Origin of the sequence: Pseudoalteromonas sp. BZB3 (genome assembly GCF_040104455.1) — a bacterium.
GTDB lineage: Bacteria > Pseudomonadota > Gammaproteobacteria > Enterobacterales > Alteromonadaceae > Pseudoalteromonas.
Window position 1 is genome coordinate 1 of the sequence record NZ_JBECOS010000006.1, and the last position, 54,115, is coordinate 54,115.

50 protein-coding genes are annotated in these 54,115 nt (G+C 42.4%); 21 read left to right on the forward strand and 29 right to left on the reverse strand.

Annotated features, from left to right (window positions below; all coding sequences use genetic code 11):
- The first annotated feature begins 483 nt into the window (after positions 1-483).
- A complete protein-coding gene (locus ABMY35_RS05200) occupies positions 484-1,137 on the forward strand; it encodes a methylamine utilization protein (protein ID WP_349285310.1) in 654 nt (217 codons plus the stop codon).
- On the forward strand, positions 1,130-2,359 hold the full coding sequence (locus tag ABMY35_RS05205) for a hypothetical protein (RefSeq protein WP_349285311.1): 1,230 nt from the start codon (positions 1,130-1,132) through the stop codon (positions 2,357-2,359). Before ABMY35_RS05200 ends, ABMY35_RS05205 begins: the two co-directional genes overlap by 8 nt.
- 51 nt (positions 2,360-2,410) lie before the next feature.
- Here the strand turns inward: ABMY35_RS05205 and ABMY35_RS05210 are convergent, their stop codons facing one another.
- On the reverse strand, positions 2,411-2,863 hold the full coding sequence (locus ABMY35_RS05210; protein WP_349285312.1) for a cytochrome c: 453 nt from the start codon (positions 2,861-2,863) through the stop codon (positions 2,411-2,413).
- A gap of 335 nt (positions 2,864-3,198) precedes the next feature.
- Here ABMY35_RS05210 and ABMY35_RS05215 point away from each other — a divergent pair, with 335 nt between their 5' ends.
- Positions 3,199-7,395, forward strand: a complete 4,197-nt coding sequence (locus ABMY35_RS05215; RefSeq protein WP_349285313.1) for a S8 family serine peptidase — start codon at positions 3,199-3,201, stop codon at positions 7,393-7,395.
- Positions 7,396-7,729: 334 nt separating this feature from the next.
- On the opposite strand, the gene ABMY35_RS05220 is transcribed toward ABMY35_RS05215, so the two are convergent.
- Positions 7,730-8,191 carry a DUF2721 domain-containing protein gene (locus ABMY35_RS05220; protein WP_138484268.1) on the reverse strand — a complete coding sequence of 154 codons (462 nt, stop codon included), beginning with the start codon at positions 8,189-8,191 and terminating at the stop codon, positions 7,730-7,732.
- A 63-nt stretch (positions 8,192-8,254) separates the two neighbouring features.
- Positions 8,255-8,758, reverse strand: a complete 504-nt coding sequence (locus ABMY35_RS05225) for a TlpA disulfide reductase family protein (protein ID WP_349285314.1) — start codon at positions 8,756-8,758, stop codon at positions 8,255-8,257.
- Between the two features lie 130 nt (positions 8,759-8,888).
- Between ABMY35_RS05225 and ABMY35_RS05230 the strand changes: the two genes are divergently transcribed.
- Positions 8,889-9,326 (forward strand): YqaA family protein, encoded by a 438-nt coding sequence (locus ABMY35_RS05230; protein ID WP_349285315.1) that lies wholly within the window; start codon positions 8,889-8,891, stop codon positions 9,324-9,326.
- Between the two features lie 24 nt (positions 9,327-9,350).
- On the opposite strand, the gene folX is transcribed toward ABMY35_RS05230, so the two are convergent.
- From folX to folM, 3 genes are read right to left on the reverse strand one after another with little or no spacing between them, the layout of a single operon-like run.
- Positions 9,351-9,713, reverse strand: coding sequence for a dihydroneopterin triphosphate 2'-epimerase (gene folX / locus ABMY35_RS05235; RefSeq protein ID WP_349285316.1), 363 nt, complete (start codon positions 9,711-9,713; stop codon positions 9,351-9,353).
- 10 nt (positions 9,714-9,723) lie between these two features.
- Positions 9,724-10,278 (reverse strand): GTP cyclohydrolase I FolE, encoded by a 555-nt coding sequence (folE, locus tag ABMY35_RS05240; RefSeq protein ID WP_058028330.1) that lies wholly within the window; start codon positions 10,276-10,278, stop codon positions 9,724-9,726.
- An 11-nt stretch (positions 10,279-10,289) separates the two neighbouring features.
- Positions 10,290-10,997, reverse strand: a complete 708-nt coding sequence (gene folM / locus ABMY35_RS05245; RefSeq protein WP_349285317.1) for a dihydromonapterin reductase — start codon at positions 10,995-10,997, stop codon at positions 10,290-10,292.
- Positions 10,998-11,162: 165 nt separating this feature from the next.
- On the opposite strand from folM, the gene ABMY35_RS05250 reads away from it, so the two are divergent.
- Positions 11,163-12,050: a sulfite exporter TauE/SafE family protein gene (locus ABMY35_RS05250; protein ID WP_349285318.1), complete on the forward strand. Its 888-nt coding sequence runs from the start codon at positions 11,163-11,165 to the stop codon at positions 12,048-12,050.
- A gap of 18 nt (positions 12,051-12,068) precedes the next feature.
- Here the strand turns inward: ABMY35_RS05250 and nadE are convergent, their stop codons facing one another.
- Positions 12,069-12,905, reverse strand: a complete 837-nt coding sequence (gene nadE, locus ABMY35_RS05255) for an ammonia-dependent NAD(+) synthetase (RefSeq protein WP_138568824.1) — start codon at positions 12,903-12,905, stop codon at positions 12,069-12,071.
- 87 nt (positions 12,906-12,992) lie between these two features.
- Positions 12,993-13,613, reverse strand: a complete 621-nt coding sequence (locus ABMY35_RS05260) for a YceH family protein (protein WP_349285319.1) — start codon at positions 13,611-13,613, stop codon at positions 12,993-12,995.
- Positions 13,614-13,989: 376 nt separating this feature from the next.
- Between ABMY35_RS05260 and ABMY35_RS05265 the strand changes: the two genes are divergently transcribed.
- Together ABMY35_RS05265 and ABMY35_RS05270 are read left to right on the forward strand one after the other, a co-directional pair.
- A complete protein-coding gene (locus ABMY35_RS05265; RefSeq protein ID WP_349285320.1) occupies positions 13,990-16,284 on the forward strand; it encodes a penicillin acylase family protein in 2,295 nt (764 codons plus the stop codon).
- Positions 16,285-16,364: 80 nt separating this feature from the next.
- Positions 16,365-17,294: an SPFH domain-containing protein gene (locus ABMY35_RS05270; protein ID WP_349285321.1), complete on the forward strand. Its 930-nt coding sequence runs from the start codon at positions 16,365-16,367 to the stop codon at positions 17,292-17,294.
- Between the two features lie 73 nt (positions 17,295-17,367).
- Here ABMY35_RS05270 and ABMY35_RS05275 read toward each other — a convergent pair whose 3' ends face one another.
- Complete coding sequence (locus ABMY35_RS05275) at positions 17,368-18,240, reverse strand: DMT family transporter (protein WP_349285322.1); 873 nt, start codon at positions 18,238-18,240, stop codon at positions 17,368-17,370.
- A gap of 427 nt (positions 18,241-18,667) precedes the next feature.
- Between ABMY35_RS05275 and ABMY35_RS05280 the strand changes: the two genes are divergently transcribed.
- Positions 18,668-19,051, forward strand: a complete 384-nt coding sequence (locus ABMY35_RS05280; protein WP_349285323.1) for an MAPEG family protein — start codon at positions 18,668-18,670, stop codon at positions 19,049-19,051.
- 6 nt (positions 19,052-19,057) lie between these two features.
- On the opposite strand, the gene ABMY35_RS05285 is transcribed toward ABMY35_RS05280, so the two are convergent.
- The gene (locus ABMY35_RS05285; RefSeq protein ID WP_349285324.1) at positions 19,058-19,741 is read right to left on the reverse strand and encodes a pseudouridine synthase; all 684 of its coding nucleotides are present in this window, start codon (positions 19,739-19,741) and stop codon (positions 19,058-19,060) included.
- 66 nt (positions 19,742-19,807) lie between these two features.
- On the opposite strand from ABMY35_RS05285, the gene ABMY35_RS05290 reads away from it, so the two are divergent.
- On the forward strand, positions 19,808-20,647 hold the full coding sequence (locus tag ABMY35_RS05290; protein ID WP_349285325.1) for a glycosyltransferase family 8 protein: 840 nt from the start codon (positions 19,808-19,810) through the stop codon (positions 20,645-20,647).
- 56 nt (positions 20,648-20,703) lie between these two features.
- Here ABMY35_RS05290 and ABMY35_RS05295 read toward each other — a convergent pair whose 3' ends face one another.
- The 7 genes from ABMY35_RS05295 to ABMY35_RS05325 all read right to left on the reverse strand — a co-directional run bounded on the left by ABMY35_RS05295 (position 20,704) and on the right by ABMY35_RS05325 (position 26,342).
- The gene (locus ABMY35_RS05295) at positions 20,704-21,600 is read right to left on the reverse strand and encodes an SDR family oxidoreductase (RefSeq protein WP_349285326.1); all 897 of its coding nucleotides are present in this window, start codon (positions 21,598-21,600) and stop codon (positions 20,704-20,706) included.
- 26 nt (positions 21,601-21,626) lie between these two features.
- Positions 21,627-22,331 (reverse strand): HAD-IA family hydrolase, encoded by a 705-nt coding sequence (locus ABMY35_RS05300; protein WP_349285327.1) that lies wholly within the window; start codon positions 22,329-22,331, stop codon positions 21,627-21,629.
- A 45-nt stretch (positions 22,332-22,376) separates the two neighbouring features.
- Entirely contained in the window at positions 22,377-23,243 is an 867-nt protein-coding gene (xerC, locus tag ABMY35_RS05305; protein ID WP_349285351.1) for a tyrosine recombinase XerC, read from the reverse strand.
- A 75-nt stretch (positions 23,244-23,318) separates the two neighbouring features.
- Positions 23,319-23,927 carry a DUF484 family protein gene (locus tag ABMY35_RS05310; RefSeq protein WP_349285328.1) on the reverse strand — a complete coding sequence of 203 codons (609 nt, stop codon included), beginning with the start codon at positions 23,925-23,927 and terminating at the stop codon, positions 23,319-23,321.
- Positions 23,928-23,975: 48 nt separating this feature from the next.
- On the reverse strand, positions 23,976-24,806 hold the full coding sequence (dapF, locus tag ABMY35_RS05315) for a diaminopimelate epimerase (RefSeq protein WP_349285329.1): 831 nt from the start codon (positions 24,804-24,806) through the stop codon (positions 23,976-23,978).
- 98 nt (positions 24,807-24,904) lie between these two features.
- Positions 24,905-26,158 carry a diaminopimelate decarboxylase gene (gene lysA / locus ABMY35_RS05320; RefSeq protein ID WP_349285330.1) on the reverse strand — a complete coding sequence of 418 codons (1,254 nt, stop codon included), beginning with the start codon at positions 26,156-26,158 and terminating at the stop codon, positions 24,905-24,907.
- A gap of 1 nt (position 26,159) precedes the next feature.
- Positions 26,160-26,342, reverse strand: coding sequence for a lipoprotein (locus tag ABMY35_RS05325; RefSeq protein WP_138568812.1), 183 nt, complete (start codon positions 26,340-26,342; stop codon positions 26,160-26,162).
- A 121-nt stretch (positions 26,343-26,463) separates the two neighbouring features.
- Between ABMY35_RS05325 and cyaY the strand changes: the two genes are divergently transcribed.
- The 7 genes from cyaY to add all read left to right on the forward strand — a co-directional run bounded on the left by cyaY (position 26,464) and on the right by add (position 33,482).
- Complete coding sequence (gene cyaY, locus ABMY35_RS05330; RefSeq protein ID WP_349285331.1) at positions 26,464-26,784, forward strand: iron donor protein CyaY; 321 nt, start codon at positions 26,464-26,466, stop codon at positions 26,782-26,784.
- Entirely contained in the window at positions 26,784-27,437 is a 654-nt protein-coding gene (locus ABMY35_RS05335; RefSeq protein WP_349285332.1) for an alpha/beta fold hydrolase, read from the forward strand. The genes cyaY and ABMY35_RS05335 overlap by 1 nt, the downstream gene beginning before the upstream one ends.
- Before the next feature lie 16 nt (positions 27,438-27,453).
- Complete coding sequence (locus ABMY35_RS05340; RefSeq protein ID WP_349285333.1) at positions 27,454-28,407, forward strand: DUF2914 domain-containing protein; 954 nt, start codon at positions 27,454-27,456, stop codon at positions 28,405-28,407.
- 21 nt (positions 28,408-28,428) lie between these two features.
- Positions 28,429-29,367 (forward strand): hydroxymethylbilane synthase, encoded by a 939-nt coding sequence (gene hemC / locus ABMY35_RS05345; protein ID WP_349285334.1) that lies wholly within the window; start codon positions 28,429-28,431, stop codon positions 29,365-29,367.
- Positions 29,368-29,383: 16 nt separating this feature from the next.
- Complete coding sequence (locus ABMY35_RS05350; protein WP_349285335.1) at positions 29,384-31,210, forward strand: uroporphyrinogen-III C-methyltransferase; 1,827 nt, start codon at positions 29,384-29,386, stop codon at positions 31,208-31,210.
- Positions 31,203-32,312, forward strand: coding sequence for a heme biosynthesis HemY N-terminal domain-containing protein (locus ABMY35_RS05355; protein WP_349285336.1), 1,110 nt, complete (start codon positions 31,203-31,205; stop codon positions 32,310-32,312). Before ABMY35_RS05350 ends, ABMY35_RS05355 begins: the two co-directional genes overlap by 8 nt.
- A 171-nt stretch (positions 32,313-32,483) precedes the next feature.
- A complete protein-coding gene (gene add, locus ABMY35_RS05360) occupies positions 32,484-33,482 on the forward strand; it encodes an adenosine deaminase (protein ID WP_349285337.1) in 999 nt (332 codons plus the stop codon).
- Between the two features lie 84 nt (positions 33,483-33,566).
- Here the strand turns inward: add and ABMY35_RS05365 are convergent, their stop codons facing one another.
- The 7 genes from ABMY35_RS05365 to ubiD all read right to left on the reverse strand — a co-directional run bounded on the left by ABMY35_RS05365 (position 33,567) and on the right by ubiD (position 38,943).
- Positions 33,567-33,974, reverse strand: a complete 408-nt coding sequence (locus ABMY35_RS05365) for a CBS domain-containing protein (RefSeq protein WP_349285338.1) — start codon at positions 33,972-33,974, stop codon at positions 33,567-33,569.
- Between the two features lie 110 nt (positions 33,975-34,084).
- Positions 34,085-34,918: an alpha/beta hydrolase-fold protein gene (locus tag ABMY35_RS05370; RefSeq protein ID WP_349285339.1), complete on the reverse strand. Its 834-nt coding sequence runs from the start codon at positions 34,916-34,918 to the stop codon at positions 34,085-34,087.
- A gap of 39 nt (positions 34,919-34,957) precedes the next feature.
- Positions 34,958-35,221: a hypothetical protein gene (locus ABMY35_RS05375; protein WP_349285340.1), complete on the reverse strand. Its 264-nt coding sequence runs from the start codon at positions 35,219-35,221 to the stop codon at positions 34,958-34,960.
- Positions 35,222-35,304: 83 nt separating this feature from the next.
- Complete coding sequence (locus tag ABMY35_RS05380; protein ID WP_349285341.1) at positions 35,305-35,997, reverse strand: YafY family protein; 693 nt, start codon at positions 35,995-35,997, stop codon at positions 35,305-35,307.
- Between the two features lie 46 nt (positions 35,998-36,043).
- Positions 36,044-36,367, reverse strand: coding sequence for a hypothetical protein (locus ABMY35_RS05385; protein WP_349285342.1), 324 nt, complete (start codon positions 36,365-36,367; stop codon positions 36,044-36,046).
- A 354-nt stretch (positions 36,368-36,721) separates the two neighbouring features.
- Positions 36,722-37,435: an NAD(P)H-flavin reductase gene (fre, locus tag ABMY35_RS05390; protein ID WP_349285343.1), complete on the reverse strand. Its 714-nt coding sequence runs from the start codon at positions 37,433-37,435 to the stop codon at positions 36,722-36,724.
- A 29-nt stretch (positions 37,436-37,464) separates the two neighbouring features.
- On the reverse strand, positions 37,465-38,943 hold the full coding sequence (ubiD, locus tag ABMY35_RS05395) for a 4-hydroxy-3-polyprenylbenzoate decarboxylase (protein WP_349285352.1): 1,479 nt from the start codon (positions 38,941-38,943) through the stop codon (positions 37,465-37,467).
- A 190-nt stretch (positions 38,944-39,133) separates the two neighbouring features.
- Between ubiD and ABMY35_RS05400 the strand changes: the two genes are divergently transcribed.
- Complete coding sequence (locus tag ABMY35_RS05400; protein WP_349285344.1) at positions 39,134-41,743, forward strand: EAL domain-containing protein; 2,610 nt, start codon at positions 39,134-39,136, stop codon at positions 41,741-41,743.
- Between the two features lie 23 nt (positions 41,744-41,766).
- Here ABMY35_RS05400 and ABMY35_RS05405 read toward each other — a convergent pair whose 3' ends face one another.
- Positions 41,767-42,555, reverse strand: a complete 789-nt coding sequence (locus tag ABMY35_RS05405; protein ID WP_349285345.1) for a tetratricopeptide repeat protein — start codon at positions 42,553-42,555, stop codon at positions 41,767-41,769.
- 180 nt (positions 42,556-42,735) lie between these two features.
- On the opposite strand from ABMY35_RS05405, the gene dbpA reads away from it, so the two are divergent.
- Positions 42,736-44,112, forward strand: a complete 1,377-nt coding sequence (dbpA, locus tag ABMY35_RS05410) for an ATP-dependent RNA helicase DbpA (protein ID WP_349285346.1) — start codon at positions 42,736-42,738, stop codon at positions 44,110-44,112.
- On the opposite strand, the gene ABMY35_RS05415 is transcribed toward dbpA, so the two are convergent.
- Complete coding sequence (locus ABMY35_RS05415) at positions 44,109-44,693, reverse strand: DNA-J related domain-containing protein (protein WP_349285347.1); 585 nt, start codon at positions 44,691-44,693, stop codon at positions 44,109-44,111. The genes dbpA and ABMY35_RS05415 overlap by 4 nt on opposite strands.
- A gap of 70 nt (positions 44,694-44,763) precedes the next feature.
- Between ABMY35_RS05415 and ABMY35_RS05420 the strand changes: the two genes are divergently transcribed.
- Positions 44,764-47,634: an ATP-binding protein gene (locus ABMY35_RS05420; RefSeq protein ID WP_349285348.1), complete on the forward strand. Its 2,871-nt coding sequence runs from the start codon at positions 44,764-44,766 to the stop codon at positions 47,632-47,634.
- On the opposite strand, the gene ABMY35_RS05425 is transcribed toward ABMY35_RS05420, so the two are convergent.
- The 3 genes from ABMY35_RS05425 to trxA all read right to left on the reverse strand — a co-directional run bounded on the left by ABMY35_RS05425 (position 47,611) and on the right by trxA (position 50,773).
- Positions 47,611-48,876 carry a methyl-accepting chemotaxis protein gene (locus ABMY35_RS05425; RefSeq protein ID WP_349285349.1) on the reverse strand — a complete coding sequence of 422 codons (1,266 nt, stop codon included), beginning with the start codon at positions 48,874-48,876 and terminating at the stop codon, positions 47,611-47,613. The genes ABMY35_RS05420 and ABMY35_RS05425 overlap by 24 nt on opposite strands.
- Positions 48,877-48,995: 119 nt before the next feature.
- Positions 48,996-50,255 carry a transcription termination factor Rho gene (gene rho, locus ABMY35_RS05430; RefSeq protein ID WP_058028397.1) on the reverse strand — a complete coding sequence of 420 codons (1,260 nt, stop codon included), beginning with the start codon at positions 50,253-50,255 and terminating at the stop codon, positions 48,996-48,998.
- A gap of 191 nt (positions 50,256-50,446) precedes the next feature.
- A complete protein-coding gene (trxA, locus tag ABMY35_RS05435; RefSeq protein ID WP_058028399.1) occupies positions 50,447-50,773 on the reverse strand; it encodes a thioredoxin TrxA in 327 nt (108 codons plus the stop codon).
- Positions 50,774-50,864: 91 nt separating this feature from the next.
- Between trxA and rhlB the strand changes: the two genes are divergently transcribed.
- Together rhlB and gppA are read left to right on the forward strand one after the other, a co-directional pair.
- Entirely contained in the window at positions 50,865-52,133 is a 1,269-nt protein-coding gene (gene rhlB / locus ABMY35_RS05440; RefSeq protein ID WP_138568795.1) for an ATP-dependent RNA helicase RhlB, read from the forward strand.
- A gap of 39 nt (positions 52,134-52,172) precedes the next feature.
- Positions 52,173-53,663 (forward strand): guanosine-5'-triphosphate,3'-diphosphate diphosphatase, encoded by a 1,491-nt coding sequence (gppA, locus tag ABMY35_RS05445; RefSeq protein ID WP_349285350.1) that lies wholly within the window; start codon positions 52,173-52,175, stop codon positions 53,661-53,663.
- The last annotated feature ends 452 nt before the right edge of the window (positions 53,664-54,115 follow it).

Consider the following 54,115-nt stretch of genomic DNA (forward strand, 5'->3'; position numbering starts at 1 on the left):
GTGAAAGTAGAACATCGCCAGCAAAGGTTGCCCCGGACAATTAAAGAAACCCGTTGCAGCAATGCAGCGGGTTTTTTGCGTTTAGGGTGCTAAATCGTCCTGCATGGTGATGAGGCAATGCTCGGTGATAAAAAGACGAATTAGCGCAAGGTGAAGTGAGCAACTTTCACAGTAGTTAATCTCTTCACTTTGAAACTATTTTCATAATAGTTAGTTAATACACCCTTAACTCCAGCTAAACTGGCTCATTTCACCTTGCGTAAAAAGAGCGGGTTCACTTCGTTCACTGTCGCTAACCTTTTACACCTTTCTTGCGCAAAGCAAATGTACTCGCCTTGCTCGCTGTCATTAACTTTGCACCATATTTGCACTTTTATTGAATAATAAAATTTAATAACTCGGTCATCTGTGTATGCTTAATTTATATAGTTAGAGGCTGCTATACACTAAGGGTATAAGCACTCAAAAATATGGAATATTTAGATGAAATACAGCAAACTGAAGTTTCTCTTTAGCTTAGCTTTATGCTTTGCCACACACTCTCAGGCATTTGAAGTTATAGTCAAAGATAAAGCCGGCAACCCTTTAACTAATGCCGTTGTGTGGCTTGAAGGTGATTTATATAAACCTAAAGCAGAGCAAGTTTCTGATATGTTTAGTATGGGGCAAAAAGATAGAGCTTTTACGCCACACATTTTGGTTGTGCCAACTGGCGCTAAAATTGAATTTCCTAACTTCGACTCTATCTTGCACCATGTTTATTCCTTTTCGAAGCCAAAGCCATTTGAATTAAAATTATATAAAGAAACGCCTAAATCAGAGATTGTTTTCGAGAATAATGGTGTTGTTGAGTTAGGGTGTAATATTCATGACTGGATGTTAGGCTATATATTGGTTGTCGATTCTGGCTACTACGCGCTGACGGACAAGCAAGGTCGAGCAAATATTGCATTATCTCCCTCCCAAATTGGTAAAGCACAATTACATGTTTGGCATGAACGTTTTGAGAAGCTAGAGGCAAGTGAGCAAGTAGAAGTACAGCTGAGTTCTCATTCTCAAAAAGAAACCTATAAAGTAAAGCAATCTCTTATGGAAGCTTTCGACTTTGCAGTGGATGAAAGTGATGGTTATGAATAAAGTTATTTCTGTACTGCTAGGTTTAAGTTTTTCTTCGGTTACTGTTGCAAGTAATATTCAAACAAAGTTTGAGGGTAAGATCGACGCTAGCTATGACTCGGGCTCTGATTCTGTGAGTTGGTTAGATAAGGGCTGGGGCACAACTCGATTAGGTAAATACGATGATAACTTTTCAATATCTCGTGCAGCTTTTACTGGTCGAGTAGACTTTGCAAATAGTTGGTCTTTCTTTGGTGTGACACAATACGCTCCAGACCCAAAAGCCACTTTAGGCTTTACCGAAGCCTATCTTCAGTATCAACCGATTGCTAAGGGGTATCAAGTATCAGCTAGAATAGGTGCTTTTTATCCAAAAATGTCTCTTGAAAACACGGGGTTTGCTTGGTCTTCACCTTATACATATAACTATTCTGCTTTGAATGCTTGGTTAGGTGAAGAAATTAGAGCTATTGGCACAGAATTAACGATAAAGCGCCCGGCAAGAAGGTTTAGAAGCAAGTACGATGTAAGTTTTCATACAGCTATTTTTAAAGGAAATGATCCTGCAGGAACCTTGATTGCTTGGCGAGGTTTACTTCCTCATGACAGACAAACACATCTTAATGAACGAATTGGTTTTTCACCTCTATATTCATTGCAGAAGCCACAGCTCTCAAAACAGTGGCAGTACTCTGATCCGTTTCATGAAATAGATGGTCGCTTTGGTTTTTATGCTGGCGCGCACTTAGCCTATTTGAAAAAACATAGCCTTAGAGTTTACTGGTATGATAATAATGGTGACCCTGCTGCGATAAATGAAGGAATTGGTCAATATGCTTGGGATACCAGCTTCTTATCAGTAGCTTGGAAAAGTAAGCTTTCCAGTCAAACGAATCTTGTAATGCAAGCAATGTCAGGCTCAACGGCAATGGGCCCAGTTAGAGGTGTTGATAATGATTTTCGTAGCTGGTTCGTTTTATTTAGCCATAAATGGAAAACATATCGATTCTCGGCTCGCTTTGAAAAGTCTGAGGTTGTTGATAAGGATCATTGGGTATTTGACCCAAATGCGAGTGACAACCAAGCGCTTACGTTACACATCAATCGCTCTATAAATGATAATTGGAAGCTTGGTGTGGAGTGGTTATATTCAGATAGTTGGTTAAGTTATCGATATAAAAGCGGATTACCGCTAAATGTTACTGATAAAGTTTGGCGTGTGACGCTAAGTTACCAGTTTTAATTGTAAGGGAAGCACGGAATACTTATCTAATTAAGTATTCCGTGCTTTTTATTAGTCTTTAAATGACTTGTGGCAATCCTTACAGCCTTTAGCCCAATTTCTAAATGCAGGGCCGATTTCTTTTTTATCTCCAGATTGAGCTGCCACAGCAAGTGCCTTAGCATATTTTGCAAATTGTTCTGCCTTCTTGTCAAACGTTGCACGGTCAGACCAAATAGCGGGTAAAGCGCCGGTATCGCCTTTTTGTGAATCTGCAGTAAATGCTTCCCATGGCATACTTGAAAGAGCAGCTGCACTGTCAGCTCGCTGTTGAAAGCGTTTTGCATCAAAAGGAACTTTACCTTTTAGCATGTCACCCATATCGCCAATTTGATAACGAATAAGCTGAAAGGTTGCTTTGCGATATTCAATCGCGTCTTCTGGTTTTTCAAACATAGATTGTGCATTTGCTTGTGAAGACAATGCACCCACTAAAGCTGTTGCTAAAAGAAGAGTCTTTTTCATAATTTGCCCCAAAAAATTAGAATCCATTCTTTTTACGTAAAACAACATAAAAACGCAAGTCGAACATGATGAGTGGTTAAAGATGTTCAAAAATACTGAAAAGTGTAACTATATTAACTTTGTGAACGTTTTGTTTACGTTTATTTACCATTTTATGAGGTTGTTTAAGTTTATGAAATATTGAGGTTTATTGGTTAGTGTTAGTCTCTTTGCTCTACTTGTTGCCGGTTCACCTATAAATGTTTTGCTTGGATTAATGTATTGTTATAGCAATGGAAACATTTTAATAATTGTGTCCACTTATAAAATAAGCAAAATAAGAATGAAGGGTAGTTATGTCTAATCAATTTATCAAAGCTACAGCAGTTGCTTCTGCTGTTTCAGGAGTGTTGTTTGCAGCAAATGCATCAGCAATCGACACAAAAGCTCTACTGGAAGAACGCCATAGAATGATTGCTAATTCAGTTGAATTTACAGCTGAAAAACAAGATGAAGTAGCAGCTTACATGGTTGTATTAAAAGCTGAAAGTGCGTCTGATTTATTAGAGCAAGGCCGATACTCAGTAGCGGCAGCGCAGCAAGCTGCAATTTCGATTGAAGAAGTGCAAGCGCAAGTCTTATCATCACTTTCAAGTTTTGACCCTGGTGCAAAAGTGATTGCCAAAACGAAGATCTTGGCTGCTACCCTGATTGTTGATGCTGATGAAGTTGCTTTAGAGTCGTTAAAAAGTCATCCGTTAGTTGACAGAATTTTACCTGTACCAGATAACGAGCTTCAGGTTGCAGATGTAAATAAGTACATTTCGGCAGACGTCGTTAATAACGAAAAAGGTTTTACAGGTAGTTCACAATCTGTGGCTGTACTAGATACAGGTATTGATTACACTCACAAAATTTTAGGCGGTGAAGGTACGCTTGATGCCTATATAGCAGCTGCTGAAGATCAGAGTTCAGTAACATGGCCGCAAGGGCAAGTTGTTGGTGGTTATGATGCATTCCGTGGCGATGAAGATCCGATCGAAAATGACCCTCGTTTTGATGCAACAACTGGCACGCCAAATGCGACTAACCATGGTACTAATGTAGCGCACTCGGTGACGGGTATTGCACCTGGTGTTGAACTATACGCTTACACTGTGTGTGGTGACAGAACGCAAAACTGTTCAGGTGCAGCACAAATCTTAGCACTTGAAAAAGCAATGGATCCAAATGGTGATGGCAACATTAATGACCGTGTTGATGTAATTAACATGTCACTAGGTGGTGATTATGGTTCAACGCATACGCAAAGTGGCACGCAATACCTAATTCACAAAGCGGTTAAACTAGGCACTAACTTGGTTATTTCTGCTGGTAACGATGCTGATCACCCTTTCATCGTTGGTGGTCCAAGTACAACACCAAATGCGCTTTCGGTTGGTGCAATGACTCACCCAGTTGAGCAGATTGTGACAACTAAAAGTGAAGCGTCGTTAAACGGTAGTGCTGTGGCATTTGGAACAGCATCATTTGGAGAGTCAGGCTCACTTAACTTTTCAAGCGAAGGTAAAGAGTTTATCTACCCTGACGCAAACCAAGAAGCATGTGTTGAATTCGCTGAAGGTACGGACTTTACAGGTAAAGTGGTACTAATAGACCGTGGCAACTGTGGTTTCTCTGACAAAGTACTTAACGCTCAAAAAGCGGGTGCAAGTTTTGTTATCATTGTCAATAACCAGGCTAATGACGGTGCATTCGGTATGGCTGCATCACCAGGTTCGGAAGCGGTTACTATCCGTTCTTTCATGCTGTCACTTGAAGATGGCCAAATCATTAAAGATGCGATTGCAAATGGTAGATCATTTGATCTTAAAGCTGAAATTGTAGAAACAAATATTGCTGGTAATGCGGTTGCAGGTTTCTCATCTCGTGGCCCTTCAATGGATGGTCTATTAAAACCAGAAATTACAGCGCCAGGTTCAGCAATTGTACTTGCAAAACCTGGTTCAGTTGAAAATGACGCAGCCGCAATCGGCACGTCAACAATGAAAAACTCAGGTACTTCATTCTCAGGCCCTATCGTTGCCGGTGCAGTAGCGCTGGTACGTGATGCGCGTCCATACATGAATGCTGAAGAAGTAAAAGCTGTATTAATGAATACCGCTGACCTGAATGTTTATGAAGAAGCGTTAGCACTGAATGAAGAAGCTAAATTAGCGCCAATCAGCCGTATCGGTGCTGGTCTAGTTGATGTGAATAAAGCGATTGAATCTCCTGTGGCTGCGTGGGTACATCATGCAGATTTTGATACCAACCAAGCTGCACTTTCATTTGGTTTACTACAGGTAACTGAAGCGTCAACTTATACAAAATCAGTACAAGTGAAGAACTTCTCTTCAGAGGCGAAAACTTATAGCCTTCGCGCTGAAGCACGTTATGCAGATGATAGTGAAACAGGCGCATTCTCTTGGGATCTTCCTGAAGAAATTACAGTGCCAGCTGGTCAAACAATTTCTTTTGACGCAACTTTGAATATCGACCCTGCTAAGTTAAATGAGTGGACATTCAAAAGCACAACCATGAGAAGAATGTTTGATGAATCTGCAGAAGATTTTGCCGCTCGTCGTGATGCTGAATATCAACAACGACGTGATGCTTTAACTGCGGTTGAGTACGATGGTGCAATCGTATTTAATGACCTTTCATCTAGCGAAGATCATGATTTACATTTAGTATTCCACGCGATGCCTAAAGCAATAGAATCGCTTGAAATGAAGTATGAGTTCGTTGAAGGTGAAAAGCAGCTAGTAGTTTATAACAACGGTACAAAAGACCTAGAGTTAAATGCTGATAACTTAATTGCTTCAGAAGATCCTAACCATTCATTAGAAATGGACATTATCTCTACATCAATGAACGTTTACGGTGGTATTGATAGCTGTCCTGACGGTGGTCGTGTAATCACAGCAACAATGCAATTACGTGATCCTGTTCAGAATTTACGCCAAGGTGATTTTGGTTTCCATTTCGACATCAACAATGATGGTATGGATGACTGGGTATTCTATAACTTCACTGACTCTAACAGCAGAGGCACCGGTGTAACTGGTAGTATGAGAGGTGTTTCAGGGGCAGTAAACCCTGATGGCTCAATCAGCTGGCGTTATTATGTTGATATTCATCATGAAGTTGGTTCAGACACAGTTACTTACTCATCATGTGACTTCCTTGTTGGGTTTGGTGACCAAACTGTTGATGTTAATGGTACGCCAACAGTTGTAAGTCCTGTAGGTCAAAATATTCGCGTAACCGCAACGGTTGGTCCTGACAACGGTTATTATTTAGGCGGTCCATTATTAACAACTGATACTTTAGCTGGCACAGTTACCTATCAATCTTCTCGCGTTTCAATGGAAGATATGGAAGGCGAAGATGTAAGTAAAATCGTTGCCGGTGGCAAGGTAACTATTCAAAGTGATAGCCCATTTGTACTAAGTCGTTCTGATTTACAAAAAGCAGTTGCTGTTGTTGATCAAGCTGTGCTTGATGAGCAAAGCAAAGTAATAGTTCCTGTAATCGATGCGATGTCTTTTGATGTCAGTGAAGATGCGGAAAATGGTACTGTGATTGGCCAACTTTCACTGGTTGAGCAAGAAGGTGCACTAGAGCTATCTGAGTACTTTGTTCGTAGCCAGTCTAACGTAGGTATTAATATCACTAAAGAAGGCGAAATTGTTGTAGCAAATGGCGCATTCTTAGACTATGACCAAGGTATCACTGAGGTAGAGCTGAAAGTTGTTGCTATTGATGTGGCAGGTAATGTTTCAGAAGAAACTGCAATTTACATTAACATTCAAAATGCTGTAGACACAGTCGCTGAGCAAACGCCTATGATTGCAGCAGAACAGATGTTTGAAGTTAACGAAAATGCAGCAATGGATACTGTTGTAGGTCAACTATCTGTAATGGACCAGGATGGCAACCTTGAAAGCTTTGAAGTATCAGGCTCTGATGTTTTTGCTATCGAAGCCGATGGTTCTATTGTAGTCAAAGGCGAAGTTGATTTTGACCAAGCCGCTGAAGTGATGCTGACAGTAATTGCTGTTGATGCTGATGGTAATAAGTCTGAAAGCACAAATGTAAAGATTGTTATCATTGAAGATGAATCTGAAAATGTACCAACAATCGAAGCATTCCAGAAGTTCTCTGTACAAGAGAATGTAAGCGTTGGTTATAAAGTAGGCCAATTACAGTTTACAGATAGCGACAACGACGTTGTAAGATTTGAAGTTTCTGGTACTGGTCTACTTGAGGTAAATGCAGAAGGTAGTATTTTAACGACTTCAGCATTGGACTATGAGTATGATCGCAAAATCACATTTACAGTAACAGCTATTGATGCACGAGGTAATCACTCAGATGCTGAAACGGTTGAAGTTAGAGTAAACAAAGTTGAGCCTGTAGATGTTTCTAATGGCTCAAGTGGTTCACTAGCTTGGTTAGCACTACTAGCAGCACCATTTGCAGCACTTCGTCGCCGTAAGCAGAAGTAATGCAAATAGATTAGCTGCCTGAATCTCAGCTAATGACTAAAAAACCCAGTCTTTAATTTGACTGGGTTTTTTTATTGTATTTTTAAACTCATTAATTCTCTAAACCCGACATAAAGTCGGTGCTACCGAATGTGATTCCATTCAGCGAGAGGGGTTATTTTAGCCAACTCGTTATACCAATCTTCTTAATTAAGCGGTCTATTTTGAGGTAAGAAAAACGAGTCGATAACGAGGCGGAAATTTTGCTATTTAGTTGTTCTAAATAAGAAATTTTCAACAAAGTTAGCGTCAGTTTTAGTCCCTCAAAATGATTGAGTATTATTGAGGATTGGTATTATTGAATATCTTTAAAAATCATTCCTCTGCGCATACTGCGTGTCGCTAAAAATACTTCGGCAAGCAGCGCTAAGAAAGCGCCAATCAATAAAATCATCGCACCAATGAAACAACTAGAAATAGTGACACTCAGCGGCATAGTGTATAGATGCGAGATAAACATCATCATAACCACGGCGCAGACGAGCAGTGCGCTGAGAACACTCATGCTAAAAGCGATGTGAATACAGCGAGAGCGTTTAAGTAATGCACGCATTTCTTGAGTAAGAGAAGATGCTAGAGAGTCGTCTTGGCTGTTATTCAGTTTTCTGTCTAACAGTCTTGCTCTGTCGGTAATACGTGCTAAACGGTTAGATAACACTCCAAGCGTTGCGGCAATACCTGTAATCAAGAAAACCGGCGCAACCGCAGTTTGAATAACTTTAGCAATTGTTAGAATGTGAACTGGATCTTGTGACATATAACCTCTTTATTGAGAGCGTTTCGTGTAAATCAACTATTGGCTATTGACGCTTTTAACTCATTACCAAATGACTTTCTCAATCACATTGGCTTGTTCCCCAATCAATGTTTTCACTACTTTATTTTTTTCATCAAGTAAAATTAAACGTGGAATGCCTTTGTTTGCGTAGTGCTTATAAATGCCGCGCTCTGGATCGGCTACTAGGGCAAAAGGTAACTCAAACTCTTGATTGAACTTAGCCATTGATTCAGTGTTTTCTTCGCGGCCAATACCAATAATTTGTATATCTTGATTGGCAATAAGTGGTGAGGCTTTTAGCTCACGCAACGTACGTATTGAGTCTGAGCACCAAGTTGCAAATAATATAACCAATTTCTTTTTATCGTTTAAGGTGACTGAGTTACCGTTAATATCGGTAAAGCGGGTGTGTTTAAAATCATCACCTTGCACTACATAGGTTTCATATCCCTTAGGGTGAGACTCAATGTTTTGTGTTGCGGCGCAGCCATTTAAGGTCAGCGCAATTGATGCAATTAATACGCTTTTTTTAAAGTATTGGAACATGAGGTTTAAATCCTTGTTGTTATTTTATTATCTGCAACGAGTAAGTAGTTACTCGGTTTTCACGCTTACATTAACCGCTATTTGATAAGATAATGCAACGCTATACGCAATGACATGAACGCTTTATTAAATGTGGATTTATCTTAGTCTGTTTGCCTCGGCATTTTTATCAGCCACGCTATTACCTGGTTCGTCTGAAGTGGTGCTTTCAGGGCTGGTGGTCAAGCAGCAAGGTTTACTCTGGTTACTTTGGCTATCAGCAACTGTGGGTAATGTATTGGGTAGTTGCGTCAATTACTGGCTGGGCTTAAAAATGATGGCGTTTCAAGATAGGCGCTGGTTCCCGATTAATGCGAAGCAAATCGCAAAAGGCCAACAAGTATTTGATAAATACGGCGTGTATAGCTTGCTGTTTGCTTGGCTGCCGATAGTCGGCGATCCACTCACGTTACTGGGTGGTGTTTTTAAAGTTAGGCTTTCACTGTTTGTGTTACTGGTGAGTATCGGTAAAGCGTTGCGCTATGGCTTTATTATTGCGGTTGCATTGGGAATAGAGCGGCTGATATAGCCGCAATCACAAGTAATATTGCAGCTAGCTCTTACGCCAATCTAATGTCAAAGAGACTGAATCTGCAAAGCGCAGCGCATGCGGCTTATCGACACGCACTTTTGCATAAGTGACTGATTCATGTTCGTGACAGATCTCTAAAATGTCAGCAACCAGTTTTTCAAGTAGTAAAAAGTGGCCAGTTTCGACTTGGCTTATTACCGCTTTGGTGATGGTTTTATAGTTAAGTGCATGTTCTACAATATCGCCATTGATACACGCACTATCAGCGGGGTAATGAATTTCAATATTCAGTACCACATCTTGTTTTTTCTCACGCTCTTCTTGGTTAAAACCAATATAAGTGCGCAATCTTAAGTTGGTGATGTTAATAATCGCGTTTTGCATTCACTGCTCCTTAGTTTTTTACTAGCTGTAAAAACTCATTACGAGTTTTGGGGTCGTGCCTAAAGTTACCCAGCATCACCGAAGTACGCATTTTTGAGTTTTGTTTTTCAACGCCGCGCATCATCATACACATGTGTTTTGCTTCAACAATGACGCCGACACCTTTTGCGCCCGTCACTTCTTCAACTGCTTTGGCGATTTGGTGAGTAAGCTGCTCTTGAATTTGAAAGCGTCGCGCGAACATATCAACAATGCGCGCAAACTTAGATAGGCCGAGTACTTTGCCATTAGGGATATATGCGATATGGCACTTACCAACAAAGGGGAGTAAGTGGTGCTCACACATTGAATAAAGCTCGATATCTTGAATCAGCACCATGTCATCAGCATCTGAGCTAAACACGGCATTATTGGTTATCTCATCTAGAGTCTCACGATAGCCTTTGGTTAAAAACTCCATCGCTTTGGCGGCACGTTTTGGGGTGTCTAATAAACCTTCTCGCTCAGGGTTTTCACCTACTGCAGTTAAGATTTCGTGATAACTTTTCTTTAAATCGTCATGCATAATCTATCTCTTTATTTTAAGTGGCGTCCGCCATCAACTGCTAGGGTACGGCCTGTGATGTAGTTACTACTTAATAATAGCTCAACGCTATTGATGATCTCACGGCAGCCTGGCTCTATGCCCATCAGGGATTTTTTCAATGTTTTTACTTTATACGCGTCGTCATCATGATCGTTGAAAATGATCAAACTCGGCGCGATTGAATTTACTTTAATACTCGGTGCAAACTTCGCCGAGATAGACTTAGTTAAGTTGTCTAAAGCCGCTTTGCTTGCTGCATAGGCAATATGTTTCGGGCTGCCTGTCTCAACGACGTAATCGGTTAGGTGAATAATATCGGTAATGTCATCAGTGTTTTGTAACAGCGGGTTCAGTGCCATGTTCAATAAGTAAGGGACTTTTGCATGAATGTGCATCATGCGGTCAAATAAGTTGGCATAGTCGTCACAACTGGCCTCACAATCCCAGCTTGATGCGTTGTGGATCACTGCACGAAGGCTGGGCGTGATTGAGGTTACTTGATTGACCAACTCGGTGACGGCATCGGGCTTATCAAAATCGCATTGAATACAAGTAACACCCTGGGCTTCGAGTTCATTAATACATGCGTGACGGGTGCGATAAGTCATTATTATGGGCTGAGCTTGAGCAACAAAGTGTTCTGTGAGTGCTAAGCCAATGCGCTGTGCGCCGCCGGTAATCAGTATGGGTGCTGTCATGTAAGATCTATCTATGTTGTTAAACTTTTTCTATTTAACCAGTGTATACGCTTTTTTTATTTTTATCGATCAAGCGCTTGCAGGAGCATAGAAGAACGCTCCTAAAAATGTGAACTTAAAATACACAACTTGGGTATAATTGACAGCGTTGTCTACGGGGGTCGGATGTTAGCAAGAGTTACGCAAAAGTCAGTTTGGCCGTTTTGGTTTACTGCCGGAGTTTATGCCACCTTGTTATTGTTACAAGGCGCAAAGCCTGCGCTCATGCAGGTTTATCAAGAACTTGAGATTGCTTTAACCATGGCGTTGGGGTCTTTTGTGGCAGGTGGTACAGCCTTGGGAGGTGGTGCGGTGGCGTTTCCGATCATGACCAAGGTACTTGATATCGAACCGGCCACAGCCAAGGTGTTTTCTTTAGCGATACAAAGTTTTGGCATGACCGCGGCGAGCTTAACTATTATCTGTCGCGGTATTCCTTATTACCGCAATGTGTTGCTGCTTGCACTGCCAATGGCGTCATTGGGTGTGATTTTAAGTTTATTGTATGTTGCCCCTGTTGTGCCTAGGTTGTGGGTTAAGTCGGTATTTAGTGTGTTGCTGCTGTGCTTTGCCGTGACCATGCTGGTTAGGTGGTGGCGCAAAGCCCACCATGAACAAAGTATTGATGACATTCAGCCACATCCACAGCGCTTAATGCTGGTGGCTTTTATTGGCGGACTAGCCAGTGGCTTGGTGGGCTCAGGGGCCGATATTGCATTATTTGCGTTGTTATTACTTTGCTACAAAGCTGATGTGAAAAAAGCGACCGCATCGTCGGTATTAGTGATGGCGTTCACCTCAGTGATCGGCAGTCTTATTAATGTGCTTTATTTACAGCAGCTCACACCAGAAATTCATAGCTACTTACTTGCTGCTATTCCTGTGGTGGTAATTGGCGCGCCACTTGGGGCATATATATGTGCGAAAGTAAAAGTGGGTTATGTGGTAATGTTTTTGCTGAGTTTAATTGTGCTCGAGGCGGGTATGACAGGTTATGAGCTAGTTAGCTCATAACCCAGTTCTCTTTATTGCTTATACTTCGTCGTAAACCGTAGGAATAGGTTGGCGTTTATGTTGCGTGCGTAGGTAAATCGCAATCAGCTTGTCAGCCACTTCAGCGTCTACGTCTTTACCTTCCAAGAAGTCATCAATTTGCTCGTAGCTTAAACCTAACGCATCTTCGTCTTTTAGACCTGGCTTATCACATTCAAGATCGGCTGTCGGTGCTTTTTCTACTAAAGCCGCTGGTGCGCCAAGCTTGCTAGCTAATGCGCGAACTTGGCGTTTAGATAGGCCAAATAAAGGCGCAAGATCACAGGCACCGTCACCAAACTTTGTATAGAAGCCTGTGATGTTTTCAGCGCTGTGATCAGTCCCAACCACTAAACCTTGCGTAAGACCGGCAATCTCATATTGCGCAACCATACGCTGACGAGCTTTCACATTACCTTTTACAAAGTCCACATGGCTGTCACTAGGTAAAGCGGTATCGCTATCAGACATGGCCAGTAGGGCTTGAGCATGCAGTGCATCTGCCGCACCTTTAATATTCACAGTTAGACGTTTGCTCGGCTTGATAAACCCAAGAGCTAATTGCGCTTCGTCTTCATCCGCTTGCACGCCATAAGGTAAGCGCATCGCAATAAACTGATACTCAGTGGTGTTTAACTCGTTATTAAGTTCGTCAACGGCAAGCTGACATAAGCGGCCACAAGTTGAAGAATCTACGCCACCACTAATACCCAATACCAGTGACTTACAATGTGCACTGACAAGACGTTGTTTTATGAAGTTAACACGACGGGTGATCTCAAAGTCGACGTCGATATTAGGCTGAACGCGCATTTCGGCTAAAATGGCTTGGCGCATGATGATTCCTCTGTGAGTTCTGATTTATTGAGTGCAAGCTCTATTATGTTGTGATATTTGCTGAATTTAAAGGGCTATTTGTTACATTTAAAGTCCTAAATGCTGTTTTATCTTGGCTAATTCTTGCTTAAGTTGCTGCACTTCTTCTAATAAGCTGTTTAAGTCTGACTCAGCCAATGGCTCAGCGCCAGCACTTACAAGTTCTGCTTCTGTGCTCGATATAAACAGGTGTTGATAACGGCTTTCGCGTTTGCCCGGTTGCCTTGGCAGTTGCTGTGTAAGGCTTTGCTGCTGGAGATCTTGTAATACTTGTTCCACTTCACTGACTTGAGCAAAGTTAGCTAGGCGGTTAGTGCGACTGCGAAGCTCACCAGGTGTTTGTGGGCCACGTAATAACAATACACACACTATCGCAAGTTGTTGTTCGCTAAACTGTAAGTCGCCGAATTCGGTATTGCAGAAACGATGGCGATATTTATCGACTCGACCCGAAACTGCTTCATCTCGAACCACAATTCTTTTAGCAATTAAACCATCAACGGCATCTAAGACTTCTGCTTCGCTTAACTCTAAGACAGGCTCGCGATTCGATTTTTGATTGCAACCCGTTGTAAGAGAATTTAAGGATAGAGGGTATTGGTCAGGGGTGGTGATTTCTTTTTCTAGCAACACACCAATAATACGTTGTTCAATTTGATTTAGTTCCATCGCCAAGCTCCTTAATTAGGCTATTTCTCAAATGTATGTTAAGGCAAATTAATATACCAGCAATACCAAGCTTCAATAATACTTAATCATTTTTTAGGTACTAAAACTGACGCTAGCTTCGTTAAAAATTTCTTATTTAGAACAACTAAATAGCAAAATTTTAGCCTCGCTATCAACAATTTTATTTGCCTCAAAATAGATCACTTAATTAAGAGGATTGGTATAAGAATAGATAAAGAGTTGATTTAGTTGGCTATCAGAGAGGGACAAGATTGAAAAGCTGGGTATAACATGAACATAATGCAGTTTCGCTGACACAATAGCGTCACTTATTTATGGCTAGTATAAAAATAATAAAGCACAAGGAGACACCGCAATGTTAAGTTGGCTCAAGAGAGGGTTATCTGGGTTGTTGATCCTCATTTTAATTCTTACCGCAGGCTTATATGGCTTGTTATCGCTCAGCCTACCGGCATTAGACGGTAAAGGCACTTCTGATGCCGTTTCAAAGCCCGTTACACTGGCAAGAGACACGTTAGGGCAAGCGGTGATCACCGCGAAAACCCGGCAAGATGCCGCTTATGCGTTGGGTTTTGCTCATGGCCAAGACCGCTTCTTCCAAATGGATCTATTACGCCGCAACGCTGCGGGAGAGTTAAGTGAATTATTTGGTAAAGGTGCGCTCGAGCTCGATAAAAAAATGCGTTTTCATCAGTTGCGTGCTCGCAGCCAAGAAATTCTTAAATTATTACCCGAAACCGATAAGCAACTACTGGCAATTTACACGCAAGGGGTTAATGAAGGTAGGAGTCAGGCAGGCATAGCTAGCTTTGAATACCTATTAAGTGGTGCACAGGTAAAACCTTGGTTGAGCGAAGATAGCTTACTGGTGATCTTTAGCATGTATCTCGATTTACAAGCGGGCACCTATTTTAGAGATGAAGCGTTAATTCATTTAGATAAGCTGTACGGTGAGCAAATGCGCTCGTTTATTTTACAACCAAGCCAATATCAAGCGGCACTCGATGGCTCAAAGCTGCCAGAAGGGCGCGTTGCCATTCCAGAGCCAATCAGTCGTGAAGCAATATCACAAGTAACCCATATCAAAGAGCAAGACCACTACGGCAGCAACAACTGGGCGGTAACAGGTGCATTAACCAAAACCGGAAAAGCCATGCTGTCAGATGACATGCACTTGGGTTTGAATGTGCCATCAATTTGGTATCGTGCACAATTAAATTACCGCCACCAAGGCGAAAAATACCAAGTGACAGGAGTAACGTTACCGGGCACGCCAGCGGTTGTTGTCGGTAGTAATGATCATATTGCATGGGGCTTCACTAACGGTTATTTAGATACCGCGGATTGGATAGCCCTAACAGCGCAAGACAAAACATGGCAAGTAAACGAGCGTATTGCATTACCAAACGGTGAGCATGCGGTGTATGAGCTGACCATGTCTAATTACGGCCCAGTAAAAGAAATTCAAGGTGAGCAATATGCATTAAGCTGGGTGGCACACCAGTCTTATGCAGTAAACCTAGAGTTACTTAGGTTTGAACGCACGAAATCAGTTGAAGAAGCCGTCGCACTGGCGCCGCATGTGGGTATTCCAGTGCAAAATTTAATGGTGGTAGACGACCAAGGTAATGCTGCATGGAAACCTATGGGGGCTGTGCCAGCGCGCACTAATCCGGCAGACATTGCACAATCCAGTGAGCACTACGCCAAGCTTTGGCAATTTAATGAAGTGCAGCGTCCACAAGTGGTGAATCCGCAAAGCGGTAAACTTTGGACGGGTAATTCTCGTGTGGTCTCGGCTGTTGCTCATCAGCGCTTTGGTGATGGCGGTTATGCTTTGGGTGCGCGTTCAGCACAGATCAGAGATCGATTATTAGAGAAGTCACAATTTAGCGAAAAAGATTTTTATGCCATTCAGCTCGATAACGAAGCCCGTTTCTTAACGTCATGGCATAAGCAATTATCGTCGCTATTACGACAAGACACCGAAACCCAGTTTAAGTATCAAATCGACTTAAGCTGGCTAGATGATTGGCAGCAGTGCGCTTGCGCAGATTCAGTGGGCTACACCTTAGTGCGCTATTATCGCGATAGCCTCATTGATACTGTGTTTGTGTCGGTTGAGCGTAACATGAAAAAGTCAGGTAGCAGTTTAAGCGCATTGAAAAATTATTTAGAGCCAGCGCTTTGGCAATTGAGTAATGCCCAACCTGAGTCTTGGTTGCATGGCCATGATAACTGGCAAGCGCTGCAATTGGCAGCATACGAACAAGCTAAACAAAAGTTAGCAGCAGAGTTTGGGCCAAATATGGCGGCATGGACATGGGGTGAAGTGAATGCATTACAAATTCAACATCCGTTTAGCAAGCAACTGCCGATATTGAGTCACTTCTTAAATATGCCCAAGTACGATGGTTTTGGTGATAGCTATATGCCAGCGGTCCAGAGACCTGAATTTGGTGCGTCACAGCGCTTTATTGTGCAACCCGGTGAGTTAGAAAAAGCTATTATGACCGTGGCTGGTGGACAAAGTGGTCACCCACTTTCACCTTTCTATCGCAGTGGCTTTGAAGAGTATGCACAAGGCGATAATACGCCGTTATTGCCACAAGTTTTAACCCACGAAATCACGTTCACACCACAGCCATAAACAGTGAGGGGTTATATTTTTATCTCTTTATTGTGTTATAAATAGGCACAGTACTGGACGAAAATTAAAAAAGGTGAAGCATGGAACACAATAACTTACCTGACATCAGCACAAACTTTTTTAAGAAAAAGGGCTTGTTTGGTGGTGCAGCGGCGGCAATCGGTTTGCTGATTGTTGCTAATGGTGCGTTTTATACCGTTGACGAAGGGCATGTGGGTATTATCAAACGCTTTGGTGAAGCGACCGAGCAAGTTAACCCGGGTCTGCACACTAAGGTACCTATTGTCGATAGTGTTGAGATGTTGGAGATCCGTACACGCAAAAATGTCGAGAAATTACGCGCCGCGACTCATGAACAAATGCCTGTAACCGCAGAGGTATCAATTAACTGGACGGTGATCCGTGCTGAAGCGTTCGACTTATTTAAAAGTTATGGTGGTTTAACGCAATTTGAGAACCGTATTCTCGACCCTAAACTTCGCTCAGCAACGAAAGATGCTTTGGCACGATATAAAGCCGAAGAGCTTATCCAAAATCGCTCTCAGGTCATTGCTCGTATCGAAGAGTTACTACTGGAAGAAATGAAAGACTATCCGGTGAAATTAGACTCGGCGCAAATTGAAAACTTAGAGCTTCCGCAAAAATACATTCAATCTATCGAAACCAAGCAGACAGAAAAGAACCTTGCGGCTGCAGAAAAGCACCGTTTAGAACGCCAAAAATTAGAAGCGCAGCGTGAAGTGAATACGGCTCTGGCACAACGTGATGCGGCCAAAGCGAAAGCGGACGGCCAAGCATACGCAATTAAAGTAGAAGCCCAAGCCGAAGCTGAAGCCATTAAATTAAAAGGTTTAGCAGAAGCTGAGGCAATACTGAAAAAGGCAGAAGCGATTAAGAATAACGCAACCCTAGTTGACTATATGCGTGCTCAGCAATGGAATGGCCAAATGCCAACAACCATGATGGGCGAAGGGCAAAGCGTGCTTTGGAATATGAATAAGAAGAACTAACTCTTTTTGTGTATTAACAAAGTAAAAGGCTCATCATGGATGAGCCTTTTTACGTTTATCAATAAAAGTTTGGTTAGGTCATCATCACTAATATGGCCGCGACAGCGATTAAGCCTAGCCCTAGACCATCGCGTTTTTTCACTGGTTCTTTTAACCAGAAAATCGACAGCAAGATGGTAAAGAACACTTCAACTTGCCCAAGGGTTTTCACATAAGCAACGTGTTGTAAGCTCATGGCACTAAACCAACCAATTGAGCCAATACAGCTAGTAAAACTGATCGCACAAGTCAGCGGTTTGTGGCTCAGTAAAGTGCGCCAAGTGTGTGACTCTTTAATGCTGATATACGCCGACAACATAATAGTTTGGGTGAGTAATACAAAGAGTAATACCCAAGCGGCACTGTGTGGAAAAGGCAACCCTGATGCGATACTCGCTTCTCGCACCCAAAGAGAAGTAAGCGCAAATGCAGTGCCTGAGGCTAAGCCAATGAGTGCCGTTTTTGGATTGAGATTTTTTAAGGTAAAACCGCTCAGAAGAAGCACTGCTAGACCACCGATTGCAACCCCCAACCAGCCTAATAACGATAACGTCGAGCCAAAGAACAACATGCCCAAAATGGCGGCGACTAAGGCCTCACTTTTGGCAAGCCCTGCGCCGACGGCGTAATTATTTTGTTTAAAGAGCACTACCATGAGCGCAGTGGCGGCAATTTGCATAACACTGGCTGCAAAAACGTAAAATAAAAAGCTGCTATTAGGTGATAGAACCTCAGCAGGTTGCCATTGGTAAAGGCCAAACAAATAGAGTGCCGCAAGTGGGCTGGCAAGTAAAAATCGGGCGAGAGTGACTCCTGCAATACTCGCGTGATTACTTAGTTTACTTTGAAGGGCATTGCGCCATGCTTGTGAAAAGGCGGCTAACAGTGTGAAAGCGATCCAGGTCATAGGATACCAATTTGTTATTGTTAAATAATTTATCTAGTGAGCTAGCCTGCCCACTCACGTCGTCTAAAACTGCTCATACTCGACAACATTATATTGAAATACTCTTTTTGTCTTGCAAGTATATGAGTGGTATGAATATTTATCATAATCATTGATCACGAATTGCTGGTTTTAGGCATTTATTTTTATTATCTAAAGCATCATCTGAAAATATAAAGCTTAGAAAGGGCAAAATTTAATAGAGGCTTTTGAAGCTACAATGGCAACCACCTAAGCTGCGACAATCTGTCGCAGTGTGTTTTTTATTTTTGTGCGTATACTCGATATCAGATGCTACAAAATAATTCGCCACCTGCTTTTTAGGTGGCTTTTTTTTGTCTGCAGTTTTGTGTTAGCGTATTGAATATATTCAAAATGGATAATTTAAATGACCACGCTACTGATTTGCGCTTTTATCGCCATGTTACTGCCTTATTTAGCAAAAGCGCCTGTTGTTATCGAGATGAATCGATTAGGCGGTTACGATAATCGACACCCAAGAGCACAACAAACGCAGCTTACCGGCTTTGGAGCTCGTGCTTTAGCTGCCCATCAAAATAGCTTTGAAGCATTAACGGTATTTGCCGTCGCATTAGCAGTGGTGTTGGGCACGAATACCATAAACGAGACCACACAAACTTTGGCTGTCATCCACATTATTGCCCGTGTTGCCTATTGCATCTGTTATTACCTTGACTGGCATATTGCTCGTTCATCAGTATGGCTAGTGGGGTTAGTCAGTGCCTTGGCAATGGTCGTGGTGTGCTTTTGAAAAACACTAGAGTAACTCATCTAGGGTGATAGCTAGGTAATTGTTTTCGCTGACTTCATTTGGGCTTAACACATAGTTGGCAATGCGTACTCGATATAAATCAATCACTTTATAACCACAATATTTGGCCATTTTCCTGATCTGTCGATTTAGCCCTTGCTTGAGAATGATTTTAAAGTGACAATCACCCACCAGAGAAACCTCACAGGGCAGAGTGATTTGACCATCAACAGGCACGCCCGCTGCCATTTTTGTACAGAAATCGGCATCAAGGGGCTTATCGACTTCGACTAGGTATTCTTTCTCTTGATGATGATCTGGATGGATTAACTGGTGGCATAATTTGCCATCGTTTGTCAGTAATAACAAACCTCTAGAGTCTTTATCTAAGCGGCCAATTGGGTAAACACGCTCACCTTGCGGTAAGAGATGAATAAGGCTGCTTGGGTCATCAAGCTTTAGCTTACAGTCTATCCCAACAGGTTTATGGTAAGCGTAGAGCACTTTTTTGGCAGGGCCTTCAAGCTTCACGCCCTTCACAATAACCTCATCAAGTTCATCAACGTGATCGATGTGGTTTGCTGGTCGACCATTCACCGTCACTTCACCTAAATCAATTAAACGGGAAGCCTGACGACGGGAGCAAACTCCCGCATGGCCAATATATTTTGCAAGGCGTGTTTTAGGCATTAGTTACTCATAAAGTGACAAAAAAGGTTTTTGTAAATAAACTGGCTGTGAGCAAAAAGGAAGGTTATGAAAAAAGCAATTTTTACCCTCGCCATTGGCGACAACCCTATGTATCAAGCCGCTATTTTAAGTTTCCAGCACTATGCCGACAAGGTTGGGGCCGATCTTATTATTTCTGATAGCTTGCACTATCCAATAAATATTGAAAATCCGAAGCACAGTGCTAGTCCTGCATGGGCTGAAAAGCTACGTATTGGCGAGTTATTAAAAGAGTACGATCGCGTTTTATATGTTGATGCTGATATTCTAATTACACCAAATGCTCGAAATATTTTCACAGAATACGAGGGTCCTGACTGTATTTATATGTTGAATGAAGGCGCGCACAGCGATCGTTCATTAGAAAAAAGCTTAATTGAGCAACAGTTAGGCGAAGTTGATTGGCCAATAGTCAATGGTCAGCCAGATTATTACAATGTCGGCGTGATGTTATTGTCTCAGCCCCATGAGCTCTTTTCATATTGTGACTTACCCCTTTTACAATCTGTGTGTAATCACATTCGGTTTTACGAACAAACCGTGTTTAATTACCAAATCTTTAAGCAGCAGTTAAAACACACAGCAATCAGTGCTTCATTTAATCGTATGGATATGTTTGGGGAAGAAGGTTATTTAGACGCTGACTTTATTCATTTTGCGGGCAAGGGATATGCAAAGAATAATCGCCGACGTGACGTACAATTTTTGAAAGACTTTGCACAGTTGTATGCGGGGATTGTTAGCGAGGAAGACATTAAGCGGCTAAAAGCGCAGGCATGGCAGCAGTACTTAAATAAGATTTATAAGAAGTATCCACTACCAAACTTTTTATTAAAGCTGCTTTGCGAGCGTAACGTCCCGCACTAGTCAACGCGACTTTGTACTCTTGTATTAATCAACAGAGCAGTGCCTAAAAACAGCTTTTAGGCACTGTGTTTGACAATAATTTCAGCAACTGCTTTGGCAAAGCCGCGTTCATAATGAATACCCATAGCTTTTAAACGTTTATTTTCAAGATCACAGTTATATGGGCGAGGAGTGCCATCGTTGGGTTGACCCAATGGCTGCAATAAACTGCGGTCATAGCCAAGTGCATCGGCCATTAAGCATGCCATTTGGTACTTAGTCATTTTCTGAGTGCCAGAAATATGAAAAATACCACCTAATTTGTCAGCTTGCTGGACTAAGTCACGAATACTCATGGCGATATCGGCTACATGAGTTGGGTAGCGGATCGCCCAGTTGTCGTGACTTGATGGTACTGTGGCACTGAGTTGTTGTGCAAGTGTGGTGACTGCTGACTCGCCTAAATGCGTAACATCACCATATAAAACTGGCACACGGATCACGCTATGGGTTTTCGCAACCGCTAACACGGCCTGTTCTGCTTGCTGCTTGCTTTGTCCATACAGATTTAGAGGGTTCGGTGCGGCATTTTCTAAATAGGGAGCATCTTGGCCGTCGAACACATAGTCGGTACTGATTAAAATCAATTTGGCGCCGATGGCTTCACATTGCTCGGCTAAAAATTTTGAAGCAGCGACATTCAGCGCGATGGCTTGCTCTGGCTTGTTGCTGCAAATATCTGGGTTGCGCTCAGCGGCAGCATGGATCACAATTTGTGGTTTGTGCTCAATTAAGCTGTTTGCAACTGCTTGTTGGTCATGTAAATCTAATTTGATGATGTTGCCTTCAGCGCGGCTAAAGCCAGTGCCAACGACATTAAAATGCGGGGCTAACTCAGTAAGTAAGGCACGGCCAAGTAACCCTGTCGCACCTGTGATCATAACCTTAGTGGCGTGTGTCACTGTTTGTTCCATAAATAATCCCTGTGTTTGTTTTATTCTTATTTTGTTAAAAGCGCCAGCTGCATAATGTCAGTTATTTCAATATCAGCAAGCCCTTTGTAGTTGTATATACAATCTTGGTTATCGAGCCAAACACTATAACAGCCTGCATTATTCGCACCCTGTACGTCGGTATCAAGGCTATCGCCGATATGCAGAATGTCACTTGGCTTTACTTCTAACAGCGCGCAGGCTTTATCAAACAAAGCGCGACTCGGTTTAGCTTCACCGTGAGGACCGGCCTGTAGCACTAAATCAAATTCGCCTTTTAAGTTAAATTTGTCGACTTCAACGTTGCCGTTAGTAATGGCGATGAGGGTATATTTTTCGCGAAGTTGCGCTAGCAGCTCAAGTACTTCATCACTAACCACAATATTGCTGCGCGCATCGGCGAATGCTTTGTAAGCCGTGTTTGCATACTCTTGCGCTTGTCTGTCAGAAAACCCCAATTGTGCAAAGCCATACCTTAATGCAACCTGACGCCATTTCGTCACATCACTCTGAAGTTCAGGCTGTGTTTTACCAATATGGTTGCGACACTCACGCCAATAATCTGGGCCTTTAGCATGCCACTGCTCAATAGTAGCAAGGTAATCAAACTGTGCTTGAAGTGCCGCTTTGATTATCGGGTGATTGTTATAAAGGGTGTCGTCTAAGTCAAAGCTTAAAACTTTAACGGGCGTGATAGCTCGGTTGAATCGCATTAAATGGCTCCTTTGAGGTTATGCGCATTATACGTAAATAAGTGGTTATTTGGATTTTTTCGCTCTTGGGTGTGCTTTGTCGTATACCTTGGCGAGATGTTGAAAATCGACATGAGTATAGACTTGGGTTGCTGACAAACTACTGTGCCCGAGCATTTCTTGTACGGCGCGCAGATCACCACTTGATTCCAGCATGTGACTCGCAAATGAGTGGCGTAGTTTGTGCGGGTGCACTGGGGTACTAATACCTTGTTTTAGGCCCCAATCTTTCATACGCTCATGCACATGACGGGTTGAGATACGGCGCTTTTGTTTACTCACAAATAAGGCGGGGTCGCCTTCAATGGCAAATTGTGGGCGTAGCTTTAACCATGCCTCTAATGCGGCGAGGGCTTTACTGCCAACGGGGACAACGCGCTCTTTACTGCCTTTACCCAGTACGCGAATTTCTCCTTCGCGAATATCATTTAAGTTGGCATTCACCAGCTCGCTAACACGCAAACCACTTGAATACATCAACTCCATCATGGCTTTGTCGCGCACAGCGAGGGCATCGTCTTCAGGTAATTCTAATAACTGCGCCATTTGGTCGACATCGAGATTCTTTGGCAGTGGTTTTTGAAACTTAGGGCCTTTTATGCCTTCCCCTGGGTTGATTAAAGTTTGATGCTGTTGATGTTTGGCTTTTAAAAATTTATACAGACTGCGAATGCAGCTAAGCTTCAAATTAATACTACGAGGATTGTACTGCTTGCTGCGCAGTTGCATGCTAAAACGTCGAATATGCTCGGGCGATACACCTAGCCAATCATGGCAGTCTTGCTGAAATACTAAAGCGGCTTGTATAAGTTGACGTTTATACTGTCCTAAAGTGTGTTCTGAGTATTGCTTTTCATGACGTAAATAAGCCATAAATGCATCGATTGGCTGAGAAAATTCGTCTTTAAGTTCATTTTCAGAGGCATTGAACTGACTATTCACAACGGGCTATCCAAGTGCTGCTATTCTCAGTTTTAAGCCTGCTAAAAACTCTTGCATCAACAAGTCGTCGTTATTAGGGCAGAAGTGCGCAGGGTTGTCACTGGCAAAAGCCAATACCGCATCACTGTCGTCAAGTTGATACAGTGCCACAGAGCCAGTGCTCGGGGCTTTATCCCAGACGCTATCTAATTGCTTTGGCGTGCGACCTAAGTATTGAGGTTTATCTTCAAGTGTGGTGTTTAGGGCTTGGGTTACTTGTTTGGGCTGAAAGAGCAGCTCTGTCGCTGAAATATTAGGTGTATTGGCAAACGCTGTTTGGATCACTTTAGAGATTTCATTCAAGGATTTAGCCTGCCAAATCTGGCGCTGGCAATCGCTCAGTGTTTTGAATATCTGTTCATTGCTGTGTGCAATTTTAGCCATTCCAGAGAGCTGCTTTTTTAATGCTTGGTTTTGCTCTCTTAATAAACGCAACTGTTGCAGGGCTAAATTCGGTAAGCCTTGGCTTTTGCTGAACAATTCTAATTCGAGTAACACATAAGGGTGATGCTGAAAAAAGTCGGGGTTGCGTTTTAAGTAGTCGCAGACTTGTTGCTCTTGATCTGTTTGCTTCATGTTAATTACTCCGACTTTTTATTTTGAGCGCACTCTATAGCTGATTCTTTACAGAGAAATTTGCCCATCGAATACGTGCTCAGCTGGGCCTGTCATACGTACTGGGTTGCCTTCGCCTTGCCAGCGTATTTGTAATGAACCGCCAGGTAAATCAACGCGCACTGTGCTGGCTAATTTCTTTTGCATTATACCCACAGCTACGGCTGCACACGCACCACTGCCACAGGCTAGAGTTTCGGCAGCGCCGCGCTCCCAGACTCTCAGTTTAATGTGTTCAGGGTTGATGATCTGCATAAAACCCACGTTGGCTCGTTCAGGAAAGCGTTCGTGGTTTTCAAGTAAAGGCCCTAATGTCTCGACTTCAGCAGTATTCACGTCGTCGACTTCTAATACACAATGGGGGTTGCCCATAGACACTACGCCACAAAAAACCGTACTTTCACCGGCGCGAAGAATATAAGTAAGCTCTGGCTTTTTTGCTTTAAATGGCACACTGCTCGGCGCGAAGTGTGGGTTGCCCATGTTTACGGTGATTTGGCCGTCTTTTTCAGTATACAGGGTAATGTTGCCGCCCTTAGTAGACACTGCGACCTTATGTTTGTTGGTTAGACCCTTCATGCGCACAAAGCGTGCAAAACAACGAGCGCCATTGCCACATTGTTCAACTTCGGTGCCATCAGAATTAAAAATACGATAATGAAAATCGAGATCGGGTGAATAAGGCGCTTCAACCATGAGTAGTTGATCAAAACCCACACCGAAGTTGCGATTAGCGAGTTTCTTGATTTGGTCGCGTGATAAAAATACATTTTGAGTGACGTTATCAACGACCATAAAGTCGTTACCCAAACCGTGCATTTTAGAAAAATTTACAAACATAATGTCTTAATGTAACTCCAAGCTGCTACTACTTTGCCATGGCAATTATCAAAAGCCCAGTGATATCACAACTGGGCTTGGTGCGGGAATGCGCTTAATTAAGGCAGTAATTGCTCGCCTTGCCAAAGCGAAGTGAGTGTCTCGCGTTGGCGAACCAAATGACTCTCGTCGCCATCTACCATGACTTCTGCCGCACGAGGGCGCGAGTTGTAGTTTGAGCTCATGGTAAAGCCATAGGCTCCGGCACTGCGCTGTGCAAGTAAATCGCCTGCTTGAATGGCAAGCGGTCTATCTTTACCTAAGAAATCACCGGTTTCACACACAGGGCCTACTACGTCATAATTTTGTGTCGGTATACCATCCGCGCGCGGCGCAACAGCTATGATGTTTTGCCATGCTTGATATAAAGACGGGCGTAGCATGTCGTTCATACCCGCATCAACAATCGCGAAGTGTTTGTCTTTAGTTGGCTTAATGTATTCGACTTTGGTCACTAGAATACCGGCATTGGCGGCAATAGCACGCCCTGGCTCAAAGACGAGTTCTAGGTGAGGGTAGTTTACTAGCTTAGCTTTTACTTCTGCGGCATAGGCACTTGGGTGAGGCGGCTTTTCACTGTCGTATGGCACGCCTAGACCACCACCAATATCTAAATGTTCAAGTTCGATACCTGCGGTTTTCAACTTATTGACTAAGGCTAAGACTTTGTCTAATGCGGCTAAGAATGGCGTAACTTCAGTTAGTTGCGAGCCAATATGAAAATCAACACCGACCACTTCAATACCTGGTAGTGCATAGGCTTTTTGATAAATATCGAAGGCCTGATTGATGTCGATACCAAACTTGTTTTCTTTTAACCCAGTAGAAATATAAGGATGGGTTTTAGCATCTATATCTGGATTCACACGAATAGACACGCGTGCAGTTTTATTTAGTTCACTGGCAACATGACTGATACGCTCAAGCTCTGCTTCAGATTCTACGTTAAAACATTTGATGTTTTGTACTAGAGCAAAAGCAATTTCTTGTGCAGTTTTTGCAACACCAGAGAAAACCACTTTGCTGGCATCACCGCCGGCTTGCAGAACCCGCGCAAGTTCGCCTTGCGAGACAATATCAAAGCCAGCACCTTGTTTGGCCAAGACATTTAACACAGCCAGATTCGAGTTTGCTTTAACTGCATAGCAGACTAAATGCGGATGACCGTCAGCGGCATCAGTAAATGCATGATAGTGACGCTCTAGGGTTTTGCGTGAATAGACATAACAAGGGGTGCCGTATTGCTCGGCGATATCTGCCACCGAAACCCCTTCAGCAAACAGCCGATTATTTTTGTATTCGAAAAAATCCATCTTACTTTTCCTCTTGCTGTTGTTTCTGTTGGTCTTGCTTTGGTTGTTTACTCGCAGGTGTTTGGTTATCTTGTTGCTGTTGCTCTGGTAAATAGAGCACGCCACTTTGGCCACAACCAGTCACGAATAAGCTGGTAAAGATGACCAAAAATAATAAGCTTGTGAATGAGGGGTTCGCTTTCATTAGATTAATGATGTCAGTGCCTTTATAATCGCAGAGTAACAGAATTCATAGAAAATGCAGCTATTGGGGCTGTGAAATTTCGTCATAACTTATACAACCGTGCTTAATGAAGGATGCCGTGATGACCGATCATGAATACCACGAACTTGCCGACGCGTTAATGTTAACCATTGAAGAGCAAATTGATGACTGTGATGTTGATTTAGACTATGAGTCTCAATCGGGCATTTTAGAGATCATCTTCCCTGATAAGAGTAAGATCATCATCAACAAACAAGCACCGCTTCATCAAGTATGGGTTGCAACTAAATTCAATGGTCACCATTTTGAGCTACAAGCTGAACAGTGGATCGACAACCGCTCGGGTGCAGAATTCTGGCAATTTATGAGCGAAGCGGCGACGAAGCAAGCTGGTGCACCGATTGAGTGGCAGCACGACTAATGCTTGAATTTGTAGAATACCCAGCACAGAGCACGCATAAAGCGTCGATCATTTGGTTACATGGCCTTGGCGATTCAGGTAACGGCTTCTTACCGATAGCCCCAGAGCTTGGTTTACCAGCAGAGCTTGGCGCACGTTTTATTTTTCCTCACGCGCCAGAGCAACCGGTCACCATAAATGGTGGCATGGTGATGCGCGCTTGGTATGACATCAAGTCTTTTGATCTAGATAAAAGAGCCGATGAAACAGGTGTGAGAGACTCTTCAGCTCAAGTTGAAGCTTTAATTCAAGCTGAGTTAGACAAAGGTATACCTGCCGATAAAATCATCTTGGCTGGTTTCTCTCAAGGTGGGGTGATAGCCTTGCATTTAGCACCGCGTCTTAAGCAAAAGCTGGCTGGCGTGATGGCGTTATCGACTTACATGTGTGCGCCGCAAAAACTGGCAGACGAAGCTGTGCAAGCCGAGTTAGATATTTTCATGGCGCATGGATCACAAGATCCAGTCGTGCCTATGATGGCGGGTCGCCAAGCATTTGATACGCTAACCACACAAGGTTACACGGTATCTTGGCAAGATTACCCAATGGCACATCAGGTATGTGCTGAAGAGCTAACCGCTATTCGCACTTGGTTGCTGGAAAAACTGGCTTAATTAAACGGAGCAAAACATGTCACAGAAGATTGTCATAAAAACCAGTGTGAGTAAGGCACCTGCCCAGCCGCAAGCTGTGCATTATCAGTGGCATTGGCGACGCATTTTTATGGCAGCAAGCATGTTAATGCTGACCGCTGTGGCTATCGTGTATGGCTTAATGAATTCAGTAAATGCCGATGAAGTGCTAAATATTGAAATGGTTGAGCCAAACGCAGTCGTTATTTCAGAGCCAGAACTTGTTACAGATACAGCACAGCAAGAGTTAGATAATGGTGTTGCTGCTATCTCTGAGCCTGCTATCGAAGTGATGGCCGAAGAAGCCATGGCTCCAGTGCAAACTGCTGCAGCAGAGTTTGAGCAACAAAAGCCAGAGCAAAACGCCGCGTCTGTTGATGGCCAAGCTGGTGTGGAAACAGCCAGCGCAGTTTTAGCTGAGCAAACAGACACAGTGCAAACCCTTGATAGCGAACCTGAACTTGTGCAAGTGACTGATGAAATAAGCGTTGAGAAAGAAACTGTTGAGACGGCAACTACTTCACCTGAGGTTGAGCAAGATGCAGAAACGTCATCGACACAGTTTTCAGACAACGCGAAAGTCACCTCAGTGGCATTAGGTGCACAAATTGATGTGCAATTTATTAGCCGTGCTGTACTGACTACAGGCATCAGTGAGCGTGAGCCAGTTGATGTGTTAAAAGAGTCGATTGAGCAAACCGAGTTTCAAGAAAAACTATTTTTCTTCACAGAGGTGCGCAAGCTAAAAGGTCAAACTATTAGCCATTTATGGTTTCATCAAGATCAGTTAATGGCAGAAATCCCATTGACGATCAGCGCAGACCGCTACCGTACTTATTCAAGCAAAAACATCATGCCAAGCCAAACAGGTCAATGGCGTGTTGAAGCCGTAACAGAGCAAGGCGAGTTACTGGCACAAAAAACTTTTCGAATTATTCCATCGGCGCTTTAATCGCGTCCAACAGGCAAAAGCATGACAGAACAAGCAAATATTTTACGTATCGCAACCCGCAAAAGCGCACTGGCACTGTGGCAGGCAGAATTTGTGAAAGCCGAACTTGAGCGTTTTCACTCAGACCTTACCGTTGAGCTGGTGCCAATGTCGACCCAGGGTGACATTATTTTAGATACGCCACTGGCAAAAATCGGTGGAAAAGGGTTATTCGTAAAAGAGCTTGAACAAGCCATGTTAGATGGCCGCGCCGATATCGCGGTGCACTCAATGAAAGATGTGCCGGTTGAATTCCCTGAAGGGTTAGAACTTAACACCATTTGTGAGCGTGAAGATCCGCGCGATGCGTTTGTATCAAACAAATACAAAAGCTTAGATGAGCTGCCGCAAGGCGCAGTAGTCGGTACTTCGAGTCTACGTCGTCAGTGTCAAGTCCGTGCATTACGCCCGGATTTAGACATTCGTGACTTACGCGGTAATGTAAATACACGTTTAGCTAAGCTAGATAATGGCGATTACGATGCGATTATATTGGCTGCTGCTGGACTACTTCGTTTAGAAATGCCAGAGCGCATTGCTGACTTCATCGAGCCAGAAACATCATTACCAGCCAATGGTCAAGGTGCAGTAGGCATCGAATGCCGCAGTGATGACGAGCGAGTAAAAGCATTGCTTGCGCCGTTAGAGCACACTGAAACACGAATTCGTGTACTTGCAGAGCGTGCCATGAATCGTCGTTTAGAAGGCGGTTGCCAGGTGCCAATCGGTGCTTATGCTCTAGTAAATGGTGAACAAGTTCATATTCGCGGTTTAGTGGGCGCAGTTGATGGCTCTGAGATTTTACGCGATGAAGTGTCAGGTTCCGTTGAGAACGCTGAGCAGCTAGGTGTTCAACTTGCCGAACAGTTATTAGCGCAAGGTGCTGACAAAATTCTAGCTGACGTATATAGAGACGCGTAATAAGGTTAAATCTAATATGACAAAGATTGCAATCACACGGCCAAGTGGTAAAGGTGAGCAGCTTAAGGCGCAACTCAAGCAGCATCAGATTGCATATCTTCATACCCCAGTGTTATCGCTTACCTCGATAACATTGGACGCCCAGCAGCTTGCGCCACTCGATAATGCTGATGTCATTATTTTCATTTCGCAAGATGCGGTGCAGTCTCTCGCTGAGCAATATCCAACTTTACCAGCCCATGCCAAACTATTTGCAGTGGGTGAGCAAACCGCACAGGCCATAGAAACACATTTTTCTCGCAAAGCAGACTTTCCAGAGCAACAAGATTCCGAAGGCTTATTGGCCTTAAAAGCATTACAAGATTTAGACGCAAAACAATGCGTGCTTGTCAAAGGAAAAGGTGGTCGCACGCTAATAGCAACAACCTGTAAATCACGCGGTGCTATTCTAAATCAATGTGTTGTATATGAACGTGCAGCGTTAGAAGAAACCGCTAATAGCTGGTTAGACCACTGGCGTGAGCAACAGATAACCGCTATAGTGCTGAGCAGTAATGCTGCGATTGATGCTGTTTTTAACACACAATCAGAACAACATTTGGACTGGTTAAAGCAACGAGATTTTTATCTTGTCAGTCAACGTAGCTGTGATTATTTACAACAAGAGTACCAAATTGCTGAGACGCAGATTTACCTTGCCGACGGTGCCAGTGATGATGTCGTGTTCAGTTGCATTAAGTCGTCTCAAAAACAGCAGGTAAGCACCATGAGTGAAGAACAAAAACAACCAACCGCTGCGAGTGAAAAACCGAGCGTGCCAGAGACCAAACCGATGAAGCAAAAGATCAGTAAAGTGGGCGTATTAGCCTTGTTGATAGCAACGGCAACGGGTGTCATGACAACCGGTTTAATTGTCCACGGACAGCAGATCAGCGACAAAACTTACGCGGCGTTAGATGCCTTAAAAACCGAAAATAGCGCCTTAAAAAATGAACTCAAACAGTCACAACAGAATTTAGCAGCTCTGCAAAGTGAGCAATCACGTGTGTCACAAGCAGTGAACCAGTCTTTGTCATCGCAAGCAGCGCAGCTTCAAGAGAGCTTTGCAGCACAGTTAGACAGCAAGTTACGCCAAGCGGATCAACAGCTCAGTGGCGCGGCAATCAATGAAGCGGTTTACTTACATCGCTTAGCGGTTTTTAAAGTGGCCGCAGAGCAAGATTACCAAGGCGGTGCAGCCGTATTAAAGCGTGTACACGATGTGTTGTTAGCACAGAGCAACAACACGGAAGTATTAAAAGCATTGGCTGATGACATAGCTTTACTCAACGCGCAGCCACAACCTGCGGTGGAAAGCATTTATTTAGAATTACATGGCTTATTGAATCAGGTTGATACACTGCCAATAAAAAGTATTGAAAGACAAATTTCTGAAATGAAAACGACAGAAATGCATGAAGCTCTTTCTTCAGACATCAGTGATTGGAAAAGTAATGTAGCGCGTTCTTTTGATAAATTGGTTGATGAGCTATTCACAATCAAGCGCAGTGAAAATATTGATATCGATGTACTTTTAAACACTCAAGAAACACAACTAATAGCAGCTCAATTAAGAGGTTATTTTTCTCAGGCGCAAACTGCGTTAATGGATAAACAGGCAAGCGTCTTTTTTACTGCGTTAACGCAAGCTCGAATGCATTTAGATAAATATTTTAATGCCGAGTCGTCAGCAGTAAAAGCAGCTAAAGCGAAGCTTATTGAACTAGAGCAACAGCCTCTGGTTTTTAGCAGAAAAGTGGAGCTATCTTCTGAGCAAGCACTAAAGGAGTGGTTGAATGATTAGGTGGATCCTCGCTTTTATCATCGTTGCTATCTCTCTAGCAGCTAGCCATTTTCTAATTGATGAAAAGGGCTATGTACTGGTTTCTGTCGGCAATACAACCGTTGAAGGGACAATCATTTCGTTCCTTGTATGGGCAGGAATTTGTTTCACGGTACTTTATTTTGCATTTATTACGTTACGTGCACTACTTCGCATGTACGGCAAAACCACGGGTTTTTGGCGTGGTAAAAAAGCACTTAAAGCACAGCAAGTATGGCAGCAAGGTTTATGGGCAAGCATCAATGATGATTCGGCAGTGGTGCAAAGTACGTTTAATAAAGGACAAGCGCCTGAAGAGTGGCAAGACGCACAGCAAGCTTTACTGGCAAAAGCTGCATTACAGCAAGGCGATAAAGCACAAGCACTGGCGCATTTACAAAACATCAGTGATGCTGCACAGAGCAAGGTGCCTAAACTTTGGCTTGATGCCAATCAGAATGAGCAGGCTTTGGCTTTGTTAGATGCGCCAATGGCAGAGAAAAAACCAACGCAGGCTGCGGTGAGTAGTTATTTGGCCGGGTTACTACAGGCTGAAAAACACGCTGAATTAGCGGCGGCGATAAATCAGCATTACAAGCGTTTAGATTGGTCGCAAGCACAGTGGCAGGCATTTCTGGCACGCTGGTTTAATGCGAACGTGGAGCTGGCCATTGGCCAATTTGAGCAACTACCAAAAGCGCTAAAAGTGCAAAGTGAAGCGCTTTACATGCAATCGCAAGCCAGAGCCGGTCAATGGCAAAACTTACTGCCGACATTACAAAAATGGTTAAAGAAAGGCCAGTATCAAGCATTTGCTGATGTGGTCGTGTATGCCAAGAACCCTGATATTAAATTGCGTTCATCACTGCAAGATGCGTTGAAGAAACACCCAGAGCAACCACAATTGTTGTTTGCTATGGGTTGTCTAGCTAACGCGGCGGGTGAGTATGAGTTGGCGGCGAAAGTATTCGACAATTGTCAGCTAACAGAGCTCGATAAAGCCCATTTAAAACCGGTTCTAAACAGTTATGAGCAAACTCAGCAGTTTCAAAAAGCTTATTTATTATTGGCCGAAAAAGAATAGTAGCTATTTAGAAAATTAGACACAGATAGAGCCCCAGCTATAGTTATGTAGCTGGGGCTTTTTTATTGAAAGTGGTCGAATGAGCTCGCTCCAGAGGACACCTGTCCTTGATCATAATCGCTACATGCGTATGATCTGAAAAATTTTATCCGCAAAACAGAAGAGTAAATTATGTTTAGTAACCAATATCCGCTATTAGACTTACACCGCCACTTAGATGGCAATGTGCGTGCTAACACTATTTTGGAGTTAGGTAGGCAATTTAATTTACCGCTTCCGGCCAATGACCTAGAAGGCTTATTACCACATGTTCAAGTGCAGAGCACTGAACCCAACCTTGTGGCGTTTTTACAAAAGCTAGACTGGGGGGTGAAGGTATTGGGTGACTACGATGCGTGTCGTCGTATTGCGATAGAAAACGTAGAAGATGCCATTGCACAAAACATCGATTACACAGAATTAAGATTCAGCCCATATTATATGGCACAAAGTCATAACTTACATCCGCAAGGAGTCGTAGAAGCCGTAGTTGATGGCATTAAGTCGGCAACTGCTAACCGTGATATCAAGGTTAACCTGATCGGTATTATGTCGCGTACTTTCGGTGTAGAAAAATGCCAGTACGAACTAGATGCAATCTTAGCATTTAAAAATGATATGGCAGCCGTTGACTTAGCGGGTGATGAACTTGGCTTCCCGGGTGAATTATTTGTTGATCATTTTAAACAAGTTCGCGATGCGTATTTAGGTGTAACCATCCATGCTGGTGAAGCTGAAGGTGCTTCAAGTGTGTGGCAGGCGATTCAAGAGCTAGGCGCAACGCGTATTGGCCATGGTGTGAAATCAATTGAAGATCCAAAACTGATGGATTACTTACGTGATAACCGTATTGGTATTGAATCTTGCTTAACTAGCAACATTCAAACAAGTACCGTGGCTGATTTAACCAAACACCCTCTTAAACAGTTCTTAGATCACGGCATTGCGGCATGTATTAATACCGATGATCCAGCAGTACAAGGGATTGAGCTACAACATGAGTTTATCGAAGCGGCTAAAGTAGCGGGTTTAACCGCTGATGATGTGAAAAAAGCCCAAGAAAATGCCCTTGAAATCGCATTTTTAAGTGATTCAGACAAGCAAGCTTTACTAGCGAAAAAAGCGGGTTAATCTGCTGCTATCTCTATAAAACTAATAGACGGTAACACCCTGATGGTTATCGTCTATTCTAGTTTATTCAGAGCTCATGTTAACTTATGAAGCTTTTGCGCAGCTTAAATAAGCTTGCTTAAGCGCATTGATAACGCGTGAGCGAGTCACTAATCCAATCACTTTATTGTCTTCTAGTACTGGATAAATTTTTGGTTTATCGCCCTGCATTTGCGTGGCTAGATCGACCACCAACATGTTGCTTTTTACTGCTAAAACGTCTTTGCTCATCAAGTCTTGTGCGGTGATCTGACCGTCACAAAAATAGCTGTTTTGTAACAGTGGATTAAGTAGTTGTTGTTCAGAAATAAAACCAATTAACTGCTTTTGTGCATCGACTACGGGCGCGCCAAATAGTCCATGGCTTTGCAGTTGTTCAATAATGTCCGTTAATTCTGTGTGTGCGTAAATAGCCGGAAATTGGCTAGTCATAATGTCTTTAATTGCTTGCATAATACGGTTCTCCTGTTGGTTGAGATTAGTATCAGCAATAAATTTCGATTGGTAAAATGGGTTGTTTAGATTGGTTTGATTGTTTTTGTTGAATGGCTCATTTTCAATAATTATGGAAAAGTTTCTCCATTAGATAATAGGCTTTCTATCAAACTTTTTGTTTGATGAGACATGCAATCTAATGAATGTGTCATGTGCGCGTGCTCTGAATCATGGCAATCGTACGAGATGAGTCTTAAAGACCCGGAAAATAGTGCAATGAGGTCAAAAAAATCATTAGGTTGCATGAAAGGATCTTTTTCATATGTGAAAAGTAACCCTCGAATAGGAGCGCCACTCTTTAACTTCTGCATCTGATAGTTATTAGCTAATCTCCAATTAGGGTATTGTATTTGGCTTTGTCTAGTACCAGCGAATGCAGGTGCAAATGCAATAATAGAGTTATATTTTTCAGGATTCATAGATGCAAAAAGCATAGATGACCATGCTCCAGCAGAATGCCCAGCCAAAAAAATGTCATTTGAAGAAAATCCATCCTCTAAAACTTTATCCACTAATCTTTTTATTTCATTTGCTCTAGAAAATGTATAGTTACCAGTAGCTTTTGGGTAGGGCTTTTCAATTGAGTTTGAACATAAAATAATTATAAAAAAATCTCTAAAAGCGTTGTCTGTAATGGAGCTGGGGACATATTTGCTGCATGAGTTGAGTTTTCTAGGATTAACAGTTCCGTGGTTGTAGATTAAAACTTTTTTATTTTTCGAAATATTATCTAGCATTAAGGTGTTTATTTCGTTTGCATTTATAGCAAAAATTAACGTCTTTTCAATATTGTGGATGGCTATTTCTGTCTTTTCTTTAGGAATATCCAATAGATGCAAAACGCAAAGAAATAGAGTGGAAATGAAGAGTAATGGAATAAAAATTTTTATATAAATATTCATAATTTAGCGCTTTAGATTATAAAGCGCTCAAGTTATTTGTTAAACAATATTTTTGTCTGGTACGTAGGTGCAAACCCAAACATACGTTGGACCGCCGCTGCCATCATCGCCACCACCACCACCAGTATCACCGCCACCGCCGCAACCTCCACCGCATGAGATAACGGGATGAGAAGCAACAGTTGTGGTGATGGTTATTGTTGTCCAAGTACCCCCAGCAACGTTTGGAGTTTGTTCAACTGGCAATGACTCGAAATCTTTGCTTAAAGTTTTGAGGTGACTTTTCTTAAGCTTTAGCTTCAAAATAACTTCCTTTTAGTATTAATTTGAAGTTTTATGTTGTCATTTTTTTTAAATTTGTAAATTGAAGAAATCTAAATCAGATATCAATGTTGCTCATATTTCTCCCTGATAAGTGCCACATAGTGGTCAAGACTCTTTGTTTCATACAGGTTAAAACCTTCGCCTAATAGAGTTGCACCTTGAATTCTGTCGAGCCTAAACTCACGATAATCAGCTCTGAGCTGGCAATAAGCAACCAGTGTCCATTTACCACCCCAATAGACTAACCCCAGCGGTTCGACAGTGCGTGAAGTGAGCGCTTGTTTGGCATCACTGTAATGTAAATCTACACAACTTTTTTGTTCGATACCTTGGCGCAGGGTATAAGTAAACGATTGATGCTCGGCGTTATGGCTCCAGCCTGAGACTAAATAAGGCTGATCGGTTGTTTGTTGTTTTAACTGGGCGGGCAGCACGGCTTCTATTTTGGTGATGGCGCTTTGTGCTTTTTCGGCTAAGTCAGGATCGGTCCATGCGCTGACCATTTTACTGCCAAGTAACAGCGCTTGCAGCTCATCCATGGTGAACATCATAGGTGGCAAATCATAGTCACTAATGAGATAACCAATGCCAGCTTCGCCTTCAATGGGCACACCAGAGCTTTGAAGATGTTGGATGTCACGATAAATGGTGCGCTCTGACACATTCAAACGCGTTGCCAAGTCACAAGCTCGGGTTGCGAGTCGACGACTCTTTAGAATGTTGACCAGTTGAAATAGCCGCTCAGATTTATGCACACCATTGTCCTTTCTGTTTTATTTGATGATTAGAGTGATTAAATGTTTAGGCACTTTGTTCACAAGGTGTCTGACTCACTGCATTGTAGCGCTCTAATTTCACAGTGTCTTTCTCAATCAGGTGCGCGAACTGCTGACAAATTGGGTTTTCCATAAATGCATCACCAATGCGCTTGGCATCAGCCATGGTTTCAAAATACACCACATCAACATAGCTATGTGCATCTGCTAATTTTGCAAGTGAGCGGTAGAGCACACCTGGTTGTTGATCAATGAAGCTTTGGAAAGCGGTGTTTGCAGCTTCGAACTGAGCAAGATCTGCGTTTTCTTGCAACTTGAATTGAACGATTTCAATGGCATTATTAGACATAATTATCTCCGTATTGGCTGTTGTTGGTTGACGTAAATCAGTAAACCACAGCGCCATGTCAGGGAGTGTCAGTAGGGTGTTATTAGCCTAGATTAATGCTAATCCGGAAGAGCACTTAATCATTTTGAGTAATTAAAACTAAAGATAGCTGCGTTAAAGATTTCTCATTCAGAACAACTAAATAACGAAATCTTTGCCTTGCCTATATGAATGTAGGTACCTCAGCGTTAGCAGGACGCATGAGCGGTGCTACCGACAGAGTTTTCTTGCCTTAAAATAGACCACTTGGTTAAGTGGATTGATACAAGCAAAAAACGCCCGCAAATATGCTGGCGTTTTTTATGATGAAGTTACTTACTTGATATACGCAAATGCATCTGCGTACATATTCTCACGAATTGCGCCATGAGCAATAAAGTCATCGCGAACAGGACCAATCATATCGAAACGGCCAGCCATATAGATTTCGAAAGCTGCAAGTGAATCGAAATCTTTTAATACCGCTTTGTGTACAAAACCTGTGTGGCCTTCCCAATTATCGCTGGCATTATCAACGACAGGCACGAACGTGAAGTTTGGTTTTTTCGCAGCCCAAGCTTGCATTTCTTCTGCCGCATAAAGTGCTGATTCATCACGCACACCCCAATAAAAGTGTACCTGACGGTCTGAGTCAATTTCAGCTAAATGGTCAGCCATTGATTTTACATAGCTAAAACCTGTACCACCCGCTAATAACACGATTGGTAATTGTGACTCGGTACGTAACTCAGAAATGCCTAAGCCCACTTCAACTGAAGCCTTAGTGCCATTTGCGTGGTGCTCACGTAAATGATCAAGCGCTTGCATGGCATAGCTGTTTTCTTCAGAGGCACCAATGTGTAGCTCAAGCAGCTCTTTTTGGCTCGGGCGACTGGCAATTGAAAAAGCACGTTTGTCTTTTTCGCCAAGTACTAATTGAAGGTAATGACCTGCTTTAAACTCTGCAGGCTCGCTTGGTTTTAGCTCTACCTTGTAAACAAATTCTGTTAGGGGGGTAATACTTACTACTTCTGCATTTAACACTTGCATTATTAAACCTTTCACGACGCGTGCAGCGTTTATTTATTAAGAGACATAATGTTTAACGAGTCCCAAATTTCATCTACTCGTTGCTTGATTGATTCATCCATTACAATGGGTTCACCCCACTCGCGATCGGTTTCACCTGGCCATTTATTGGTGGCATCCATTCCCATTTTTGAGCCAAGACCTGACACCGGAGAGGCAAAGTCGAGGTAATCAATCGGGGTATTTTCGATCATGGTGGTGTCACGAGCAGGGTCCATACGCGTAGTAATGGCCCAAATGACATCATTCCAATCTCGCGCGTTGACGTCATCGTCACAGACAATAACAAACTTGGTGTACATGAATTGACGTAAGAATGACCAAACGCCCATCATCACACGTTTCGCATGACCCGGATACTGTTTCTTCATGGTGACCACGGCCATACGATATGAGCAGCCTTCAGGTGGTAAATAAAAGTCGACAATTTCTGGGAATTGCTTTTGTAAAATAGGCACAAATACTTCGTTCAGTGCCACGCCTAAAATGGCTGGCTCATCAGGCGGACGACCTGTATAAGTGCTGTGATAAATCGGGTTTTCACGATGGGTAATATGTGTGACGGTCATCACTGGGAAGTCATCCACTTCGTTGTAATAACCCGTGTGGTCACCATAAGGGCCTTCAGGTGCTAACTCGCCTTGTTCAATATAGCCTTCAAGTACAATCTCGGCACTGGCAGGTACTTGTAGGTCGTTAGACACAGACTTTACAACTTCAGTTTTTGAACCGCGCAGCAACCCTGCAAATGCATATTCACTTAAAGTATCTGGCACAGGGGTTACAGCACCTAAAATCGTCGCAGGATCAGCGCCTAGCGCAACTGAGACCGGGTATGGTTCGCCAGGGTGTTCTTTACACCACTCTTGATAATCAAGTGCACCACCGCGGTGTGATAACCAGCGCATGATGATCTTATTCTTACCTAACAATTGTTGGCGATAGATGCCTAAGTTCTGGCGCTTTTTAAATGGTCCTTTAGTAACAGTTAATCCCCATGTGATCAGCGGTGCCGCATCACCAGGCCAACAATGTTGAATCGGCAATTTAGTCAAATCAACATCATCACCACTTAATACAACCTGCTGACAAGGTGCCTTGCGCACTTCTTTGGCTGGCATATTTAGCACTTGCTTGAACACGGGAATTTGTCCTAAGGCTTCTTTAATGCCCTTTGGTGGCTCTGGCTCTTTTAAGAAAGCCAATAACTTACCTACTTCTCGCAGCTCGCTGACATCGGTTTGACCCATGCCCATCGCAACACGCTTCGGTGTACCAAATAAGTTGGCTAAAACAGGAATATCAAACCCATCAGGGTTTTCAAATAAAATCGCAGGGCCGCCAGCACGCAGAGTGCGATCGGCTATTTCGGTCATCTCTAGCTTAGTGGAGATAGGTTGCTTAACCCGAACAAGTTCACCTTGTTCTTCTAAGCGCTTAATAAAGTCTCTTAAGTCTTTGTATTTCATCGTTGGCATAGGGCACTTTTTATTGTCTCGGAGTATATCAAGATGTGGCGAAAATGGCACCACCACATGAGGTTTGTAAGGTATACGAAGGTAAACGTCATTTTGTTTGATTTTGCAAAAATGTAGTAACTTGAGCTATGTTCAACTACTACGGATTAGATTATATTCAAATGTGTTGTGTGATTTACGAGTGGAAGTTTTGAAGCGACTTAAAGCGATATTGTTGTGTGCCTTACTCAGCTTGAGTCTGCATGTTGGCGCTGATCACTTACCAGAAGCGGTATTTGAACAGCATAGTGCAGTGATGCTTGTTATCACACCTTCTACAGGCGCCATCATTGCAGCGAATGCTGCCGCAGATCAATTTTATGGCTATCAAGCGGGTGAGCTTGAGCAGCAATTTATTCAGAACATCAACCAACTCACGCCAGAACAAGTTGCTAACGAGCGTGCTAACGCAGCAGCTGAAGGGCGCAATTACTTTATCTTTAGACATCAACTGGCTAATGGTGAGATCCGTACTGTGAGTGTTCACTCTGCGCCTTTTATCGATGAGTATGGCAGGCAGCAATTATTATCTGTGATCACCGATATCAGTGAACAGCGTGCCTTACAAAAATCGCTTTGGCATTATCAAGCCAATCTTGAGCAGCAAGTTGAAATACAAACCGACGCCATTCAGCAAGCAAGTCGAATGCAATTGCTGCTGTCTTTTGTCGTTATCGTGTTACTCATTGGCTCTTTGCTCATTTTGGGGCGCTTTTTTATTAAGCTTAAAAATGCCAAGCGTAAAGCAGAGTCTCAAGGGGCGCGTCTATCATCTATTTTTGATGCCATAGAGGGCTACTTACTTTTCACGTCTCGTTCAGGCACAGTACTTGATGCTAACCAGCAGGTTTTTCAAGATATTGAGAGTCGTGACTCTATTGTTGGTAGAGCGTTAGGTGAAGTTTTCTTTAGTAATGTAGATTGGGCAGAGCAGCCCTATGGTAGTTCTGAGCACCGTTTGAAAGTCAAAGGTGAATGGCGCTTTTTTACAGTTGATAAGCAAGCGGTGAATAACGCTGATAAATCGCTTGGTGATTTATATATGTTGCAAGATATTACCGTGCAACTAGCCATTGAGCGTGAGCAGCGCTTAGCTAGTACAGTATTTGCAACAACCAGTGAAGGGGTGTTGGTTTCTGATAAACATAACCAGATCCAAATGGTAAATAGGGCATTTACGGAGATTACTGGATTTACTCAAGAACAAGTACTAGGGCAGTCGCCTGCGATTTTAAATTCAGGGCATCATGGGCCAGCCTTTTTCTCGCAAATGTACAACACTTTAAGCCAACGAGGTCATTGGGAAGGAGAGGTCTGGAATCGTCGTAAAAGTGGTGAGGTGTTCCCTTGTTGGCTACAGGTCTCCGCGGTATTCGATCAACAAGGCGAAATCGAAATGCATGTCGCTTTGTTTAATGACATTACCTCGCGTAAGCACCACGAACATATGATGTGGCAACAAGCCAACTTTGATACCTTAACCAGTTTGGCGAATCGCAGAAATTACCGAGAAAAGTTTGAAAATGCGCTGCAAAAGGCCAAAAAAGATAAAAGCCGTTTGGCTGTGTGTTTCATTGATTTAGATAGGTTCAAGGCAGTAAACGACACGCTCGGTCATCATATTGGTGATTTAATGTTAATAGAAGCGGCAAAGCGCTTAGAAGAGTGCACCAGAAACTCTGACACCGTAGCTCGTTTAGGGGGAGACGAGTTTGCATTGTTGCTGCCTGATGTTGATTCAATCACTAAAGTTGAGCAAATCGCGACACAAATTCTTGAGAAACTACACGAGCCTTATGAACTTGAAGGTCATGAAGTATTTGCTTCGGGGAGTATGGGGATTACCTTCTACCCTGAAGATGGCGACGATACCAAAGTACTACTTCGTAATGCAGATAATGCCATGTATAAAGCAAAAGAGCTGGGTAGAAACTGTTTTCAATTTTACACTTCGGCCATGCATGAGCATGCTAAAGCTCGCAGCCAGTTAGAAGGTGCTTTGCATAAGGCGCTTGTAAACAATGAGCTTCATCTCGCTTATCAACCGATTCTCTCTCGAGATGATGATAGGGTGGGTTGTGAAGCTTTGTTACGTTGGGAAAACAAAGTCCTTGGTTCAGTATCGCCCGCAGACTTTATCCCTATTTGTGAAGAACTTGGTTTGATTATCTCTATTGGCGAATGGGTAATGTATCAAGCTTGTTCACAAGCCAAAGCATGGCAGCAGCAATGTGATAAACCTTTTTTTATAACAGTGAATGTTTCTAGCACCCAGTTTAAACGTCAAAGTGTGGTGGAGTTGGTTAAAAGGGTCTTAGCGCAAACAGGATTGGAGGCGAAGTATCTATCTATTGAGATCACTGAAACCGTGCTGGTAGATAATTCAGAAAGTATCTTATTACAGCTTAAGGCGCTCAGAGCGATGGGGGTTGAGCTAGCCATTGATGATTTTGGAACGGGTTATTCTTCTTTGAGCTACTTAAAACGCTTCCCGCTTTCGAAGCTTAAGATTGATAGAGAGTTTGTACGAGACCTACCAGATGATCAGGATGACCATGAAATGGTTAAAGCGATTATCTCGATGGCAAGCAACCTAAACCTTAAAGTGGTTGCTGAGGGTGTAGAGACAGATGAACAGCTGTGGCTATTGAATGAATTAGGCTGTGACTTTACACAAGGCTACTTGCATAGTAAACCGCTGCAGGCAGCGGCATTCGAAAGCTTCTTACTTGAGTATGCTCAGGTAAAATAATCTGAGTTCAGGTTAAAGTCGACTTACCGACATATAGCTTTGTGTTTTTCACAAAAGGACTCAAGTGCAGCTTTAGCTTTGAAGTTGTTTTGTTCTGCTGCACTTTTGTACCATTTATACGCACCTGCTAAATCAACATCACCGCCTTCTCCGTACTCAAGCATATCTGCGAGATTATATTGGCCAAAGTCATACCCCTGTTCTGCAGCCTGTGTAAACAGTTTTTTTGCTTCCTCAAAGTCTCTAGCTAAATAAGCTCGCACGCCTTCTTGGTTAAATTGATTAAATGAGACTTTAAGTTTATGTGGTACATGTTCAGGAGCCGCTCTGTGTCTGACTATGCCACCCATCACATAGATGTCTGTTGGACGGAATATTTCGTCGATTGCTCCCTGTTCATGAAGCGCTGCAAGTTCTGATTTTTTAAAGCTAATTAATGCAGGGCGAAAATAGTTACTGAGCATTAAGCTGTCTAGTTTAATGGCACGTTCTGCGCCACGCTTTTTACGGTAAGTGTAACTGCCTTGTTTTAGAGTGATAGAGTCTTCTTCTACAGAGAGTACCTGCGCAATACGATATTGGGTTTGGTATTTACGGTCTGTGATTAAGTGGCCCATATCTAAGATAAGTACATCATCGACTTTGGGGGCTGATAAAAACTCAGCCTGTTGTTGTTTGTTTTCGAATATGCTGTAAGAAAAGTAAGTAATCACAATCAGTAAAATAACAAACAAAGTGAGATGGTGATGTTTGTAGAGTTTGTCAGTTTGGTCGTGAAAGTAAAAAAGAGACTTTTGAAAAATGCTTTGCATAACTGCTTCCCTGTACCGATTAAAACTTCAGTCTGCCATAAGTTCGTGATTGAGTCATGTGCTTAAACTCTGAGCGGTTTAATTTTGAAGCTTAATAACCATGCTGTAATTGTGTGGTCGAGTGTATTTGCTGGTAAACTAAGCCATTAAACTAGCTTTGTTAGAGAGACGAAAAGCATCATGCAATTTAATACACTGGCTTTATCACCCGTATTTCTTGAGACCATTTCGCAATTAGGGTTTAAACAGATGACAGAGGTTCAGGCACAAAGCTTGCCACTGATCCTTGACCAACAAGATGTGATTGCACAAGCGAAAACAGGATCAGGTAAAACGCTGGCGTTTGCGCTTGGTGTATTATCTAAACTCGACGTAGCGAGTATGCATGTACAAGGCTTAGTGCTTTGTCCAACACGCGAGTTGGCAGATCAAGTAGCGACAGAAATTAGAAAGCTAGCCAGTGGCACAGCAAACGTTAAAATTCTTACCTTGTGTGGTGGTGTGCCAATTAGGCCGCAAATAAGCTCTCTTGAACATGGTGCACATATTATTGTTGGTACGCCAGGGCGCATAGAAGAACATTTGTTTAAGGGCACGCTCGACTTAACGCAAGTAAATACCTTAGTGCTTGATGAAGCCGACCAAATGCTCGATATGGGTTTTACTGATGCGATAGAAAACATCGTTGCTTATTTACCACCTGAGCGTCAAAGCCTTTTATTTAGTGCAACCTACCCCAAAAATATTGAGTCACTTTCTGCGCAATTGATGCGCAACCCGCAGCAAGTCAAAGTTGAAGAGGTGGGGATCAATAAAAGCATCAAACAAACCTTCTATAAACTCAGCAATAACAAGCTTCGTTTTAATACATTGCGACTACTTCTGATGAAGCATCAACCAAAAAGTTGTGTGGTGTTTTGTAATACCAAGGTGGAAGCTAAGCGCTTATTTGAAGAATTAAAAGAGGCCGGTTTTTATGCTTCGGCACTGCATGGCGATTTAGCTCAGCAAGAGCGTGCCATGATGTTGATGCGTTTTGCCAATAAGAGCGCTTCTATTTTAGTGGCGACTGATGTTGCGGCGCGAGGCTTGGATATTGATGATATGGACATGGTGATTAACTATCATCTCGCACTCGACCCTAAAACCCATGTTCACCGTGTGGGCCGAACAGGTCGTGGTGATAAAAAAGGCCTGGCGTGTTCTATCTTTGGTGAGAAAGAGGCGTTCAGAGTTAAGCAAATAGAACAGCTATATGATCGTGAATTTGAACCTGCGGTTTTACCTTCGCTGAGCTTATTAGATAAACCCCCTTATAAACCAGAAATGCAAACCCTCTATATTGACGGTGGCAAAAAGCAAAAGCTACGCGCTGGTGACATAGTCGGTTGTTTAACGGGCGAAGAGGGCATTGGCTTTTCGCAAATCGGTAAGATCACTGTGTTTGAAAACCAATCGTTTGTTGCTGTGAAGCGCGAAGCAAGTAAACCGGCTTTTAGAAAACTTCGCGATAACAAAATCAAAGGTAAGAAATACCAAGTACGCCGCGTCAATTAATTTAATTTAATGTGCCCAAGCAGTTGTTGATACTCATTCTGTAACTGCTTGAATCGTGTATCGTCATGATTGCCTTTATCTGGGTGGTACTGAATGGCCAGTTGCCGCCAACGTCGTCGAATGGTTTTTTCTTCAAGCGGTTGTGTTAATTGCCAGTGCAGACAAAGCTCATCGAGATTGGCTTTGCTCAATGTATTCTGCGGATGATGAAAACTTTGAGCATAACGTTGCCAAAAAGAATCTAGCAATGCTGCTATTTCTTCATTATCTATTTGGTAGTTCTGCCAATCTAAATAATAAGTGCTGAGAGGTGTGTTTAATTCAGGTGCTTGGCCTTTGTCAGCAAGGTAAATATCCATGCTATCTATATGTAAGTAGATATCGTCTTCAATGAGCTCCGATTGCAAAGTATACAAGCTATTCATCAACACAAAGTTACGCTTGAATAAATCTTGACTGGGATCGTCGTCTAGTTGCTTAAGTAATTCAACAGCTTGCAAATGTGCTGCCAGCGTATGCACCTTGTAATGTTCACCATTACTCAATAACGAAAAAATTTCATCTAGAATCGGGCGCAACATTGTTCCTCAAGGTTTGTTGGTGTATCTTCACAATACCATGATTATTTTTTTTTAGGCAATGAGGGCAAGGATGTTAAACCAGCCATTGCGGAAAATACTCGCCTCCACATTATTTGTCGCTAGTGTGTTGAGTACACCTTTCCTAGCATCATCTGCGACAGTTCCTCCTACACTTTCTGCAGAAATAGAAAAGCTGAAAGAAATAAATGATTGGTCGGCCTTTACATTAGAAGCAAATAAATTAGTGAAGCTGAATGCGGATGATGTGGATGCGTACAGTGGACTTTTAAGAGAGCTGGGAAGAGAGGCAATCAAGCGCGAAAAATTGCGCGATGCTGACATCTATTTCAATCAGCTAGCAGAAGCAACATCACATGATAAAGTGAATGATGCGCACTTCCTTGCATTCAAAATGTTAGGGATCAGTGCTTACTATCAAGGTGAGTACGCTGAGGCAATCAAAAACTATCAAACTGCACTCAATATCGCAAAGTTACGACATAAGCCATTAGAGCTTGCGAATATGCATAATAATCTCGGGTTGGCTTTTCTAAAAGCGCATGATTTAGAAAGCTCAGTTCGCCATTATGTTGAAGCCCATAAACTGTATGAACTACATGGCAGTGATCAAGATAAAGCTGATATTTTACTTAATTTGTCTGGGGTATATGTTCGTCAGTTTAGGTTCGAGACAGCGAAAGATATGTTATTTCGAGCAATTAGCGCGTTTAATTTGTTAAATGACGAGTATGGTGTTGCGCTAGCACAGGCAAACTTAGGGGTTATCTATGTTGATACTAATGAAAATGAGCTTGCGCGTGCTAGTTTTAAGGCAGCGATAGACTATTACGAGAAAATAGATTCTTCAAGACATCTTACATTTGAATATAGCAATTTAGCGAAGTTAAGTGTGTCTTTGGGTGATATGGAAAGTGCTCGCCAAGAAGTACAAAATGCGCTTTATCATGCCGAGAAATTAAATTTGAGAGCTGGGCGAATGGAGGCGTTGCCTTCTTTGGCTAGGGTACAAATTCATGAAGGTGATTTCAAATCAGCACTTGAGAGTATTAATGAGTCGATAGAGATTGCAAAGTCACAAGGCGAACAGTTACGCGTTAGCGAAAACCTAGCAATAAAATCTATTATTTTAGCAAACTTAGGATATACCAAAGCGTCACTAAATAGCTTTCATGAGCATAGAAAGCTACAACGTAAACTAGTTAACGATAGTCTAATAGCTCGTTTAAATGAGTATCAAAGTCAAATTGAAGCTAATGAGTTAAACCAAGAGATTGCACTTCTCAAACAGCAACAGGCTGTACAAAAGTTACAGAGCGAGCAGCGTGAACAACTGACTTGGCTTGCAATTTTGCTGTTGATCACAGGTATAGTGGCTGTTGTGAGTATGTATAGAAAACACATGGAGCGTGCTGCCAATATTGAGTTGAGTCAACAGGTTGCTAAGCGTACAGCAGAACTACAAAAGTTAGCAGATGAGCTAAGTGAAGCTAACACAGTTAAAAGCCAGTTTTTAGCTAACATTAGCCATGAAATCCGAACTCCTCTCACTTCAATTATTGGGAATAGTGAAGCGCTGTTACAAGAATACCAACATGACAAACATATTCAGGAACCTTTGCAAGTCATTCAAAGGCAAGGGGAGCACCTAAAAGACCTTGTGAGTGATGTATTAGACCTGAGTAAAATCGAAGCACAGCGTTTTGAGTTAGAGTTTACTGAATTTGCCTTAGAGCAGCTGCTCGATGATGTCACCGAGATGTTTCAACATGTCTGTGAGGCAAAGGGGTTAAACTTCATTGTGGTGAATCAGCTTCCTTCACCATATGTGGTGCGTTTAGATTATGTAAGGCTTAAACAGGTACTCATTAACTTACTGGGTAATGCAGTTAAGTTTACAGAATATGGTCATGTTGAGTTGGTTGTAAGCCAAGAAAATAACGGGGTTAGATTTTCGGTAAATGATACGGGGATCGGGATGGATGCTACGCAATTACAGCATATCTTTGACAGCTTCCAGCAAGGGGATAACAGCATAACACGTCGTTTTGGCGGCTCAGGATTGGGTTTATGCTTATCTCAGCAATTATCGACCATGATGGGGGGAAGCATTCAGGTGAGTAGTATTCCTGAACAAGGCAGCCAATTTTACATTGTGATCCCTTGTGCACGTTTAGACTCAGCATCTGACTCAATTTTAGTACATAAAGCTGCTCGGCCGATTACGCAATTATCTAAGTTAAGCGGTACGGTATTGATTGCAGAAGATCATGATGATAATCGAGCGTTATTTGAACGTATTCTCTCTCAGGTTGGTGTTGAGGTTATCACAGCCGAAAATGGTCAGGTCGCGGTAGAAAAAGCATTATGTGAATACCCAGATCTAATCTTGATGGATATTCAAATGCCATTACTTGATGGTCTTGAAGCATTCAAGTTACTTCAGCAAGCAGGTTTTGATGGGCCTATTTTTGCACTTACTGCGAATGTCATGCAGCATGAAATTAAGTCTTATCTTGAACTTGGGTTTGCAGGTCATCTCGGAAAACCACTTGATAGAGATAAACTCCATCTTGCTTTAAGTGATTTTCTAGCAGAAGCGAGCGCTGGAGTCGATCAAGGTATGCAAGTTGATATCAGTGATTTGATAGAAAGCTTTGCATTAAGCCTAGAGCAAGAGCGTTCTACAGTTATCGATTTATGGCAAAAGCAAGATTGGTTAGAGTTGAGAGCTTTGTGTCACCGTCTCACAGGCGCTGCCTCAACATTTGGCTTTGAAGATATTGCCAAAACGGCAAAACACATAGAACAGGCATTAAAAAAACCACAAGAAGTTGACTCTCATGGGTTGCAGCATTGGTATTTAATCTTGTGTGATGAGCTACAGCAAGTTCAGTTATCAGAACAACTCAATGTCTCCTGAGTCTTGCTGAAATTCTGCCTTAGTGCTGGCCGCTTTCGTGTCAGTATTTAGTCGAGACTTATCTGTTCTGGGATCATGCTCAAAAGCGGCTTCATCCACTTTAAAAATCGCTAATTTATCGTGAATACTGTGGGCAAGACTGATGAGGTCGTTGCTAGACACAGCTTGTATCTTAGAACTTGAAAGCGCATCTGAATTAAGTTCAACCATAGACTCAATACTTGTTTGCGCCTCATCGGATACGGCTTTTTGGTCTTTTACCTGTTCATGAATACTGTGAGACATAGAATTTATGTTGAGCATAGCTGATTCGATTTGATCTACTTCTCGAGTAGACGCTTCTGATAGCGTCACAGTTTGTTTTGTTTCTTCGAGTGCGTTGAGCATGAGCTGGTGTGCACTGTCTGTCCCAGCCTGGATTTTACTCACAACTTCACGTACCTGCTGGGTCGATTGGCTGGTTCTTGCAGCTAAACTCCTTACTTCATCAGCAACAACCGCAAAACCTCTACCTTGTTCGCCTGCTCGCGCGGCTTCAATTGCTGCATTCAGTGCTAGTAGGTTTGTTTGCTCTGCAATTGAGTTAATGACGTCAATCACAGAGCTAATCGCATCAGAGTCAACTTTTAATGTTTCAATTTGCGCACTGGTTTCTTCTATGTTTTTCGCTAAGCTCATTAAGCTTGCCTGGCTCTTATCTGTATCTACACGCGTTTTCTTAACTGCTTCTGTTGCGGCTTCCACTGAGGTGTAAATCTTTTCTAAGTTATCATCAAGCTCTCGAGATACAGCGAGCATACGGTTAATTGAGTCTGCTAAATCTTCACCATGGGCGTGCTGAATCGTCGCCTTTTGTGTCATTGATGCATAAGTATCCCTGAGTCCATCAGCCATAGGTGAAAGGCGAGATGAAGAAACATACACCTCAGCAATAATATGCTCTATGGTGGCAAGGCTAGCATTAATCGCTAAACATGCTGGTGGCGTAGAGGCTTTACTATCATCAAAGCGATAAGTGAGATCAATTTGTCCATCATGGTTTATAGAATTGACTAAAGTCTGTAAATATTCTGCTTGTGATGTTTTTTGGCTCGAATACCAAAGTAAAGCTGCACCTAAGATGATTTGCATACTGATAATAATGGCCGTTGTTGACCAAGATACAGAGAGTAATGGCAACATGACCATTAATACTATGGTGTTGAGGATTAGAAAGTTTCGAATTAATTGAAAGGGCTTCATAAACTGAACAGCTCCCTGTCTAAGCACGTAAGTCTATAACTAGAATAGTAAAAAATTGGGGGCAATGCGATAGTAATTAAGATCAAAAAAGCCTGCATAAGCAGGCTTTTTTAGGATATTTACTTACGACGCATGAGCTCGAAGAACTCGTCGTTTGTTTTACTCATCGAGAGTTTGTCGATGAGGAATTCCATTGCGTCGATTTCACTCATTTCATGAACAATCTTACGCAAGATCCACATCTTCTGTAGCTCATCCGCTTTAGTCAGTAATTCTTCGCGACGCGTACCAGAGCGGTTAAAGTCTATTGCAGGGAATACACGCTTTTCAGCAATCTTACGGTTTAAGTGTAATTCCATGTTACCCGTACCTTTAAACTCTTCGTAGATAACTTCATCCATCTTAGAGCCAGTATCGATAAGGGCCGTTGCGATAATCGTTAAGCTACCGCCTTCTTCAACGTTACGTGCAGCACCGAAGAAACGCTTAGGTTTGTGTAGTGCATTCGCATCAACACCACCCGTTAGTACCTTACCAGATGATGGAATAACGGTGTTGTAAGCTCGTGCTAAACGTGTGATTGAATCAAGTAGAATGATAACGTCTTTCTTGTGCTCAACTAGGCGTTTTGCCTTTTCAATAACCATTTCGGCAACTTGTACGTGACGGCTTGCCGGCTCATCGAACGTTGAAGCAACAACTTCACCTTTTACTAGGCGCTGCATCTCAGTTACTTCTTCCGGACGCTCATCGATCAGTAACACCATCAGTGTTGCATCTGGGTTGTTGTAGGTAATCGATTGCGCGATATTTTGTAGTAGCATTGTTTTACCCGCTTTCGGCGGAGCTACAATTAGTGCACGCTGACCTTTACCAATTGGTGATGCTAAATCAAGAACACGAGCAGTAATATCTTCTGTACTACCGTTACCACGTTCCATCACAAAACGCTCATTCGCATGAATAGGCGTTAAGTTTTCAAATAAGATCTTAGTACGAGAGTTTTCAGGTCTATCGAAGTTAACTTCATTAACTTTAAGTAGTGCGAAGTAACGCTCACCATCTTTAGGTGGACGGATAAGACCGCTAATTGTGTCACCAGTACGCATGCTGAAGCGTCGAATTTGACTTGGTGAAACATAAATATCATCAGGACCAGCTAGGTAAGATGCTTCTGATGAACGTAAAAAGCCGAAGCCATCTTGTAGAATTTCTAAAACGCCGCCGCCATAAATGTTTTCACCGCTTTTAGCGTGTGCTTTTAGAATGGCAAAAATAATGTCTTGTTTTCTTAGACGGGCTACGTTTTCAAGTCCCATGGACTCAGCTAGTTTTACAAGTTCGTTGATTGACTTGTCTTTTAATTCGCGTAAATGCATATTGGTGGGTTCTTTATAACAATTGTCATCTCAGTGATGAGAGGTTGATTTGATAAAGCTAAAGGTTAGTGGCTTTATAAATTAGCAGTTAGCTTGCTAGTCGTCCAGTCTTTAAACAAATTTAGTCGAAAAAACTATGGGCAGGTAGGTGGGATATACGCCTAGCAAAGGCGAGGCGTATATATACAGACTTAGATGTTGTCGTTTAAGAACTCAACAAGTTGAGTCTTTGATAACGCGCCAACTTTAGTCGCAGCTACAGCACCATCTTTGAAAAGTAGTAGTGTAGGAATACCACGAATACCGAACTTAGGTGGTGTACCTGCGTTTTGGTCAATGTTTAATTTACCGATAACTGCTTTACCAGCAAATTCTTCAGCAACTTCGTCTAAGATTGGCGCGATCATTTTACAAGGGCCACACCATTCTGCCCAAAAGTCTACCAGTACTGGTAGATCTGATTTAATTACATCAGCTTCAAAGCTGTCGTCAGTAAGCTGGATAATTTTGTCGCTCATTGCGTTCTCCGTTAGAAATTGGCGAATTATTTACTGCGTATTTAAACACTCTTGTTTCTTATTGCAAGTTTAAACGTTATGCTTAATTGCTATGACTAAGACACATTTGACCAATAAAAAATTTTCTGACTTTGCTATTGCACCGGAAGTGGTCGCCGGTTTAGCTGCGAATGGCTTTGAATATTGCACGCCAATCCAAGCAAAGTGTTTACCTTTTGTCTGTGACGGGCGAGATATCGCTGGTCAAGCACAAACCGGTACTGGCAAAACGTTGGCGTTCTTAACTGCCACTTGCCACCGTTTAATGCAAACAGAAGGTCAATCCAGAAAGCACCCAAGAGCGCTGATCATGGCTCCTACGAGAGAGCTTGCGATTCAGATCCATAAAGATGCAAAAATTATTGCGCCACACTGTGGTCTAAACTTAGGTTTAGTATATGGTGGCGAAGATTACGAAAAACAACGGGCGCAACTCGAAAAAGGTGTCGATATTTTAATTGGTACTACGGGCCGCTTAATCGACTTCTATAAGCAAGGTGCTTATAACCTTAATGAAATCGAAGTTGTTGTACTTGATGAAGCAGATCGTATGTTTGATTTGGGCTTCATTAAAGATATACGTTATCTGTTTAACCGTATGCCTCCGACAGCAGAAAGATTAAATCTACTTTTCTCTGCAACTTTATCTTACCGTGTACAAGAATTGGCTTTTGAACACATGACTAATCCAGAGCATGTACAAATTGAGCCAGATGTAAAAACCGGTAAACGTATTCAAGAAGAATTATTCCATTCATCTCATGACGACAAAATACCGTTACTTCTTACATTAATAGAAGAGGAGTGGCCTGATAAAGCAATCGTATTCGCAAATACTAAGCAAAGTTGTGAAAACGTGTATGCGTGGCTAAAAGCAGATAAACATCGTGTTGGTCTGTTAACAGGTGATGTAAATCAAAAGAAACGTCAGTCAATTTTGGCACAATTTACTAAAGGCGATTTAGATATTCTTGTGGCAACCGATGTGGCTGCACGTGGTTTGCATATCCCTGAAGTAAGCCATGTGTTCAACTTTGATTTACCGGATGACTGTGAAGACTACGTTCACAGAATTGGTCGTACAGGTCGAGCTGGTGCATCAGGTCACGCAATTAGTTTTGCATGTGAGCAGTATGCATACAACTTACATGAGATTGAAGAATATATAGAACATTCGATTCCTCTGTCTCATTATGATAAAACAGCATTAATTGAAGATTTACCTAAACCGAATACGCAGAGAAGACGTCATCACTCTGGCCCAAGAAAGGGAAACAATCGACGTCAATCAAATTACAATAAATCGAAAGCGAACACTTAAGAAGTTGTAATTGCGGGATCTTGCAGCTAGAGGTACAAAGTGGCCAAAAATATAGATAATAATAACGTTTTTGCCGTTATTGATTTAGGCTCTAATAGCTTTCATATGTTGATTGCAAAACACATTGCCGGTGGTGTCCACACCATAGGTCGGGTTAAACGTAAAGTTCGACTAGCAGCAGGCTTAGACGAAAACAACACGTTATCTTCTGATGCAATGCAACGAGGTTGGGAGTGTTTGGCGCTATTTGCCGAAAGATTGCAAGATATACCGAAGCAAAATATCAGCATTGTCGCAACGGCAACGCTGAGACTTGCTACCAATGCCCAAGAGTTCAAAAACCAAGCCGAAAAAATCCTCAGTCACAAAATCAATATCATCAGTGGCGAATTAGAGGCACGTACTATATATAAAGGTGTAGCACATACTTCTGCATGCCAAGGTAAACAATTGGTGATCGATATTGGTGGTGCAAGTACCGAGGTTGTCATAGGTAAAGGATTTGAAGCGCTGCTCTATAAAAGCTTAGACATGGGTTGTGTGACTTACTTAGAACGTTATTTTCAAAATGGCTTACTGTCTGAGAAGAATTTTGAGCAAGCAATTGCTGCAGCACATACTGTGATTGCGCCGATTAAGTCTCAATATATTGAGACTGGTTGGGAACTTGCCATCGGCGCATCAGGCACTGTGCAAGCAATTCAAGAAATCTTAGCAGCGACAGGTCAAACCGATCTGCTTTCTTTAGAAAAGTTACAGCATATAAAAGCCGAAGCGATAAAGCATAAGAATGTATCAACACTTTCTCTACCAGGTCTTAGTGAAGAACGTCGTTTGGTGTTTGTATCTGGATTAGCAATTCTCATTGCATTATTTGAAGCGCTGAATATTCAGCAGATGGGACTGGCAGGTGGCGCACTTCGTGAAGGTGTGCTTTACAGTATGATCTCAGATCTACACCACTCTAATATTCGTGAAAGAACGCTTGAAAGCTTTGCGCTGCGTTTTCATACCGACAAAGAGCAAGCTAAACGCGTTTCAGATGTTGCCTTATTAATAGCAAAACAACTTCAACATGCCTGGCAGCTAGATTTACAGCAAGTAAATGTATTGCTTTGCGCAACAGCGCACTTGCATGAAATTGGTTTGCTTATAGATTACAAGCAATATCATCAACACAGTGCCTATATACTAAGTAACACCGACATGCCGGGTTACTCGCCAGCAGAAAAGAAAGTAATTGCGAGTCTTTTAAAAGGTCACCGTGCCGATTTAAATGATGCACTGTTTTCACATCTTGGTGCTAATAAAGCACTGTCCGAAAAGTTAGTACGCATAATTAGACTAGCCGTTATCTTATCTATGCGCCGTAAAGATGATGTTTTACCTACCTTTGAAGTAAAAGCAGATAAAAATAGACTTAATATTAGCTTTTCTGAAGACTGGTTAGCTCAACACCCACTTATGAAAAGTGAGCTTGAGCAAGAAAGTGTGTATCAATCAAAGTTAAATTGGCAGTTTAGTAGCTAAAACAGCTCATAAATTCTACTTAAAACATCGAAATTATACAGTTTCGTTCAAAATACACGCGAACAGTCAGTTTTTTGCATTTTTCTTTAAAAAAGGGGTTGCGTAATTTTCTGCTCTCCCTATAATGCGACCCCACTGACACGGGGCGAGACGCTAAAAAGCAAATCAAAACGATGTCGAGTCAAATAAAACTTAACTTTAAAAACTTTTTAAAATTAAGTGTTGACATAAAAAGTGAAGTCGTTATTATGGCGCTCCACTTTGCAGCAAGGCTGCGGTAACTAGCCAAGCGTTAGTTACACCGGGTAACCGGAAATGTTCTTTAAAAATATGAAGCAATCATCTGTGTGGGCACTCGTACAGATTGAGTTCTAACAGCTCTTGATTCAGGAGCAAAAAAATTTAGAGTCTCAATTTCTTATGAGTGACTATATAGTCAATTTATACAGAAT

Coding starts and splice junctions, on each gene's coding strand:
- ABMY35_RS05425 (WP_349285349.1), bottom strand. CDS start 48,876: ATGAAGCCCTTTCAATTAATTCGAAACTTTCTAATCCTCAACACCATA.
- ABMY35_RS05265 (WP_349285320.1), top strand. CDS start 13,990: ATGTTAAGTTGGCTCAAGAGAGGGTTATCTGGGTTGTTGATCCTCATT.
- ABMY35_RS05275 (WP_349285322.1), bottom strand. CDS start 18,240: ATGACCTGGATCGCTTTCACACTGTTAGCCGCCTTTTCACAAGCATGG.
- ABMY35_RS05415 (WP_349285347.1), bottom strand. CDS start 44,693: ATGTTGCGCCCGATTCTAGATGAAATTTTTTCGTTATTGAGTAATGGT.
- ABMY35_RS05325 (WP_138568812.1), bottom strand. CDS start 26,342: ATGAAAGCGAACCCCTCATTCACAAGCTTATTATTTTTGGTCATCTTT.
- fre (WP_349285343.1), bottom strand. CDS start 37,435: ATGCAAGTGTTAAATGCAGAAGTAGTAAGTATTACCCCCCTAACAGAA.
- ABMY35_RS05260 (WP_349285319.1), bottom strand. CDS start 13,613: ATGGAACTAAATCAAATTGAACAACGTATTATTGGTGTGTTGCTAGAA.
- ABMY35_RS05285 (WP_349285324.1), bottom strand. CDS start 19,741: ATGCCTAAAACACGCCTTGCAAAATATATTGGCCATGCGGGAGTTTGC.
- hemC (WP_349285334.1), top strand. CDS start 28,429: ATGACAGAACAAGCAAATATTTTACGTATCGCAACCCGCAAAAGCGCA.
- ABMY35_RS05210 (WP_349285312.1), bottom strand. CDS start 2,863: ATGAAAAAGACTCTTCTTTTAGCAACAGCTTTAGTGGGTGCATTGTCT.
- ABMY35_RS05365 (WP_349285338.1), bottom strand. CDS start 33,974: ATGCAAGCAATTAAAGACATTATGACTAGCCAATTTCCGGCTATTTAC.
- ABMY35_RS05230 (WP_349285315.1), top strand. CDS start 8,889: ATGTGGATTTATCTTAGTCTGTTTGCCTCGGCATTTTTATCAGCCACG.
- ABMY35_RS05385 (WP_349285342.1), bottom strand. CDS start 36,367: ATGTCTAATAATGCCATTGAAATCGTTCAATTCAAGTTGCAAGAAAAC.
- ABMY35_RS05310 (WP_349285328.1), bottom strand. CDS start 23,927: ATGAAGCAAACAGATCAAGAGCAACAAGTCTGCGACTACTTAAAACGC.
- ABMY35_RS05250 (WP_349285318.1), top strand. CDS start 11,163: ATGTTAGCAAGAGTTACGCAAAAGTCAGTTTGGCCGTTTTGGTTTACT.
- add (WP_349285337.1), top strand. CDS start 32,484: ATGTTTAGTAACCAATATCCGCTATTAGACTTACACCGCCACTTAGAT.
- ABMY35_RS05215 (WP_349285313.1), top strand. CDS start 3,199: ATGTCTAATCAATTTATCAAAGCTACAGCAGTTGCTTCTGCTGTTTCA.
- ABMY35_RS05335 (WP_349285332.1), top strand. CDS start 26,784: ATGCTTGAATTTGTAGAATACCCAGCACAGAGCACGCATAAAGCGTCG.
- rho (WP_058028397.1), bottom strand. CDS start 50,255: ATGCATTTACGCGAATTAAAAGACAAGTCAATCAACGAACTTGTAAAA.
- dbpA (WP_349285346.1), top strand. CDS start 42,736: ATGCAATTTAATACACTGGCTTTATCACCCGTATTTCTTGAGACCATT.
- nadE (WP_138568824.1), bottom strand. CDS start 12,905: ATGCGCCAAGCCATTTTAGCCGAAATGCGCGTTCAGCCTAATATCGAC.
- folE (WP_058028330.1), bottom strand. CDS start 10,278: ATGCATGACGATTTAAAGAAAAGTTATCACGAAATCTTAACTGCAGTA.
- cyaY (WP_349285331.1), top strand. CDS start 26,464: ATGACCGATCATGAATACCACGAACTTGCCGACGCGTTAATGTTAACC.
- lysA (WP_349285330.1), bottom strand. CDS start 26,158: ATGGATTTTTTCGAATACAAAAATAATCGGCTGTTTGCTGAAGGGGTT.
- ABMY35_RS05295 (WP_349285326.1), bottom strand. CDS start 21,600: ATGGAACAAACAGTGACACACGCCACTAAGGTTATGATCACAGGTGCG.
- ABMY35_RS05200 (WP_349285310.1), top strand. CDS start 484: ATGAAATACAGCAAACTGAAGTTTCTCTTTAGCTTAGCTTTATGCTTT.
- ABMY35_RS05420 (WP_349285348.1), top strand. CDS start 44,764: ATGTTAAACCAGCCATTGCGGAAAATACTCGCCTCCACATTATTTGTC.
- folX (WP_349285316.1), bottom strand. CDS start 9,713: ATGCAAAACGCGATTATTAACATCACCAACTTAAGATTGCGCACTTAT.
- ABMY35_RS05340 (WP_349285333.1), top strand. CDS start 27,454: ATGTCACAGAAGATTGTCATAAAAACCAGTGTGAGTAAGGCACCTGCC.
- ABMY35_RS05270 (WP_349285321.1), top strand. CDS start 16,365: ATGGAACACAATAACTTACCTGACATCAGCACAAACTTTTTTAAGAAA.
- ABMY35_RS05220 (WP_138484268.1), bottom strand. CDS start 8,191: ATGTCACAAGATCCAGTTCACATTCTAACAATTGCTAAAGTTATTCAA.
- ABMY35_RS05350 (WP_349285335.1), top strand. CDS start 29,384: ATGACAAAGATTGCAATCACACGGCCAAGTGGTAAAGGTGAGCAGCTT.
- rhlB (WP_138568795.1), top strand. CDS start 50,865: ATGACTAAGACACATTTGACCAATAAAAAATTTTCTGACTTTGCTATT.
- ABMY35_RS05290 (WP_349285325.1), top strand. CDS start 19,808: ATGAAAAAAGCAATTTTTACCCTCGCCATTGGCGACAACCCTATGTAT.
- folM (WP_349285317.1), bottom strand. CDS start 10,997: ATGACAGCACCCATACTGATTACCGGCGGCGCACAGCGCATTGGCTTA.
- ABMY35_RS05300 (WP_349285327.1), bottom strand. CDS start 22,331: ATGCGATTCAACCGAGCTATCACGCCCGTTAAAGTTTTAAGCTTTGAC.
- ABMY35_RS05355 (WP_349285336.1), top strand. CDS start 31,203: ATGATTAGGTGGATCCTCGCTTTTATCATCGTTGCTATCTCTCTAGCA.
- trxA (WP_058028399.1), bottom strand. CDS start 50,773: ATGAGCGACAAAATTATCCAGCTTACTGACGACAGCTTTGAAGCTGAT.
- ABMY35_RS05370 (WP_349285339.1), bottom strand. CDS start 34,918: ATGAATATTTATATAAAAATTTTTATTCCATTACTCTTCATTTCCACT.
- ABMY35_RS05225 (WP_349285314.1), bottom strand. CDS start 8,758: ATGTTCCAATACTTTAAAAAAAGCGTATTAATTGCATCAATTGCGCTG.
- xerC (WP_349285351.1), bottom strand. CDS start 23,243: ATGGCTTATTTACGTCATGAAAAGCAATACTCAGAACACACTTTAGGA.
- ABMY35_RS05280 (WP_349285323.1), top strand. CDS start 18,668: ATGACCACGCTACTGATTTGCGCTTTTATCGCCATGTTACTGCCTTAT.
- ABMY35_RS05205 (WP_349285311.1), top strand. CDS start 1,130: ATGAATAAAGTTATTTCTGTACTGCTAGGTTTAAGTTTTTCTTCGGTT.
- ubiD (WP_349285352.1), bottom strand. CDS start 38,943: ATGAAATACAAAGACTTAAGAGACTTTATTAAGCGCTTAGAAGAACAA.
- ABMY35_RS05405 (WP_349285345.1), bottom strand. CDS start 42,555: ATGCAAAGCATTTTTCAAAAGTCTCTTTTTTACTTTCACGACCAAACT.
- dapF (WP_349285329.1), bottom strand. CDS start 24,806: ATGTTTGTAAATTTTTCTAAAATGCACGGTTTGGGTAACGACTTTATG.